General features: G+C 60.0%; 44 protein-coding genes, 4 pseudogenes and 1 riboswitch (1 of these 49 running past the window's edge). Of the genes and pseudogenes, 23 read left to right on the top strand and 25 right to left on the bottom strand.

Translation table 11 applies throughout. The annotated features are described in order from the left end of the window. Together EN853_RS23185 and EN853_RS23180 are read right to left on the bottom strand one after the other, a co-directional pair. Window positions 1-1,530, bottom strand: partial view of a hypothetical protein gene (locus EN853_RS23185; protein ID WP_126057629.1) — the 5' portion only. 537 nt of this gene lie to the left of the window's left edge; 1,530 of the gene's 2,067 nt are visible here — the first part of the coding sequence; it begins with the start codon at window positions 1,528-1,530; its stop codon lies beyond the left edge, outside the window. Window positions 1,531-1,532: 2 nt separating this feature from the next. Then, entirely contained in the window at window positions 1,533-2,990 is a 1,458-nt protein-coding gene (locus EN853_RS23180) for a metallophosphoesterase (protein WP_126057628.1), read from the bottom strand. A gap of 59 nt (window positions 2,991-3,049) precedes the next feature. On the opposite strand from EN853_RS23180, the gene EN853_RS23175 reads away from it, so the two are divergent. Next, a complete protein-coding gene (locus EN853_RS23175; protein WP_186815491.1) occupies window positions 3,050-3,379 on the top strand; it encodes a hypothetical protein in 330 nt (109 codons plus the stop codon). Window positions 3,380-3,400: 21 nt separating this feature from the next. Here EN853_RS23175 and EN853_RS23170 read toward each other — a convergent pair whose 3' ends face one another. Then, window positions 3,401-6,085, bottom strand: a complete 2,685-nt coding sequence (locus EN853_RS23170; protein WP_126063811.1) for an AAA family ATPase — start codon at window positions 6,083-6,085, stop codon at window positions 3,401-3,403. Between the two features lie 671 nt (window positions 6,086-6,756). Here EN853_RS23170 and EN853_RS23165 point away from each other — a divergent pair. Genes EN853_RS23165 through EN853_RS23155 form a run of 3 tightly spaced genes read left to right on the top strand, consistent with a single transcriptional unit; the run spans window position 6,757 to window position 16,488 of the window. Further along, a complete protein-coding gene (locus EN853_RS23165; RefSeq protein ID WP_126057627.1) occupies window positions 6,757-12,720 on the top strand; it encodes a DUF3320 domain-containing protein in 5,964 nt (1,987 codons plus the stop codon). A gap of 13 nt (window positions 12,721-12,733) precedes the next feature. After that, window positions 12,734-13,858, top strand: coding sequence for a DNA repair exonuclease (locus EN853_RS23160; protein WP_126057626.1), 1,125 nt, complete (start codon window positions 12,734-12,736; stop codon window positions 13,856-13,858). Beyond that, the gene (locus EN853_RS23155) at window positions 13,855-16,488 is read left to right on the top strand and encodes an ATP-binding protein (protein ID WP_126063810.1); all 2,634 of its coding nucleotides are present in this window, start codon (window positions 13,855-13,857) and stop codon (window positions 16,486-16,488) included. The genes EN853_RS23160 and EN853_RS23155 overlap by 4 nt, the downstream gene beginning before the upstream one ends. Window positions 16,489-16,509: 21 nt before the next feature. Here the strand turns inward: EN853_RS23155 and EN853_RS23150 are convergent, their stop codons facing one another. From EN853_RS23150 to EN853_RS34720, 3 genes and pseudogenes are all read right to left on the bottom strand, one after another. After that, window positions 16,510-16,887 carry a DUF5615 family PIN-like protein gene (locus EN853_RS23150; RefSeq protein ID WP_126057625.1) on the bottom strand — a complete coding sequence of 126 codons (378 nt, stop codon included), beginning with the start codon at window positions 16,885-16,887 and terminating at the stop codon, window positions 16,510-16,512. Between the two features lie 4 nt (window positions 16,888-16,891). Further along, window positions 16,892-17,542 carry a DUF433 domain-containing protein gene (locus EN853_RS23145; protein ID WP_126057624.1) on the bottom strand — a complete coding sequence of 217 codons (651 nt, stop codon included), beginning with the start codon at window positions 17,540-17,542 and terminating at the stop codon, window positions 16,892-16,894. Window positions 17,543-18,075: 533 nt separating this feature from the next. Then, window positions 18,076-18,598, bottom strand: a pseudogene (locus EN853_RS34720) (SMC-Scp complex subunit ScpB). An 898-nt stretch (window positions 18,599-19,496) separates the two neighbouring features. On the opposite strand from EN853_RS34720, the gene EN853_RS35340 reads away from it, so the two are divergent. From EN853_RS35340 to EN853_RS23080, 11 genes and pseudogenes are all read left to right on the top strand, one after another. Further along, the gene (locus tag EN853_RS35340) at window positions 19,497-19,958 is read left to right on the top strand and encodes a hypothetical protein (protein WP_306283303.1); all 462 of its coding nucleotides are present in this window, start codon (window positions 19,497-19,499) and stop codon (window positions 19,956-19,958) included. A 662-nt stretch (window positions 19,959-20,620) separates the two neighbouring features. After that, window positions 20,621-20,848 carry a hypothetical protein gene (locus EN853_RS23130; protein WP_245454713.1) on the top strand — a complete coding sequence of 76 codons (228 nt, stop codon included), beginning with the start codon at window positions 20,621-20,623 and terminating at the stop codon, window positions 20,846-20,848. Between the two features lie 121 nt (window positions 20,849-20,969). Next, a riboswitch (TPP riboswitch) is annotated at window positions 20,970-21,086 on the top strand. Window positions 21,087-21,189: 103 nt separating this feature from the next. Next, window positions 21,190-23,025, top strand: coding sequence for a phosphomethylpyrimidine synthase ThiC (gene thiC / locus EN853_RS23125; protein ID WP_126063809.1), 1,836 nt, complete (start codon window positions 21,190-21,192; stop codon window positions 23,023-23,025). Next, window positions 23,022-24,023, top strand: a complete 1,002-nt coding sequence (gene thiO / locus EN853_RS23120; protein ID WP_126057621.1) for a glycine oxidase ThiO — start codon at window positions 23,022-23,024, stop codon at window positions 24,021-24,023. The genes thiC and thiO overlap by 4 nt, the downstream gene beginning before the upstream one ends. After that, window positions 23,992-24,189: a sulfur carrier protein ThiS gene (gene thiS / locus EN853_RS23115; protein ID WP_126057620.1), complete on the top strand. Its 198-nt coding sequence runs from the start codon at window positions 23,992-23,994 to the stop codon at window positions 24,187-24,189. Before thiO ends, thiS begins: the two co-directional genes overlap by 32 nt. Before the next feature lies 1 nt (window position 24,190). After that, on the top strand, window positions 24,191-24,964 hold the full coding sequence (locus EN853_RS23110; RefSeq protein WP_126057619.1) for a thiazole synthase: 774 nt from the start codon (window positions 24,191-24,193) through the stop codon (window positions 24,962-24,964). Further along, the gene (locus EN853_RS23105) at window positions 24,961-25,566 is read left to right on the top strand and encodes a thiamine phosphate synthase (RefSeq protein ID WP_126057618.1); all 606 of its coding nucleotides are present in this window, start codon (window positions 24,961-24,963) and stop codon (window positions 25,564-25,566) included. The genes EN853_RS23110 and EN853_RS23105 overlap by 4 nt, the downstream gene beginning before the upstream one ends. After that, window positions 25,557-26,372, top strand: coding sequence for a hydroxymethylpyrimidine/phosphomethylpyrimidine kinase (locus tag EN853_RS23100; protein WP_126057617.1), 816 nt, complete (start codon window positions 25,557-25,559; stop codon window positions 26,370-26,372). The genes EN853_RS23105 and EN853_RS23100 overlap by 10 nt, the downstream gene beginning before the upstream one ends. A 627-nt stretch (window positions 26,373-26,999) precedes the next feature. Further along, complete coding sequence (locus tag EN853_RS23090; RefSeq protein WP_245454712.1) at window positions 27,000-27,224, top strand: DUF982 domain-containing protein; 225 nt, start codon at window positions 27,000-27,002, stop codon at window positions 27,222-27,224. A 729-nt stretch (window positions 27,225-27,953) separates the two neighbouring features. Then, window positions 27,954-28,388, top strand: a complete 435-nt coding sequence (locus EN853_RS23085) for an Hsp20/alpha crystallin family protein (RefSeq protein ID WP_167512181.1) — start codon at window positions 27,954-27,956, stop codon at window positions 28,386-28,388. 29 nt (window positions 28,389-28,417) lie between these two features. After that, a pseudogene (locus EN853_RS23080) lies at window positions 28,418-29,200 on the top strand (sensor histidine kinase); the annotation flags it as partial. A gap of 298 nt (window positions 29,201-29,498) precedes the next feature. Here the strand turns inward: EN853_RS23080 and EN853_RS23075 are convergent. Both EN853_RS23075 and EN853_RS23070 read right to left on the bottom strand, forming a co-directional pair. Then, window positions 29,499-29,781: pseudogene (locus EN853_RS23075) on the bottom strand (transposase); the annotation flags it as partial. Beyond that, entirely contained in the window at window positions 29,681-29,893 is a 213-nt protein-coding gene (locus EN853_RS23070) for a hypothetical protein (protein ID WP_126057615.1), read from the bottom strand. The gene EN853_RS23070 and the pseudogene EN853_RS23075, both read right to left, overlap by 101 nt. A gap of 122 nt (window positions 29,894-30,015) precedes the next feature. Between EN853_RS23070 and EN853_RS34100 the strand changes: the two are divergent. After that, window positions 30,016-30,529, top strand: a pseudogene (locus EN853_RS34100) (transposase); the annotation flags it as partial. Window positions 30,530-30,843: 314 nt separating this feature from the next. Here EN853_RS34100 and EN853_RS23060 read toward each other — a convergent pair. Continuing rightward, window positions 30,844-33,426: an EAL domain-containing protein gene (locus tag EN853_RS23060; protein ID WP_126057614.1), complete on the bottom strand. Its 2,583-nt coding sequence runs from the start codon at window positions 33,424-33,426 to the stop codon at window positions 30,844-30,846. A 422-nt stretch (window positions 33,427-33,848) separates the two neighbouring features. On the opposite strand from EN853_RS23060, the gene EN853_RS23055 reads away from it, so the two are divergent. Genes EN853_RS23055 through EN853_RS34710 form a run of 3 tightly spaced genes read left to right on the top strand, consistent with a single transcriptional unit; the run spans window position 33,849 to window position 37,642 of the window. Further along, window positions 33,849-36,320, top strand: coding sequence for a hypothetical protein (locus EN853_RS23055; protein ID WP_245455307.1), 2,472 nt, complete (start codon window positions 33,849-33,851; stop codon window positions 36,318-36,320). Then, window positions 36,301-37,212, top strand: coding sequence for a shikimate kinase (locus EN853_RS34715; RefSeq protein WP_245454709.1), 912 nt, complete (start codon window positions 36,301-36,303; stop codon window positions 37,210-37,212). The genes EN853_RS23055 and EN853_RS34715 overlap by 20 nt, the downstream gene beginning before the upstream one ends. Then, entirely contained in the window at window positions 37,100-37,642 is a 543-nt protein-coding gene (locus EN853_RS34710) for a shikimate kinase (RefSeq protein WP_306462658.1), read from the top strand. Before EN853_RS34715 ends, EN853_RS34710 begins: the two co-directional genes overlap by 113 nt. Window positions 37,643-38,223: 581 nt before the next feature. Here EN853_RS34710 and EN853_RS23050 read toward each other — a convergent pair. Genes EN853_RS23050 through EN853_RS23035 form a run of 4 tightly spaced genes read right to left on the bottom strand, consistent with a single transcriptional unit; the run spans window position 38,224 to window position 44,732 of the window. Beyond that, entirely contained in the window at window positions 38,224-38,958 is a 735-nt protein-coding gene (locus tag EN853_RS23050; RefSeq protein WP_127862276.1) for a SprT family zinc-dependent metalloprotease, read from the bottom strand. Continuing rightward, window positions 38,958-42,002 (bottom strand): type I restriction endonuclease subunit R, encoded by a 3,045-nt coding sequence (locus EN853_RS23045; protein WP_127862277.1) that lies wholly within the window; start codon window positions 42,000-42,002, stop codon window positions 38,958-38,960. The genes EN853_RS23050 and EN853_RS23045 overlap by 1 nt, the downstream gene beginning before the upstream one ends. Further along, window positions 41,999-43,138: a restriction endonuclease subunit S gene (locus EN853_RS23040; protein WP_127862278.1), complete on the bottom strand. Its 1,140-nt coding sequence runs from the start codon at window positions 43,136-43,138 to the stop codon at window positions 41,999-42,001. Before EN853_RS23040 ends, EN853_RS23045 begins: the two co-directional genes overlap by 4 nt. Beyond that, on the bottom strand, window positions 43,128-44,732 hold the full coding sequence (locus EN853_RS23035; RefSeq protein WP_245517156.1) for a class I SAM-dependent DNA methyltransferase: 1,605 nt from the start codon (window positions 44,730-44,732) through the stop codon (window positions 43,128-43,130). The genes EN853_RS23040 and EN853_RS23035 overlap by 11 nt, the downstream gene beginning before the upstream one ends. A gap of 187 nt (window positions 44,733-44,919) precedes the next feature. Here EN853_RS23035 and EN853_RS23030 point away from each other — a divergent pair, with 187 nt between their 5' ends. Continuing rightward, window positions 44,920-45,351: a DUF4231 domain-containing protein gene (locus EN853_RS23030; RefSeq protein WP_210234805.1), complete on the top strand. Its 432-nt coding sequence runs from the start codon at window positions 44,920-44,922 to the stop codon at window positions 45,349-45,351. Next, window positions 45,335-45,937: a GTP cyclohydrolase II gene (locus tag EN853_RS23025; protein WP_127862279.1), complete on the top strand. Its 603-nt coding sequence runs from the start codon at window positions 45,335-45,337 to the stop codon at window positions 45,935-45,937. The genes EN853_RS23030 and EN853_RS23025 overlap by 17 nt, the downstream gene beginning before the upstream one ends. 20 nt (window positions 45,938-45,957) lie before the next feature. On the opposite strand, the gene EN853_RS23020 is transcribed toward EN853_RS23025, so the two are convergent. Further along, complete coding sequence (locus EN853_RS23020) at window positions 45,958-47,334, bottom strand: anti-phage deoxyguanosine triphosphatase (RefSeq protein WP_127862280.1); 1,377 nt, start codon at window positions 47,332-47,334, stop codon at window positions 45,958-45,960. Between the two features lie 185 nt (window positions 47,335-47,519). Next, window positions 47,520-47,747 carry a hypothetical protein gene (locus EN853_RS23015; RefSeq protein WP_127862281.1) on the bottom strand — a complete coding sequence of 76 codons (228 nt, stop codon included), beginning with the start codon at window positions 47,745-47,747 and terminating at the stop codon, window positions 47,520-47,522. Window positions 47,748-47,932: 185 nt separating this feature from the next. On the opposite strand from EN853_RS23015, the gene EN853_RS23010 reads away from it, so the two are divergent. After that, window positions 47,933-48,571, top strand: coding sequence for a DUF2726 domain-containing protein (locus tag EN853_RS23010; protein ID WP_127862282.1), 639 nt, complete (start codon window positions 47,933-47,935; stop codon window positions 48,569-48,571). An 84-nt stretch (window positions 48,572-48,655) separates the two neighbouring features. Here EN853_RS23010 and EN853_RS23005 read toward each other — a convergent pair whose 3' ends face one another. The 3 genes from EN853_RS23005 to EN853_RS22995 form a co-directional block, all read right to left on the bottom strand. Further along, window positions 48,656-49,009, bottom strand: a complete 354-nt coding sequence (locus EN853_RS23005) for a hypothetical protein (protein ID WP_127862283.1) — start codon at window positions 49,007-49,009, stop codon at window positions 48,656-48,658. 203 nt (window positions 49,010-49,212) lie between these two features. Further along, window positions 49,213-49,479 (bottom strand): hypothetical protein, encoded by a 267-nt coding sequence (locus tag EN853_RS23000; RefSeq protein ID WP_127862284.1) that lies wholly within the window; start codon window positions 49,477-49,479, stop codon window positions 49,213-49,215. Window positions 49,480-49,490: 11 nt separating this feature from the next. Continuing rightward, on the bottom strand, window positions 49,491-50,258 hold the full coding sequence (locus tag EN853_RS22995) for a recombinase family protein (RefSeq protein WP_127862285.1): 768 nt from the start codon (window positions 50,256-50,258) through the stop codon (window positions 49,491-49,493). Between the two features lie 357 nt (window positions 50,259-50,615). Here EN853_RS22995 and EN853_RS22990 point away from each other — a divergent pair, with 357 nt between their 5' ends. Beyond that, entirely contained in the window at window positions 50,616-51,305 is a 690-nt protein-coding gene (locus EN853_RS22990) for a gamma-glutamylcyclotransferase (RefSeq protein ID WP_245517155.1), read from the top strand. 55 nt (window positions 51,306-51,360) lie between these two features. Here EN853_RS22990 and EN853_RS22985 read toward each other — a convergent pair whose 3' ends face one another. From EN853_RS22985 to EN853_RS22955, 7 genes are all read right to left on the bottom strand, one after another. Further along, the gene (locus EN853_RS22985) at window positions 51,361-51,801 is read right to left on the bottom strand and encodes a terminase small subunit (protein ID WP_127862287.1); all 441 of its coding nucleotides are present in this window, start codon (window positions 51,799-51,801) and stop codon (window positions 51,361-51,363) included. A 351-nt stretch (window positions 51,802-52,152) separates the two neighbouring features. Then, the gene (locus tag EN853_RS22980; RefSeq protein ID WP_127862288.1) at window positions 52,153-53,445 is read right to left on the bottom strand and encodes a virulence-associated E family protein; all 1,293 of its coding nucleotides are present in this window, start codon (window positions 53,443-53,445) and stop codon (window positions 52,153-52,155) included. A 2-nt stretch (window positions 53,446-53,447) separates the two neighbouring features. Next, entirely contained in the window at window positions 53,448-54,419 is a 972-nt protein-coding gene (locus tag EN853_RS22975) for a toprim domain-containing protein (protein WP_127862289.1), read from the bottom strand. Continuing rightward, on the bottom strand, window positions 54,416-54,949 hold the full coding sequence (locus EN853_RS22970; protein WP_127862290.1) for a hypothetical protein: 534 nt from the start codon (window positions 54,947-54,949) through the stop codon (window positions 54,416-54,418). Before EN853_RS22970 ends, EN853_RS22975 begins: the two co-directional genes overlap by 4 nt. A gap of 132 nt (window positions 54,950-55,081) precedes the next feature. Continuing rightward, window positions 55,082-55,300, bottom strand: coding sequence for a helix-turn-helix domain-containing protein (locus tag EN853_RS22965; protein ID WP_167524573.1), 219 nt, complete (start codon window positions 55,298-55,300; stop codon window positions 55,082-55,084). 102 nt (window positions 55,301-55,402) lie between these two features. Next, window positions 55,403-55,651 carry a hypothetical protein gene (locus tag EN853_RS22960; protein WP_127862292.1) on the bottom strand — a complete coding sequence of 83 codons (249 nt, stop codon included), beginning with the start codon at window positions 55,649-55,651 and terminating at the stop codon, window positions 55,403-55,405. A 363-nt stretch (window positions 55,652-56,014) separates the two neighbouring features. Beyond that, window positions 56,015-57,319, bottom strand: a complete 1,305-nt coding sequence (locus EN853_RS22955; RefSeq protein ID WP_127862293.1) for a site-specific integrase — start codon at window positions 57,317-57,319, stop codon at window positions 56,015-56,017. Window positions 57,320-57,671: the final 352 nt, after the last annotated feature.

Below are 57,671 nucleotides of genomic sequence, written 5' to 3'. Positions count from 1 at the left end.
GGCGGCGTTCACAGCCTGTCTCTGCTGTTCGAGATGAATCTGTAAATCCGAGTTGATGAATTCCACCAGTTTTCGTGGATCACTGGAACTCGGAACACTGCGGCGGAAGATCTCTCCCATTATATCAAGGAAATCGCGTATACAGACGTCGCTCAATGATGTGATGATCTGGTGCCCTACGTACGGGTAGTCATGCAGACGCAGCATCTGGCACGCTTTCAGAAAAGCCCATCCCTGTTTCCGGGCGATCGACCTCTTCAGATTTGAAGCATCCGCCTTGCTCATGGGCCGGCGCTTGATTTCCGGGTTCATGAGCGCGAGCGCCAGCCCTTCGGCATAAGGGCGCGCTTTTCGATCAAGAAGGAATTGCTGCTGATCCGCCGTCCTCAAATTCACGGAGAGGAATTCACGTGCTGCATCAGCGAGTGCCACAAGCTCTTCTCTGCCCTCGGAATGACCCGATATGATAACCCGCTCGATGATGTCATTGACGGAAAGCCGCCCCAGCCGGTTTTTGAGCGAAAACGCGCTGAGCGCATCGTTGCGCTTGAGATCACTCCGCAGATGGTCAGGAAGCGCATAGTAGAGCCGAAGCGACGACACGTTCTCGCACAGCGTGGCGAACTCCCTCGGATCGACTGAATCAAGATTCTCGACGTCCCGGTCAGCATTCGAGAGCGACTGGCCGGGTATGATCGTCCGGATCGTGTCGTAAAGGCCGCCGATGTAGGCGAGGACCCATTTCACATTGCCGCGCGTCTTCCTCACCAAGGTGTTCAGGAACTGCTGTTGGAGCGGTGTCAGTGCCTCACAGTCGTCAATCAGGATCTTGAAGAAGGGCGCCCTGTCACCGGCGAAAGATGGGCCATTTAAAAGTGGGGTGATCGCGGTCGCGACCTTGTTAATGATCGCGCCAGGGTCTGTCGCTCTGAAGCCGGTCGCTCCCTCATCGGCGGCAAAGAAGAACGCGTTGAAGCATTCGTCGACGTACCGGGTTATCCCACCCCGCAGCTCATCTATGCTGAAGAAGTCGAGACGGGCAGGTTGGGGTATGAAGTGCAGCACTTCGCGATGCAGTGCCAAGGCGACGTCCCTATCTTCAGAGGCCCGGTATTTCAAGTGGCTGTCGCGTCTGAGCTGGCTGATGCTCTCGAGCAGGCGTTCGACTATCTTCAGCTCCAGATAGTGAGAGAAGATTACGAATTGCCGCGGGATCACGGCGGCCGTGTCGAAGCGTATCCGCTCCGGAATGAGGTTCAGAACCGCGTTGTCGATTAGGGGCGAAAATGTCTCATTGAGCTGGAAGAAGACGCCATACCAGCCGAGCTTGCCGACTTGGTCCGCGAGACTTTTGTCTTCGAGGATATGAACTGTGGAAAGCGAGCGAAGAATACTGGTCTTGCCGCTGCCTCTCGTCCCTGCGACGAAGACCGGCTTGGCGGCGGCAGAAATCAAGGCCGACTTCTGACTGAACCACAGTATCGGGCGACTTTCGTACTCGATCCTGTTGGGGCCGAACGGATTCTCCATCTCTATTCGTCCCTTACCTTAATGCGCCAAGCCGAGTTTGCCTTCGTGAGGCCGTCTATCTCGACGAAGCGCGCCGCTTGGAGCATCAGAAGAGAGTCTTCCAAATCTAGCCCGAGCTCGGCGGAGGCGGCAATCTCAGTGATCTCGTCCCAGAAGAGTAACCCATTCCCGCGCCTGGTGGCATGGTCGCGCAGTCGGCGCATCAGGTCAAACGTGTCGTTGTTCAGAAAGGCCTTGCCGTTGGACATAGTCGAGATGAAGCAATGTTCGCCTTCCATGACCGTCCCGTCGGCGACATTGGTGCGGTAGGGTATAAGTCGGATGCCGACGAGCTCTCCCTGATCGGTCGTGAAGAAGACGAGCTCATTGAAACCTGACTGTATCTCTGGTGCTGAGATGCAGATCAATTTGCCGTCCGGAAACCTTGGATCGTTGACGATCTCGACCGGATCGGCATGTATGTGTCCATGCAGGTAGACGATAGGCTTGTTGCCCTGCAGCAGCTGAGTTCTGACAAATCCGCTGTTGAGCATCTCCGCGTATGGCGTAATGCGCGGAGTCTTTTGTGGCAGCAGATTGTGATGGCCGATCATGATGCCGTAACGCATGTCGGGCTGCTGGAGCAATTCCTGTAGGCCTGCAAGCATCTCACGCGAGATGTATGGCGTGTCCATCTGACCGTAATACTCGTCGTCGGACGCCTCCTTGTCTGGATCGCTGGGAGGTGTCGCGGGCGAATGTCCCGAGGTGTCCGGCGAGCCGAGATCTACAGGTTCTGTAGAAGGACCGAGTGCCTCGAGACGATCACGAAGGAACGCGGGAAGGTTCTGAAGCTCCCAACTGCCTATCGCTGTGTTGACGAGGATGAAGTTTGCGCCTGCGGATCCTGTCGGAAGTCTGAAGTGCACGGGTTGGTCCACGGGAACGGTCTGCCAACCCAAGCGGGCGGCTAAACTCGCCATTTCGCTGAATTTCTCAGTCGGTCCAAGTTCGCGCGCGTCATCACGGTTCACATCGTGATTTCCCGGTACGAATATCAACGGAAGCGCCTTTGAACTGCGCCCCTGTGCGCGGCAGAGCAACGTGAAATGCTGGAATGCCGAAGCAATGAAAGTCTTGTCGCCACGGCTCGTGAAATCCCCCATGAAGGCGATCGAATCCAAGGGCTTCGAAGTCGTCAGCCGCCGAAGCTTCGTCAAGACGGCACGCAGCGAAGACGCGCGTAGCTTCTGCGTTATTTTCGGAGCGAACTTGCTATCCTTGGCATCGATGTTGCTAGAGGAAGGATGCCAATCCGGATAGTGAATATCGCCTACTTGAAGGATTCGCACCCGTCGCATAACTCGCCCCCCCGCCGAGAGCCATAGACTAATCCGTTCGCTTTTGCCAAGCGCGAAACGATCATCCGACCGCATCGCCTGGAAAGCGCGTTTATCTTTTTGTTGGTAATGGAGAGGCACGACGCAATTGTGCCCCCGGTTGCTTGTCTGCCCACCAAATGGGCACTCAATCTGGGCGCATGGCTTATGATTTCTCGAGTTTGTCCCATAACGAGTTTGAGGATTTGGCCCGCGACCTCGTAGGTCGCGAGATCGACAAGCGTTTCGAGGCCTTTCCCGAGGGACCGGACGACGCGATGGATGGTCGACATGCCCTTGCCGGCGGCGACATTGTGCAGGCGAAGCACTACCAGCGGTCAGGCTTCTCGGCGCTGAAATCCAAGATGAAGAGCGAGCGCACAGCCATTGATGGCTTGGCGCCCTCGCGATACTTCCTCGTCACGTCGGCTTCGCCCGCGGCAGGCGGACACCGGCATGCGCAGCAGGATGAAGCCAGTGAGGGCCAGTAATACACGACAATAGTCATTAGGCTAGAGTACAGTCGCCTTGGGAGGCTGTTCGAATTCAATCCGGCGCTTTTCGGCATCCTTTTTTCGTTTGGTGGTGTCGATACGATATTGGTCAATTCCATCAAGATCGCTCTTCATATCGTTTGGTGTTGGAACTGGAATGGCCTTGGCGGACGCCATGTCATGTCCAGAACGCTCCGAAACTCGCTTCATGGCCCAATAGATTCGCTTGTGGTCTTCGTCCTCGACCACCACACCCTTCAGGCTCTGTGTCTTGACATCGCTGTTAAATCGCTCGACGACTTTACCGAGCAGGATTTCTTCAACGAGCCTCTCCCAGGTTTCCCGAAGATCGCTGTAGAAATCCTTCGCTGACCTTCGCCAAGCATCGGTGGTGAAATCAGTGGCGCCGTCGAAGCTCTTCAGGCGCGTCTTGAGAGTCTCGATGCGCTTCGTGACAGACTGTGCGATCCACGGCTCGTCAGTTTCGCTAATCAAGCCAAAACCGGCAGATTCGGACTTGTTGATGTAGTTTCGAACAAGGGGAATCGGCGGATTGGCCTGCGCAGCTGCGTCAACCACCTCGTTGAAGAACAGAAGATTATGGGTGAAAATAATAATCTGACGTCCTGTGGCCGCTTCTTTTACGAGCCTTGCCGCGACCCGCCTGATCCGAACATGGTCGAGAGATGACACGGGGTCGTCGATGATCATGCCTTGACGCGATGTGTCTCCTCCGACCTCGGCTAAGAAACAGGCCAGGGCAAGCGCGCGCTGCTCTCCTTCGCTTAAGACCTTGCTGTTTGAGATCGCTTTTGCCGCGTTGAGCCCGACCTCGAAATAGCTCTGCCCATCTTGACTACGATCATTAACTGCGAACGGGATGTGCGTTAACGCCAGAGTCTCAATCTCGGCGACGACGCGCTTTTCGAGATCCTGCATGACGAGGCTTCGTCGAAGCGACGTCATCTGCCGTGACACCGAGCCTGTTTCGACAGCATCGCAGCATGAGAGAAGCTTGCGCCGCTCTTCGAGATTCGCCAAGCGCGCGAGAACGATGGTGAGATCGTCGCCCAGTTTTTTCCGATCCTTGAGTGTATCGCGACGAGCTCGATCGGTAGCGCGGTTCCCGTCGTCGGCCGCTGCCTTGTCGTCCGTCAGCGCTTCGGCCTCTAGCGCCTCCGCCTCCGTTCGGAGTTTCGATGCAACTGGCGCCGCAAGTTGCGGGAACGCAGCGTACTCGGACAGCGCAGCCGCAACGACAATTGCATCACGCCTTTTACCTGCCTCGACATAATATGCCGAGATCAGGGCCACCATCGCCTTGCGTGCGGCGGACAGATCGCCAAACTCTCCGAGAGCCGCCTCAACCGCCTCCCCGGTCGCAATGGTGAGTCCTTTGATTTGGCGCAGGGCCTCTTCATGGGCAATAGATGCGACTTGCGCCGCCTTATTTGCGGCGCCCGTTACGAAGTCATTGAAGGATTGGATCCGCCCCGCGGCGTCCGCCGTCATCGGCTCCTGGCAGAGCATGCAACGATCGCCTTCCTGATCTGGCAAGTGCTGATGATCGATGCCAGTGACGCTCGCTAAATAGGCTCGTGCATGGTCGAACATATACCGCCAGGGAGAAAGCCCAACGCCGCTCAACGGCATAGTCGCGAACGCTCCTGAGGCGGCAAGTTGTGCAGCCTGCGCTGTAGAATCGGCTGTTGCATATAGATTGCGATAAATCTCGAGGGCCGCCGCTGAGAGAGCCGCGTCGATCTGTTCAGATGCAGTCAGCAGTTTTTCCAAGGCCGCCTTGGCACGCCGACGCTTTGTCGCCATCGTTGAAGGGTCGCTTGCCAGAGCCTGTTCGAGGCCAGCGAGATCAGCCATGTCCTGCTCTGAGAGGGCAGCGAGGTTTTTGATTTCGGCTGCGGAAGGCATCACGTCCTTTGACTTGATTTCGAGACGAGCCAGCAGCTTTACGACCGCGCCGGCAGCTGTGTACCCACTCGGCAATGGTGTCTTTAGGTTCTTTTCGATCGCTTTGATTTCTTCCCGGAAGTCGGCTTCGAGCTCGGTGCGGTGACGTCCATGGCTTTCGAGAAGCGCGATGGCTGCGGGCAGAAAACCGATACGGTTTTGCTTATCGACGTAGAGGCGAGCGTTCGCGGAGTCGAAAACGGAGATCCGTGCAATTGACGCGGGGGGCAGCGTTCCGTCCTTCCAGGTTATGGGGGTCGGTTCCGTAGCACCCTCTTCGAGAAACCGGACAAGCACTTCGGCTGGCGGTTTGGTGCCGATCTCGAACACGTTGCCAAGAAGATCATCCGCCGTCAGACTACGGCAAAGCTTCTTCGCGATCCGGCAATAGCCGCTCTTTCCGCTTCCATTGTCGCCGTAGATAATGGTGATGCCATCGGTGGCGAAACGCAGTTGCTGCTCTTCGGCGAGGCGGTTCAAATGCTTGACGGGGCCGAGTGAGCAAAGCACCGCGCGCGGCTCGTTCGAACTGTTGGCCCTCAAATGCTCCGCCGAGAGCGGAGAGCATTCGGGCAGATCAGCGGTAAATCCACCGACGTGGCGGACCCGAGCTGTTACACCGGCCTTATCCTCCTGCTCGAGGTTGAAGCCCGGCCGCGCGGCGTGTCTTCTTAAGGCATCCCTAATCCAGTCGGGCTGCTTATCCGCCCATTCCAAAAGTCCAACCTCGGCCATTCCTGCCCCCCGAATCTTACCATCATTGTACTTATTGATTAGTCCAGATTCGATGAATTCGCTTGTCTGGACAAATTTTCCTCGCGATCGCACATAGAGTGCTGGAGATGTACCCAATAAATGACCTCCCCCCGCGCCGCTAGGTCAGCAAACAAATGCTTCAGCGATCAAACGTCTCCACAACGACATCAGCAATCAAAGGCATTGGACCGCGCGCACGAATTTAGGTAGCCGGCAACGCGTACGAGGAGATAGAGCTGGAAGTGCGTGCCTTTCGATAGTCTATGGGCGGAATTCGACCGCCTCACCGATAGGCCGATCGAGGTTCGCCGTCACTGTCGGGCTGGGTCCGAGTCCGCGATAGGCGCCACGACAGCGCTCGCGATAGGCGCGCAACGCTTGGTCCATGGCGCCCGGACCGCCACACATTTGCGGATGACGTCCTGCCCGTCTTGGGTTTCAGCAGCGTGCGCCGGCGCTCCGATTTCCGCGACTTTTGGATCCCCTCCAATCGTGACGACCGATTATCGCCTGTCTCCATTTCGACCGTTATCTGGGCGGTAACACTTTTAGAAATCTATGCTGCTGGACATAAGCGGCGACCATACCGAGAATTTACTTTCAAATTCTGGCGGCAAAGTTCTATCGTAAATGAAAATAGGGGATGGGGTATGGAAACGAGTTCGGAGACTGGCGATGCTGCCGGTATATCAGCCGCGCCCGTAATAGAAGTCGTGGCGGACATCGCCGCCAGCTTTACATATGCGTCCTTCCAAAATGCTATTCCGGTGATCCGGTCTATCGCGCTCAACAACCCGACCCAGCAGGGTTTCGAAAAATGCACTCTCGAGCTGACATCGAACCCCCCTTTTTTGCGCGCCAAAAGCTGGACAATTGATCGGATCGTTGCTGGCGACCGGCTTCCCTTAAGCGATCGAAAAATCGATCTCGACGCCGGCTATCTGGCCGGTCTCAACGAGGCTGAGCGCGGGGAGATAACGTTGCGCCTAACCTCAGGAGGCGCAGTGCTGGCCGAGCAGCGCGTTGCGGTGCGCCTGCTTGCCCGCGACGAATGGGGTGGCGTCGTCGATATGGCGCAATTGCTCGCCGCATTCGTCATGCCGAACGACCCGGCGATCGCAGGACTGCTGCGTTCCGCAGCGGAGCTGCTCGCAGCGCATGGTCATCCTTCCAGCCTCGATGGCTATCAAAGCGGCAATCCGCAACGCGCATTCATGCTGGCGGCCGCAATTTATTCGGCCATTGCTGGCCTATCGCTGCATTATGCAGAGCCACCTGCGAGCTTCGAAAGCCGCGGCCAAAAAATTCGACGTCCCTCAATTATTACGGCAGAAAAGCTGGCAACCTGTCTCGATACCAGTCTGTTATTCGCGTCCGCCCTGGAGGCGACGGGCTTGCATCCCGTCGTTTTGATGTTTCAGGGACACGCGGCCGTCGGCGTCTGGATGACACAAAGGACGCTCGCCAACGCCATTGAACCCGATGCCATGGAGGTCCGCAAGGCGCTGGCATCGCGCGAACTCATCGTGTTTGAGACGACAGGCGTGACGCATCGGCCGGCGATGACGTTGGAGGCTGCCCAACACGCAATCGAACAGCGGCTCGACGAAACGCAGGTAGCCACCTTTGTCGCAGCCATCGATATACGCCGCTCGCGCAGCGGCGGCATCACACCGCTTGCTTCGCACGAACCGACGCGCCGCAGCGTGGATGCAGAGGCGGCAACCGAAATCGCGTTGCCGTTGCCAGCCGCACCGGCCGTGGTAGCCCTGCCGGTCGAGATCGTCGAGGTAAAGCCGACGACAGCGGCCGGACGGATCGACCGCTGGCAGAAAAAGCTCCTCGATTTGACACTGCGGAACCGCCTGCTCAATTTTCCGGACTCCAAGAAGACAATTCCGTTTCTTTGTACTGACGTCGGCTACCTCGAGGACCGTCTGATGGCAGGCGCTTCGATCCGGCTGATTTCGCTCCCCGAACAGAATCCACTGGGCGAGCGGGATGCTGTCCTCTATCGCGAGGTGCACGGACGTGACCTCCAGCGTGGCTTTGCCGCGGAAGCGCTTCTGCGCGACGAGCTCCCGTCGACGCTCGATGGGCGTCAATTGGAATCCCGGCTGATCGATCTTTACCGGCAAGTGCGCAACGATTTTGCCGAGGGCGGCGCGAATACGCTCTTCCTGGCGGTCGGCTTCCTGCGCTGGAAGAAGAAGGCCGAGGACGAGCGCAGCTATCGCGCGCCATTGCTGCTCGTACCGGTCAAAATCGAGCGCCGCAGCGCAACATCGCATTTTACCTTGCGCTTCCATGAAGATGAACCGCGATTCAACGCAACCTTGTTGCAGTTTCTCGAACGCGACTTCGAGCTCAAACTGCCACAGTTTTCCGGTGAGCTGCCCGAGGACGAAAGCGGCGTTGATGTGCCGAGGCTGCTCGGTCTTATGCGCCAGGCAGTGCGCGACGTCCCCGGCATGGAGGTGGTGGACGAGACGGCGCTGTCGACCTTTTCCTTCGCCAAGTTTCTCATGTGGAAGGATCTGGTCGAGCGTACCGATGCGCTGCGCGAAAACCGTGTCGTGCGCCATCTGATCGACACGCCGGAGATAGCTTTCGAGGGCAATGGCGCATCATTCCGCGACGAGCGCGAACTCGACCGGCACTATGCCCCGTCCGACATGGTTTTGCTGCTGCCGGCCGACTCCTCACAGACCGCCGCAAGTCTTGCCGCCGCTGAGGGTCGCGATTTTGTCATCATCGGTCCTCCCGGCACTGGCAAGAGCCAGACCATTGCCAACATGATTGCCAACTGTCTTTCAGTTGGCAAAACCGTGCTGTTTGTGGCCGAGAAGACGGCGGCGCTCGATGTGGTGTATCGCCGCCTGCGCGAACATGGCCTGGGCGCGCATTGTCTCGAACTCCATTCCAGCAAGGCGGACCGACGCAACTTTCTCACCCAGCTCAGGATCAGCTGGGAAAGCGGCGTGCGCGTGGACGCAGCGGAGTGGATTGCGATCAACGAGCGGCTTCGCGTCCGTCGCGACGAACTGAATGCCTATGTCGAAGCGCTGCATCGGCACCATGTCAATGGTCTGACGCCTTATCTGGCGCTCGGCATCGCTCTCAAGAACAAGCGGCAGCACGCTCCGAGATTGTCCTGGCCATCGCGCGATTCCCATGACGAGGCAAACCGGCTGGCGCTGGAGCATATTGCCGCCGAAACAGGTCTCGCATTTCAGTCGGTGGAGATGCGGTCGGTCTTGCGTCTTATAGATGTCACCGAGTGGACGTCAGGCTGGCAGGACAATTTGCTCGAAGGGGCAAAGACCCTCAAGAATGCGTCCGAGGTTCTAGCGACCGCACTCGACGCCTTCCTGGTGAGCATCGGCCTGCGCGCCAAAGGCGACGCGTCAAAAGCGGAGCTCGAAGCGCTGCGAAAACTAGCAGCGGCACTCCAGGACAGTGCCGGCTATGACGTCAGCATTGTCTTTGATCGAGATTTCGCCCAGTTGCGGGGAGCCCTCGCCACTCTCAATGAGGCAATCGGAGACTATCGCAAGTCTCGCAAGGACCTGTCGGCCCGCTATGACGAGGCTGCCGTTGCGCGCATACGGGTGGAGGACATAGAGCAGCAATGGCAGCAGGCCGCTTCTGCATTCTGGCCAAACAGTCAGTTGGGCAAACGCAAAGTCCAGAAGCTGCTTCAAGGCTATGTCACAGAGGGGGTAGCCGATCCTCAGCACGACTTGCTGCTGTTGCGCCTGATGCAGGACCGCCGGGCCACTGTCGAAGCCAACATCCTATCTGGGAAGCCGATCGGATTTGCCGCACTTGATACCGACACCCACCGTATCGATCAGATACTCTCGATGGCCGAAAGGCTTCGACAGACGCTACGCCTGCCCGGCCTCGGCACGGAGGATTTCAAAGCGCTCCTGCAAGCAACCGCCCCGAGCCTGCGAAGCGGTGCAGCAGATAGCACGATGCGCTATGGGGCAGCCCGCTTCCTTGCGGCTTCTGCAGCATTCGAGGCTGCCAAGACCCAATTTGCGATCCCTGCTGGAAAGACGCCTTCTTGGGCAGAACATGATAACCCGCTGACCGAATTGACGACTGCGATGGGAGACTTGCTCGACGCCCGTCATCTTCTCCGGGACTGGACTTCGTGGTGCGGCATTCGTCGCAGGGCTGTCAGTCACAATCTGGGAGCGTTGGTCGACGATATCGAGGCGGGTCTAGTGCGACCAGCTGAAGCTCAATCCGCGTTCCGCCTGGCCTATGTACGCTGGTGGCTGCCGGCCACGCTGGATGCCGATCCGGTGCTGCGGAATTTCCGTCGCTTCCAGCACGAGCACGCCATCGAAGATTTCCGGGAAATCGACGATCTTGTCCGCGCTCAAGCAAGCCTTCGCGTCATCAGTGCCATCGCTCATGGTTTGCCGGCTGTGCAAGGCGTCCCGCGCAATTCCGAGTTGGGCCTGTTGCGCCATCAGATGGAATTGCAGCGGCCCAGCCGGTCAATCCGCGAGATGATTGGCGCGATGCCGACGAGCTTTGCCAAGCTCGCGCCGTGCATGCTGATGTCCCCTCTTTCAATCGCTCAATATCTACCGCCCGACCAAGCCCTGTTCGACGTGGTGATTTTCGACGAAGCATCGCAGATCACCACCTGGGACGCCGTCGGTGCCATCGCGCGAGCCCATCAAACCATAATCGTAGGCGATCCCAAGCAGTTGCCGCCCACCAATTTCTTTGGCCGCAACGAGGAGGACGAGGAAGTCGTCGAACACGAAAAGGATCTTGAGAGCATTCTCGACGAAGCCAAAGCGGCCGGCATCCCGGTACGTGACCTGCGCTGGCATTATCGTAGCCGCAATGAGTCGCTGATCGCCTTTTCCAACCATCACTACTATCAGAACCGGCTCATCACATTCCCTTCGCCAACGGTGGAAGATCGGGCAGTTCAGCTGCGAAAAATCACGACCGGCATCTATGACCGTGGCAAAAGCCGCACCAATCGAATCGAAGCCCAAGCGGTAACCGACGAGGCGGTCAGCAGGATGCGGCGTTGGCTGGCCCTACCGGAAAAGGACCGACCCACGCTCGGAGTCATCACTTTCAACGCGCAACAGCAGTCGCTCATCCTCGACCTTTTCGACAAGGCACGCCAGACAGAGCCGGAGCTTGAATGGTTCTTTGCCGACGAGCGTATTGAGCCCGCCATCGTCAAGAATCTGGAAAATGTCCAAGGGGACGAGCGTGACATAATCCTGTTTTCGATCACCTTTTCGCAAGATAATGCCGGCAAGCGCAGCATGGATTTCGGCGCGCTGAATCGGGACGGCGGCGAACGCCGGCTGAATGTCGCGGTGACGCGTGCGCGGCAGGAACTGATCGTATTTTCAGGTTTTGCCGCCGACCAGATCGACCCCAACCGAACCAAAGCGATCGGCGTACAGCATCTCAAAGCCTTTCTCGATTTTGCCGAACGCGGCGCTGTGGCATTGCCAGCGCAGGAACGCGGATCGGTCGGAGCCCTGGAATCCCCTTTCGAGGAGGCCGTCGCTGCCGAGCTTGAGAAGCGCGGATGGACCATCGTTCCTCAAGTCGGCATTTCGGGCTTTCGAGTGGATATAGGGATCCGGCATCCCGATCTCGCCGGCGCCTATCTGGCTGGGGTCGAATGCGACGGCGCGACCTATCACAGTTCTGCCACGGCGCGAGATCGAGACAAGGTCCGCGAGCAGGTCCTGCGCGGCCTCGGGTGGAACATTGTCCGGGTATGGTCAACCGATTGGTGGTTTGATCTCGAAGGTTGCACCGAGAGGCTTCATGCCAGCCTGGCCGCGCTGCTCGAGGAAAGCCGTCGCAAACAGGCTGAACAACAGGAAAGTGAAGCCGCGATCCATTGGGACATGGGACATAAGGTCGACCCCATGGACCCATTGCCAGCCGAAGACCTAGCATCGGCCGGCGAACCGGAACATCCGTCGATAAAATCAGAGCCAGAACTTGTCGCCGCTCCCCTCGCGACGGGAGAGCGCCCATCGGCATCTGCAGGAATTTTGCCTGCGGCCGCGCATTCGACGCATGATACCGTACCGACGGGCGGCCGTTATCGCCTGACTGATCTAACCGGATTTTCCACCAGCCCGGATCAGTTTTATGACTTCGTCTACCGAGGCACGCTGCGGTCCATGGTCGACGCGGTGATCGAGCAGGAAGGACCTCTGCGAGATGACGTCCTTGCGCAGCGCATCGCACGGGCGCATGGCTGGCTCAGAACGGGCAACAAGATTCGGGAGCGGATCGACCTGCATCTGCGCGAGTTCGATAGAACTGAAGAATCCAGCGGCAGCTTCCTATGGAAGAGAGGGACGGTGGTCGACCTGCTTGATTATCGCATGCCGTTCGATGCCGATGCCCGCCGGTCCATTGCCGACATTCCAATCGCCGAGCTGGCCGCTGTCGTCGTTGCGAACGAGGACATTCTGGAACAGTCCGACCCCGCTCTCGACCTTGCACGTCTGCTCGGTGTCGAGCGACTTGCGGCGATTTCACGCTCCCGGCTGGATGAAGCCATCGATCGCGCCCAGCGCAACCTGGCATCGACATAGTCTCGGAGACTCCATGTTTCGATTCATCCACAGCTCCGATCTTCATATCGGCAAGCGGTTCGGCAACATGCCAGAGGATCTGCGCGGGCGGCTCCGTGAAGCGCGCCATGGCGCGATCAGCCGGCTGGCAGAGCAGGCACGCGTCCATGGTGCATCCACCATACTTCTGGCCGGCGATACGTTCGATACCGAAACGCCCACTCCAGCGATGTTGCGGCAGGCCATGGCCGAGATGAGCCAGAGCGCGCCTCTGCGCTGGATATTGCTGCCTGGCAACCATGATTCCCTGTTGGCTGATCAATTGTGGAGTGCAGCGGACAGCGTTGTGCCGGACAATGTCCTGCTGGCGACGCGGCCCGAAACCCTGACCATTGGCGCGGACGTGGCGCTGCTGCCTGCACCTTGCACCACCCGCAGACCCGGTCGCGACCTTACCGAGTGGATGAACAGCGCCGCGACGCCGCAAGGCGCCATCCGGCTCGGCCTTGCTCATGGCGCTATTCAGAACTTTTCCGAAGATTCAGCAGCGTCCGATGTCATTGCACCAGATCGCGCGACTAAGGCCGGCCTCGATTATCTGGCACTTGGCGACTGGCACGGACCCGTCACCATCAATGAGCGCAGCCGTTATAGCGGTGCGCCCGAACCTGACCGTTTCAAGCATGATACACCCGGTCAGGCCCTTGTCGTTTCCATTGCCGGGCCTGGCGCCGTGCCCGAGATCGTGGCCGTTGAAACAGCTAGCTTTTCCTGGAAAACCGCTCCCCTGCATCTGCTGTCTGGCGACGACAGCGCCGCGGCATTTGAAGCGTTGCTTCCACCGGCTCATCTGCGGCGTCAGACTTTGCTGCGAATTGCCGCGTCTGGCCGGGTGCGGTTAAGTGGGCGAACGATCCTTCAAGCGGCGATCGCGGTAGCCGCGCCCGACTTCGCCTATCTGGAACTGGACGGGGACGGGCTCGCGACCGACTGCGAAAGTGGCGATTTGGATCGGATCGACCGCTCTGGTGCCCTTCGCGAGGCAGCGCAGGCACTGTTGGATGAAAGCAGCGACGAAACCCGGTCGGCTGTCGAACGCGACATATCGCGAGAAGCACTGGTTCGGTTGTTCAGCTATTGCGAGGCGATGGGATCATGAAACTTACGGCCCTTCGGCTCCACAACGTCAAACGGTTCGCCGGGCAAGGCGTCGCCATCGAAAACATCGGCGACGGCGTCAACGTGCTTTGCGCGGTCAATGAGTTCGGCAAATCAACCTTCTTCGAAGCGCTGCACGCACTCTTTTTCCAGCCTCACACGGGCACACCCGAAGGCGTGCGACTGTTGCGGCCTTACAGTGGGGGCAATCCGGTGGTGGAGGCCGACATCACCACTTCAGAAGGACGCTATCGACTTGCCAAGCAGTTTTATGGCGGCAGGCTGGCCAGCGTTATTGACCTCGACGGCGGGCGACTGTTGGCTCAAGCCGATGAGGCCGAAGCCTTTATCGGCAAACTAATCCATGGCGGAAGCGCAGGACCGGCAGGATTGCTCTGGGTTCGCCAAGGGGTCACCGGCATCGAAAGGCGCAGCAAAAGCGAGGAGGACGGCGAAAAACGCGTGCGCGAAAGCCTACTGTCCTCGGTTCAGGGGGAAGTTGAAGCCCTGACCGGCGGGCGACGCATGGCCGAAATCGCCGCGGCATGTGAAGAAGAACTCTATAGCCTGGTTACGTCAACGCTGCGTCCCAAGAGCGGCGGTCTCTATGCGGCAGCGCTCGACGAGCGTGACAAGCTGGTGAAAGACGAGCAGCGTCTCAGCGCCGAAGTCACCGGTCTGCGCGATTCGCTCGACAAGCGGCGCATGGCGTTGGCGCGTCTGTCTGAGCTTGAAAACCCCGAAGAAGGCGCCACTCGGCGGGAAGCCATCTCGGCCGCGGAAGCCGCAGTCGAGGCCGCCAAATCGCACAGCGAAGCCTTGAAAGCCGCCGAGGCGGAAGCTGCCCTTGCCGCAATTCACCACGACGCGGCGCAGCAGGCCCTCGATAGTTTTCGGACCGCGCTCAAACGAGCCACGGATTTGCGCCAGCAGTCGACGATTGCGCAGCTTCGCCGCAGTGAGGTTCTCGATCGGCGCGCTTCTGCCATTGCCGAAAACGAACAAGCGATGGGCGAAGTTCAAGCAGCCGAACTGGAAGAGCGCGAAGCACGCGAATTGCTCGCGCGGCTGGATGCGACTCTTTTGGCGCGTGACGCTGCCGAACAACTGGCCGGCTCGGACAACCGGTTGAAACAAGCCGAAGTCGCCAGAACCCAGATCGAAGATGGAGAGGCAGCACTGGCGATGCTGGCGGTGCCGGAACAAGCTGTCGAGCAACTCCAGGCGCTCGAAATCGAGATCGCCAGCCTTCGTGCAGCTCACCTGGCAACCCTGCCGACGCTATGCATGGAATACCGGGACGGCGCCGCCGATTTGGTGACCATCGATGCCAAGCCCTTGCCCCATGCAGAAGACCAAAGCTTTGCTGGCACCGTACGCCTGGATATTGCCGGCATCGGAGCCTTGACCCTGCGATCGAATCGGCCGCAGCAGGCCGACCGGACCATCGAAGACGCCGAAGCGAAGCACCGCAGCCTGCTTGCGTCCCTCGGTGTCGATAGCCTCAGGACGGCACGCCAGCGCCTAGTGGAAGCGCGCGACAAAGCTACCGAACTGGGCTTGGCGCGTCAGCGACTTGCCGATCTCGCGCCCAAGGGGATACAGCAATTACACGAGGAGCTTGCTCGTCTGAGTGCCCTCGGGGCCGGGGACCTCGAACTCAAAGTCGATCCAGAACAGATCCGGCAACATCATGCCGCAGCCGAGCAGCGTGTGGCGACAACACGCAACAGCGTGCGCGAGGCCTTGCCTTTGCGCAGCCATGCCGACGAGGCTGTCATGGCTGCGGAGACGGCTTATGTCACCATCCAGGCGGAACTGACCAGCCTCGAGGTCATATTGGGACCCGATGCAGCGCGCGAGGAAAAGGGGCGCTTGCTGCTCACCGAGGCCACCGCACGACAAAAGCTGCGCGAAGCGGCCGAAATGCGCGCTGCTCCCCTGCGCGACGGCGCTCGCGATCTCACCAGCGCTGAAGCCGTTCTGCGCCGCGCCCGTTCGGTTCAGGATGCCGCCACACAGGAAGCAAGTCAGTTGCGTGTAACCCTGGCCGATCTCAATGGCCATATTCGCACTCGGTCCGACGACGCGGTGGAAGAAGCTTTGCGCGAGGCCACAGAAAAATTGGAAATCGCTGGAGAGCGAGCGAGACGCTTCGAATTCGAAAAAGCCGTCCTCGACCGGCTGCGCACGACGCTGGTCGCTGCGCGCTCGACGGCACGCGATCTTTATCTGAAGCCGGTCATGTCCGAGCTGCGACCGCTGCTTGGATTGCTATTCGATGACATCTCCATAGTGTTCGACGAGAACACACTGTTGCCACAGACCGTTCGCCGCAATGGTCAGGATGAGGATGTCGATAGGTTGAGTGGCGGCATGCGAGAACAGCTTTCGGTTCTGACACGTCTGGCCTTCGCCCGTTTGCTTGCCCGCGACGGCCGACCCACACCGGTTATCCTGGATGACGCTTTGGTTTATTCCGATGACGACCGCATCGAGCGCATGTTCGACGCTTTGCATCGTCAATCACACGATCAGCAGATTCTCGTTTTCTCCTGCCGCCAACGCGCGTTTGCAAAACTCGGCGGTAACATTTTGCAGATGAGCGACTGGCAACCGGGTCGGTCATAAGCGGAGATCGCGCAGCCTCAGCTAGGGCGACGGCAGATCGTATCGTGTTACGATTGCAATGCCGTTTTCGATCTCGATTTCGATAACTTCATTAATCAGGAATTCCTCTGGGCCAAGATCCTCGAGGAGAGCATCGAAGAGCTCTCTCTGTTTTTCAGGCCCGACCTGAGGGACGACGATAATCAGGCCGGCGTGAACCGGTTCTTTGGCATAGAGCTTCCTGAAGTCCTTAGCATTGTTGGTGACGAAGGTGAAATCCTCATCGATAATGAGCGGCATGAGGTCCCAGTCGGTTTCGCCGCTTAGCCCAAGCCAGTTGACGTGGTTTGCTTCATGTCCGCGTTCTTGGGCTACCGCAACCAGAGACGTGTGCAGGCACTCATCGATCAGAAACCTCACGAGGTCACACGCGTCTCGACCTGGCCGACGGACCTGGGTCGCCCTTCAAAACCACGCGCTTCGACGACTTTATTTTCACGCCCTGCTCGACCAGCTTCTTAGGCCGCCCACGAACCGGGTGCGCGGCGACCCACATTCTGGCGAGCTCAATCACGCGCGGCGTTAGCTTCGGATATCCCTCCAGAACCTCCGCTTCATCTGCGCCCTGCGCTAGCATCGTCGTGATCATACGAACAGGGATGCGGGTTCCTTTGAAGACAGGCTCTCCGCCCATCACCCCTTTAACGCGGCCGATGGCGGCCTCCGCTTCATCAAGATCCACGATGCGCGCTTTGAGCTGTTTACGTGCCTCGGCGACGTCGACGATCAGCAGGTCGTCGGCCCTTACGGTCTTGGCCCTTGGGGCAGCTTTGATTTCCTCGAACAGGCGGTAGCGACGATCAGCGGGCAATGTCGCACCCACGCCATACCAAAGCTTGAGCCGCAGCAAATCCTCGCCGGTCAATGCCCGTCGGACGACCCCACCGATGCGCCGAGCAGTGCTTGGCACAGTATCGACAATGCGTTTGTCGATCGCATTGTGCACGGCCTTGATTCCTATCCCGCTGACGGCGGCTGCCTCTGCGGGGGTGTAGATGCGAGCAAGTGTGCCCATTATTCTTCTCCTTATAAAGAATAATATAGGCCGTTTGACCCCCTCCGTAAAGGCACGCGTCTTTGGAATCACGGCGGTTAGCAAAGGCGGTGGTGAGCCGAGAGGCCTCACAAACCCTTGGGGCTCGAGATGGCAGACTCGGCGCAGTATAATTGCGCTAACTATCGAATTTGCAGTTGGCGACAAACGACACACGAGTTCGTCGCGGACTTTTAACTCTGCGAAGGCGCGTCTTCGAGCGCTTTGAAACCCTACACCCATCTGCAGGCCATCTGTATCAAGCTTTGGACCAAAACCGTTTCCATCGCTCACGAGCGTTCTCTCTGGGGGTCTCAAGTGGGGCTTGCCCATGGCCACGAATTTTTGGGCGACAGCGGTGCAGAGGCCGCATACCGCTGCCTGCTTGACGTCGCTGACCGTGTCCATGTCCGAAATTTGCCTACAAATTTCGGACGCCCTTGGGCGCGCTAGATTCGCTATGGAAAGCTGGAAGCACTCGCAAGCCCGGTGGCCACAGCGTCTGCAGCGCCAAGCTATTCCTCCGTATCCAAACCCGCATCCTCATGGCCACTAGCCAACTCTGGCATAATTTCACCAGCAAGCAGCTCATCTCTGCTCAGCAGCCCGGCATCCTCGAGCGCCTCGCAGTCCGGGAGATCGCGAAGCGTGTCGAGGCCGAACTCGAGCAGGACGCTTTTGTCGTCACATAGGTGTAGGGAGCGCCGGGCGTCGGACTGCGCGGGTTCGACGCGATCAGGCCGGTGCCGCAGATGGCCGATCAGGTCGCGACTGATTACTTCCCGAAAACCGACGACAATTCGGCGCGGGTAATCGGCTGGAAGTGCCGATGCACATCAGCATCAGCACGTCCGACCACGTCAGGTCCACGGCACGCCCGCTGCTTCCGCAGGCGCGGATGGCATCGGCATAGGCCGGCCGTGTCAGGTGCTTCCAGCCGCCGGCGACAGCGACGAGGTCATAGGGCCGTCCGCGCAGCTCTCGGATGTCGTCGATGAGAAGGTCACGGGCGAGCTCGCGGGAGAGACTGCACCGCAAGCGCGTCCCGCGCGCGCGAACTGCTCGATCAACTGATCTCAGACGACGACGAATCTCGTCCAGATTCCAAAAGCGGTGGCCGCAGCGGCGCTTTGCGGGCTCGCGTTACCACAGATCGCAGAACTGTGATCTCGCCTTGTGCCCGAGACCGCAATCTGGGCTCGCGACGAAGCATATCGCTTGCGATCATCAAAGGACGCGTCGACGCCGTCGGTTGCCTTTTCCACCGCCGCCTCACACATCGTGTTGGGGCTGAAGAGCTACCTGCAAATCCTCGCAACGGGCGCGGCCGCATCCTTGATTTTACAAATTGACACGTCTTGGTTTTTAGAAAATGCCACGTGCGATGATGGCGCCAAAAAAAAATGTCACGCGAGATGATCATGCCTGAGGTAAATGGTCCGCCAAAGTTGGGAAAGGTATACCGGTTGAATGGTGGATAGGTACGCCGGATAAAAAGGGCTTCGGGTTCCGGAAGACGAACTAATCGACGGATAGGCGCTGCTCGTGAGGGAAACTGCATGCGCATTACGGTTATGACCATCCAGGGATGTCGGATATGATCTTGAATAGTGACATTGCAGGCCAAAGAGCGGCCGAGAAGCTAGCAGAGGGCCTGAAATCGCAGGGCAAGCAGCAATACGAAGAAAGGTCGAGGGAACGCGAACGAGATGTGTCTCGTTAGGTCGCACGTTGCACCAGGGGTGCGTCGGAAGGCACTCCGCCGTGTCCTGAAGAGGTAGCCTGCACTTGAGAATAGCCACGGTGGTACCTTATTTTCGGCTGTGAAGCACACGAGACCCGCGACGTGAGACCCAGTTGCTCAATACCCAGTTGCTGGGTGAGCGTGCATGACTGCCAACGGAAGGTCTTGCACGCACCCTCGCGATCTTGAGCAATGGTCGCCATGACTTTCTTCTTGCAGGCTTTTGAGTGGCCCAGCCTGCAATCACCAGACCCCACCGACTCTAAAGAGCGTGGCAGACGGGATAGTCGAGGTTGCCCGGCACAATTACGCTCAAGGCTTGCGCCGCCCAGAGGACACGCTGAAAAGGCAGCATGGGCGCGCAAGCACGCCATTCACGAGAGGTTCGACATGAAGACTATGCAAGAAAAAGACATTCCGGCATTCGTGCAAGCAGTTGTGGAGGCCGGCTGCAACATTTGCGCGATTGGCAACTTGGGATATGTCTTTGGCGATGCTGATTTGACGCCGGCGCAACGGAGGTCCGTCGAGCCACAGCTGCGCAGGATTGCTGAGATCTACGGCGAACGCGATCATCTCATGGACGAGATAGCTGTATATCTGCGGTCGATCGGACGCCATGTCGAGGTTGAGCCGAAGACAGGTGTTTCCTGATGGCCGCGATCGATCGCGTTCCGTAGTCGCCATTTCTATTGGGTAACGAGCAGCCGTCTTCCAACCTCTGAAACAAAAAAGAGGTGACCCCCAAAGGCCGCTCTCGAGACCGCAAGTCTGAGCCGCTAACGCATTGCGATAACCAGGCTGTCCGAACTGGGCGTCGATGCCTTCCTCGACCAGGTCGCGGTAGGCGGCGATCTCATCTACCGCATGCATAGCCAAGCCAGAGAAGTTTTCGGCAGCGGAATTCTCGGTCGCTTCCCCTTTTATGACTAGAGGGTGCGGCCGATCCGGCCGCGACGATCTCGCAGGGATTGCCATATACGGCAACACGAACACCGGCGGATCAATACTCGGATAATGGCGGCCGGCTATGTAGCGATCGATCGCGCACCAACATATCAATGCAATAGCTTAGTTGCTTTCAAAGGCGGGTCTCTACGAACTGCAAGCAAGCTAAACGATTGCGTCAACTCTTCCTCGCAGAGCGAAAACTCCGCGCCCACGCGATTTCTCTGCTGGAACAGCGGCACATCCTCAGCGCCAGGACACGGCCGCCGCCGTCGGGTTTTACGAAGCCGGTGATTGCATAAGTTGCCCGCAAGATATCATTGGTATCGGGAACGCCGCCGATGCCGCATCCTGAATAGAGCGGCCGCTTGCACCTGCCAGCCCGACGACCAGATCATATCTGCAACTCCATCTACCTGGACGTGGTGCAAATCACCTCGCTGAAGCCGCAAATCGTCGCCTTCGACCAGGATAACCACATCCGTGACCGCCTGAGCTACTCGGTCGATCTCGACGCACATGGCCGATACAGTTTTTCCATCCTTCACGAAGCGAATGAGACTTTGGCCATTCCAGCCCTGGTCTACGGGGCGTGACTTGTCCCCGATGCATGCGCGAGCTCTCCGCTCGGCCGGCCGCCGGACGTCGCCACCGGCCGAAGGCGCCCGAAGGCGCCCGAAGGCGCTTGACAAAGCAGCACCGGCCCATTCAACTTGAGGCATTCACCAGGGGAGTCCCGGTAAGGGGCTGAGATACTGCTGGCTTTCGCGGCGCAGTGACCCGTTGAACCTGATCCAGTTCATACTGGCGTAGGGACGGTGCAAGCGCTTTGCGGGAGTTTACGCCCGAGGTCCTGCTGCAGCAGGTCTACAGAAGCGTCTTTTCATCCTTCCGGCACAGAACTGGGTCTCCAATGCATGAGCAAAGGAGCCTCACGATGAATGCCCTCACCCCCGCCGTGTCGACGGGACCACTGCCCGCCTCGCGGAAAATCCACAAGCCCGGCGTCCTCTACCCGCAGATCAGGGTGCCGATGCGCGAGATTTCCGTCCATCCGACGGCCGGCGAACCGCCCGTCACCGTCTACGATCCGTCCGGCCCCTACACCGATCCATCAGTCCAAACCAGCATCGAAAAAGGCCTTGCCCGGCTTCGCCACGAATGGGTCACGGCGCGTTGCGATGTCGAAGCCTATGACGGCCGCCACGTCCGGCCGGAAGACAATGGATTCGCCACCGGCGAGCGCCTGACACCGGAATTTCCGATACGCAATCGGCCGCTCAAGGCCAAGCAGGGCAAGGCGGTGACCCAACTTGCCTATGCGCGCGCCGGCATCATCACGCCAGAAATGGAGTTCGTAGCCATCCGCGAGAATCTCGGCCGCGAGGTGATGCGCGGCAAGCTGCAACGCGACGGCGAAGCCTTCGGCGCGGCGATCCCAGATTTCGTCACACCCGAATTCGTGCGCGACGAGGTGGCGCGCGGACGCGCAATCATTCCCGCCAACATCAATCATCCCGAGAGCGAACCGATGATCATCGGGCGAAATTTCCTGGTGAAGATCAACGCCAACATCGGTAACTCGGCTGTCACATCGTCGATGGCCGAAGAGGTCGAAAAGATGGTGTGGGCGATCCGCTGGGGCGCCGATACGGTGATGGACCTGTCGACCGGCCGCAACATCCACAACATCCGCGACTGGATCGTGCGCAATGCACCGGTGCCGATCGGCACGGTGCCGCTCTATCAGGCGCTCGAAAAGGTCGGCGGCATCGCCGAGGACCTCAACTGGGAGGTCTATCGCGACACGCTGATCGAGCAGGCCGAGCAAGGCGTCGACTATTTCACCATCCACGCCGGCGTGCGGCTGCACTACATACCGCTGACCGTCGACCGGGTCACGGGCATCGTCTCGCGCGGCGGCTCGATCATGGCCAAATGGTGCCTGCACCATCACCGGGAGAGCTTCCTCTACGAGCATTTCGAGGAGATCTGCGACATCGCCAGAGCCTATGACGTTTCCTTCTCGCTCGGCGACGGCCTTCGTCCCGGTTCAATCGCCGATGCGAACGACGCGGCGCAATTCGCCGAACTGGAAACACTTGGAGAACTCACCAAGATTGCCTGGGCAAAGGACTGCCAGGTGATGATCGAAGGCCCGGGCCATGTCCCCATGCACAAGATCAGGCAGAACATGGACAAGCAGCTCGCAGTGTGCGGTGAGGCGCCGTTCTACACGTTGGGGCCGCTGACGACCGACATCGCGCCGGGCTATGACCACATCACCTCAGGGATAGGTGCCGCCATGATAGGCTGGTTCGGCACCGCAATGCTTTGCTACGTCACGCCGAAAGAGCATCTCGGCCTTCCCGACCGCAACGACGTCAAGATTGGGGTGATCACTTACAAGATAGCCGCCCATGCAGCCGATCTGGCGAAGGGCCATCCGGCAGCGAAAACCAGGGATGATGCCCTTTCGCGCGCGCGCTTCGAGTTCCGCTGGGAGGACCAGTTCAACCTGTCGCTCGACCCCGAAACCGCACGGTCCTTCCACGACCAGACCTTGCCCAAGGAGGCGCACAAGCTGGCACATTTCTGTTCGATGTGCGGGCCGAAATTCTGCTCCATGCGCATTTCCCACGACATCCGTGCCGAGGCTCAGAAGGAAGGCATGGCGGCAATGGCGGCAAAATACCGGGAGGGCGGCGATCTCTACATGCCGGCGGACGAGACTGGCGTACCGGTCGTGCCGGAGGCTCCCAAACCATCATGAGGGTGCTCGTCAAAGGGGCCGGCGTTGCCGGCCTCACCGTCGCTTTCGAACTCGCCGCCCGCGGCGCGACGGTCACAGTCGCCGAGATGCGGCATGGCCTTGGCGGCAACGCGTCGTGGTTCGCCGGCGGCATGCTGGCGCCATGGTGCGAGCGCGAAAGCGCGGAGCAGCCGGTGCTGGATCTCGGACGCGACGCTGCCGACTGGTGGGATGCGGTGCTGTCGGGTCAGGTGACACGGGCCGGGACATTGGTCGTGGCCGCGCCGCGTGATGCCGGTGAGCTTGACCGGTTCGCCAGTCGCACGTCAGGGCATAGGCGCGTCGATGAAAACGAAATTGCGCTCCTGGAACCCGACCTCGCCGGCCGCTTCCGGCGTGGATTGCTCTTCCCCAACGAGGCTCACCTCGACCCACGCCAGGCGATGGCGGCACTTCATGACAACCTTGCGACCATGGGTGTCAAATTCCACTTCGGCTGCGACGCCCGGCCTGTTTCGGGTTTCGCCCGTCAGATAGACTGCATGGGAATGGCAGCGGCCGATGACAGGCTGCGCGGTGTTCGCGGCGAAATGCTGATCCTTCGCACGCCTGATGTCTCGCTGTCGCGGCCGGTCCGTTTGCTTCATCCACGCTTTCCGCTTTATGCCGTGCCGCGCACCGATCACCGTTTCATGATCGGAGCGACGATGATTGAAAGCCAGAGCGCCGGACCGGTGACGGCGCGTTCCATGATGGAGCTGCTGGGCGCCGCCCATGCCCTCCATCCGGCCTTTGGTGAGGCCGAGATCGTTGAAACCGGTGTGGGTGTCCGTCCGGCATTTCCCGACAATTTGCCACGCGTCGAAACAGACGGTGAGATCATCGCGATCAACGGTCTTTATCGTCACGGTTTTCTCCTCGCCCCCGCCATGGCGCGCCAGGCTGCCGGCCTGGTTTTCAGTCAAGACAGAACCAAGGAGCATGCTCATGAAACTGATGGTCAACGGCGAGGCGCGTGAGATTGCCGCCACCACGCTGGCCGAGTTGCTTGCCGCGCTCGACTATGAGGGCGATTGGCTCGCCACCGCCGTCAACGGCGACCTCGTGCACAAAGCCAACCGCACGGAGTTCCAGTTGAGCGACGGCGACCGGATCGAAATCCTCTCGCCCATGCAGGGCGGCTAGCATGTTGGAGCTTTATGGAACCGAGCTTTCGTCGCGCCTGCTTCTCGGCACCGCTCAATATCCTTCGCCGGCCATCCTTGCCGATGCAGTCAAGGCGTCGGGCACGTCGGTGGTGACCGTCTCGTTGCGGCGTGAGATGGCGGGCGGTAGAGCCGGCGAACAATTCTGGTCGTTGATCCGCTCGCTGGGCGCCAGAATCCTGCCCAATACCGCCGGCTGCCTCTCCGTCAAGGAAGCCGTCACCACCGCGAAAATGGCGCGCGAGGTCTTCGGCACCAACTGGATCAAGCTCGAAGTGATCGGCAATCACGACACGCTACAGCCGGATGTGTTCGGTCTGGTTGAAGCCGCCCGCATCCTGTGCGAGGACGGCTTTGCGGTATTCCCCTATACCACCGACGATCTCGTTGTCGCCGAGCGGCTGCTGGAAACGGGCTGCAAGGTCCTGATGCCGTGGTGCGCACCGATCGGTTCCGCCTTGGGACCGGTCAACATGACGGCGCTGCGCTCGATGCGCGGATATTTCCCTGGCGTCCCGCTGATTGTGGATGCGGGGCTCGGACGGCCGTCGCACGCGGCCACCGTCATGGAACTCGGCTTTGACGCCGTGCTCCTGAACACAGCGGTCGCCAAGGCGGCATATCCGGTCGGCATGGCGCGTGCTTTCGGTAAGGCGGTCGACGCCGGTCGTGAGGCGTTCAGTTCGGGAATGCTCGAACCGCGCGACGTCGCCGTGCCATCGACACCGATGGTCGGCAGGGCCGTTTTTTCATGAAGCTCGATCCCTTTTATCTGATCGTCGACAGCGCTGCCTGGATCGAACGGCTGGTCCCACTCGGAGTCCGGCTTCTGCAACTGCGCATCAAGACCGTGGATGAGGCTGGGTTGCGCGCGGAGATCCGCACCGCGAAGGCCTTGTGTGCTCGATACCAGTGCCAACTCATCGTCAACGACCACTGGCGCCTGGCAATCGAGGAAGGCTGCGACTTCATACATCTCGGCCAGGAGGATTTGCAGACCGCTGACCTCTTGGCGATACGGGCAGCCGGCGTAAGGCTCGGACTGAGCACACATGATCATCAGGAGCTGGAAACGGCGATGGCCGCCGAGCCTGACTACATAGCGCTTGGACCCATCTATCCGACCATCCTGAAGAAGATGAAATGGGCGCCGCAAGGGGTCGAACGGATCAGCGAATGGAAGCGCCAGGTCGCGCCGTTTCAATTGGTCGCCATTGGTGGCCTCAACCCTGAGCGGCTCGACGGTGTCTTTGCGGCTGGCGCGGACAGCGCGGCGGTGGTGACCGACATCACGCTCAACGACGACCCCGAGGCGCGCACGCGAGAATGGATCGAAAAGACGGACCAATGGCGCTGAGGCGAGAACCACATGTGCTTGTCGTCGGTGGATCGGACTCCAGTGGCGGTGCTGGAATTGCACGCGATATCGAGACGATCTCTGCCATTGGCGTGCGCACCTGTCTCGCCGTCACAGCGCTAACGGTGCAAACGCATGACGCCGTGATCGAAATCTATTATTCGCCACCTAGCCTGGTGGCCAATCAGATGTGCGCCGCGCTGCAGGCCAACGACGTGGCCACAATCAAGATCGGCATGCTGGCGACTGCCAAGATCATTGTTGCCGTTGCCGCAGTGCTGCGCAAATTTCCGCATGTCCCCGCAGTACTCGACCCTGTGCTGGCCTCCACCTCAGGCCGCGCACTTCTGCAAGCAGGCGCTATCGCTGCCATGAAGCGCGATCTTATGCCGCTTTGCTGCATTGTCACGCCCAACCTCCCTGAACTGGCGCTCCTTAGTGGCTCCGAACTGGCAGTGGATGAGGACGGAGCGCTCCAACAAGGAAAAAGACTGCTGGCCGCCGGCCCTCAAGCCCTGCTGATCAAGGGTGGGCATGCGTCGGGAACCCGGTCGACCGATATTCTGTTACGCTCCGGGCACGAACCCATCCGCTTCGATGCACCGCGCCTTGCCACATCGATGCGCGGGACAGGTTGCATGCTGGCCAGCGCGATTGCGGCGCATCTGGCGAAGCCGAAGCCGCTCGAAGACAGCGTGCGCGAAGGCAAGCTGTTTGTCTTGGAGAGGCTTCAGAAATGCCGGCTGAATAACCACAGCGTTCTGCGTCCAGCCAAGCAGACCCATTTTCCAGAATTTTTCCCGTAGCGAGACTAGAGAAGGGGCTACTGCTTCTCTATGCCATCCTCACAACGCGTTGAGTTTCTCACTGCCAATTATGCGACTTTCGAGGTGCAAATAGCGAATATCGAGTTCTTAGTGACAGAAACGACCGGAATTGGTTGCGTGGATCACCAGGTCGCTACCGATTGGGTCAGCGACTCAATAGAACGTCACATCTCTGTCCACACTCGAGCTTATTTGCCGCAAACGCGTCGAGCCCCGCGTCAATCGGTCTTATAATAGTATCCGGGGCAGCTCCAAAGCTGTGGCATCGGCTACCCGCCGGCCGTGGCGCTTGCTGTTCGAGCGTCGGACGCCGCCTGCCATTGAACATCTGATGGGCTATTGGGTGGCGGCGACACACTCATCCAGGTGCAACTGGCTTTTTCAACTCGGGAACCAGCAGAAGCCTTCGCTGCGTCGCAACATTTGGATTATGTCGTACAGCCCGATCTTCCAGAGAAAACAAGACCTAACGTTCGAAACCTGTCACGCAACCAACCACCGAATGAAAGATCCAGCGTGCGATCGCAGGGAGGTAAGAATAACCGGTCTGGCTTTCCTATCGCCGGTCCAGGTTAAGACCAACGACGTCGTCACGACATCAACACAGTGCGCGAAGCGCTCGTATTCCTGAATCAGTGGCCAAAAGCGCGTCGGGGACCGGTATTCAGTTGCGCGGTGAGAAGCAGCAACGCAGCGATCGCCGGACAGATGACACCCGAGCAGGCGCGGCAAGCATTGTGGGATTTGCCAGGATTGCCGGCGTGCTGGCCAAATCTGATTTCGTCGTTGGTGGCGACTGATTTAAAGCTGCAGGAAGATCACCGCCGGTAACGCGTTGGCCCGCTGCTCGCCAAGACGGAAAGAACGCCGCCTTGTGAGTTCCAATAATGGGCGATGCGGGAATTGCACATGTCTGTGCCCATCTGTCCGGCCGAAATGCAAATGGCGTCACTGGCGAAGGTCAGCGAACGCGGCACGCAGGGCTGGATTCTTTTGACTTGCGGCAAGCCGACATAGGTGCTGGCTTGATGTCTCGGTCACTGCGACGTGTCATGCCGATTCATTCGTCAGCTACCATGACGATGCGGCGCGTCGCCTGCGATCAGTTGATCGAACCGCGGTGCAATTCGGGACGCTTCGTCGATCCCGACAGTTGCGCAAAGGGAAGCCAAATCAGCGACTAGAGGCAACGTGGCTACGGATTCGAAGGGACCCCGCTGTTGCCGAAGAGGTGACTGGTGGAATGTCAAAGATCACCTCGTGAAAGGCCATTTGGGGCCACCTAATGATAAAGCCGGATGCCGCTATCGGGTCCTGGCACGGGAATGACGGTCCGGCCCTACGGTGGATCGAGTTCGGTTAATGTAGCTTCGCAAGGAGGATGTGTTCCGGCGTCTGCCCGAACCCCTCTTTCTCGCATTCTGCGAGGTTGCGCGATCGGGCCGCTCGGTCTCTGTGCTGATCGCCCCTCCTGTTGCCATCGATCGATTCCGCTTCCGGTGCGCACGCACGTGTCGCGCGTGGCAATCATGCAAGGTCGTGAATCATAGGAGGATGTACATGCTTTTGTCGGATTTCGGCCGCATCGGGTTCGATCCGTTTGTGGAAATGCGGCGCATGCAACAGGAAGTAAACCAGCGTTTGGCCGGGCTGACCGCCAGCGCCGCTCAGGAGTTTCCGCCGATCAATCTTTGGACTGGCGAGGACAGCGTGGCGGTGGCCGCGGAACTGCCGGGGATATCACCTGACGAAATCGGCCTCACGGTGCGCGAGAACATTCTGACATTGAAGGGAACGCGCGAGCCTCGAACGGAGGACGAGAAATCCGTCTGGCACCGCCGTGAGCGCGCCTATGGGACCTTCTCCCGGACAGTGCAATTGCCATTCCGCGTCGACCCGGAACGGGTCGAGGCGCGTTTCGCCAACGGGCTGCTCGAAGTCGAGTTGCACCGGCCGGAGGCGGATCGGCCGAAGAAGATCCAGATCAAGGGATAGAGGGAGGCAAGCATGGCTCAGGAACGCGGATCGGCCGTCGCACCATGCTGCTCAATGCCCGCAAGGTGCTTTACGACCATAGTTCGGCCATCACCATCCTTCTCGCCTTCAATGACATAACGGCCCGTCGTATCATCGAGCGGGAGAAGGAAGAACTGCTCGGTCGCACCGAAGACCTGCTTCGGCAGAAAGACGTCCTGCTGCGCGAGATGGAGCATCGGGTTGCCAACAGCCTGCAGATCATTGCCTCGATCCTGTTGCTGAAGGCACGCTCGGTGACGTCGGAAGAGACGCGCCAGCATCTCAAGGACGCCCATCAGCGCGTTCTGTCCGTGGCCGAGGTGCAACGCCATCTCCACACCTCCGCCGGCGTCGACGAGATCGATGTCGGCTCTTACCTACCGAAATTGTGCAGCAGCCTCGCCTCGTCGATGGTCGGCGAAGCCCAGCCGATCACGGTCACCGTAATGGCCGAAGGCGGCAGGATAGATTCGCAAAGGGCAGTCAGTCTGGGACTAATTGTCACCGAACTCGTGCTCAACGCCATCAAATATGCTTTCCCCAAGAAGAGAACCGGCGCTCGCATCCAGGTGAGCTACGAGACCGCGGGCAGTGACTGGAAACTGACGGTTTCGGACAATGGCGTCGGCAAGATCGCCAACGACGTACCGGCTACCGGACTTGGAACAGCCATCGTCGAAGCACTGGTGAAACAACTGGAGGCCAGGGTGGAGATTATCAGCGATATTGACGGCACCAGCGTGTCGGTCACCCGGGCGACGTTCACCTCGCGCGTGCCGCGAGCGGCGTAAAAACCGTTACTACGATGCTGCCTTCCGGACATCGCCTGATGTCCAGGGGATCTTCTGCCGCCACGGCCTTGTCCCCGGAGCGCAGGACTGCCAGTCGCATCGCATAAGCCGAAACCTCTCAGTCGGTTGAGGGCGCTTCCGATGGCCAAGATCCGCTTTTTTGGCGTTCAGCCGGTGGGACCAAGCTCTGAAGCTGACGCTGCGCAGGTCTTTGCGTGGATGACTCGGTGCGGTCGGTAAACTCGAAGTGGCGGTTGTGTGCGTCAAGTTCTGCAAAATGGGGCGGCCACGATGCTGGTCATGCGGCTTGGCGTAGAGCGAGCTTCTTGTGCTCGCGCAGGTCGTCAATGTTGATGTAGGGCCTCCATCCAGTTTTCGTTGGTTTCGACAGCCGGCGCCCTGACGAGGCGCAGGCAGCTTTCGGCGTTGGGGAAGATGCGCACGACATAGGTGCGCCGGCGGATTTCCTCATTGAGCCGTTCAAGCATGTTGGTGCTCTTGAGATGCTTGTGATGCTGGCGCGGCAGGCAAAAGAAGGTCAGCGTGCGCTCGATGGTCTCCTCCACCGTCGTCCATCTCGGCCTCGAGCACCTCCTGCATCACCGCACGGATCATTTCGTGAAGTCCGTCCGGGTCTGAAAGCAGAATGTCTTTGACGGCAGCGCTGGCGGTCTTACTTTCAATCTTGGTCATGGTGGCGTTCCTTCGCGGGAATCGGCGACATGAACAATCACCAGATCCCATGGCGACGGATGGATAGCGGCGCGTGCTCTGGCAGAGTGACGCTGCTAACAAACACCCCGCGGAGGAACACCATGCATGTAGTGGCCGACCGATCCGAAACTCTGACTGCTATCCGGACTGGTCTGGGCGCAATCTTCGTATCGCTGGAGCTCAGCCGTTCAACCTGGCTGATCTCGTCGTTGTCGCCAGGTGGCGGCGAGAAGTTGTCGAAACACAGTGTCCCCAGTGGTGATTTATCCGCCTTGTTCCGTCGCTTCGATAGCGTGCGAGAGAAGGCAAGAGCACGCATGGGGCCAGACTTCCCCGTCGTCGCTATCCAGGAAGCCGGGCTCGATGGCTCCTGGATCCATCGGGTTCTGAGCAAGGCGGGGATCGAGAGCTACGTCGTTGATCCCGCTTCTATCGCAGTGTCTCGTCGCAGTCGCCGAGCCAAAACCGATAAGATCGATGGTGAAACGCTCGTCTCTCCTTGCCTTCAAGCGAGGCGAACCGCGCATATGTGCAATGGTCAAAGAGCCAACACCGGAGCAGGAGGATCGCCGGCGTATCTGTCGTGAACGCAAGGTACTGACGACCGAACGGGTATATAAAACGCCGCTCACTCAGAATGGTCTCGTCGCCCGAGCCCAGCGGCCGTAGGCGGGATGTTGGTGCAGCCGTGAAGAGCAGCGACCGAATGTGAGGTTGATCTGCTCGGTTACGAGCAGAGTCCTGCAAGTCGGGTTCAACCTGGATCCCATAATCGATATGACAAGCTAATCCCACTTTGACCGGCGCTCAGCACACCTAATTTCGAGCCGCGCCGACCTACACACCCGCTATCGACATGATCCGAGTGGCGGCCTGAACTAGGCCGGCAAACTCATGTTCGTTGGCACTGTTTTTCGCTTGCATCCCGGTTAGGCGGGGACAGACGCCCTACTGCGACGCCTGCCCGGCTTGTCCGTGTCTCGCTCGCCTGACGTTTCGGGTTCGGTCTCAATGATCTCGCCCGCCACCACGGCGCGGGTCCGCTCCAGCATCGCGGGGATGTCCCGCGCGGGCAGCGGGCGGCTGAGCAGGAAGCCCTGCGCCTCGGTGCAGCCTTCTCTTCGGACCCGTTCCAGCTGCTCCACGGTCTCGACGCCCTCGGCGGTGGTCTGCATCCCGAGGCTGTTGCCGAGGCTCGTGACCGCTCGAATGATGGCGACGGAACTGTCGATATCTCCGGCGTCCGTGATGAAGGATTGATCGATCTTGATCTTGTCGAATGGGAACGAGCGCAGATAGCTCAAGCTCGAATATCCGGTTCCGAAGTCGTCCATCGCGATATGAACGCCGAGCATGTGGATATGTTGCAGCATCGAGAGAGTCGCCTGGCTGTTGGCCAGCAGCACTGTCTCGGTGATCTCAAGCTCAAGCCGGCTGGGGGGCAGTCCCGAGATATCCAATGCCTCGACGATGGTGGAGAGCAAGCGCGCGTTGCGAAATTGCGCCGGGCACAGATTGACGGCGACCTTGATGCTACCGGGCCAGCTTGCCGCGTCGAGACAGGCTTGCTTGATAACCCATTCACCGATCGGGACGATGAGGCCGATGTCCTCGGCCAGCGGGATGAATTCTCCCGGGGATACGATGCCGCGCGTCGGGTGATGCCAGCGCAGCAGCGCCTCGAAGCAGCTGACCTCGCCGCGGTCGAGATTGAGGAGCGGTTGGTAGTAGATTTCGAACTGCTGCCGCACCACCGCTTCGCGCAGGTCGAGTTCGAGAAACCGCCGCGCCTGCATGCGCGCATCCATTTCCGGTTCGAAGAACCTGTAGGTTCCGCGGCCTTCCGCCTTCGCCCGGTAGAGCGCCATGTCGCCGGTCTTGAGAAGTTGGTCGGCGTCAATGCCATCGTCCGGCGCGATCGAGATGCCGATGCTGGCGCTGATCATAACCCCGTGGCCATCGACGACATAAGGTGCGCTCAGCCCATCAATGACCCGTTGGGCAAGAGCTGTCGCCTCGACCGGCTGATCAACCGCGGTTTGAATGATCACGAACTCATCGCCGCCGAGCCTTGCCACGGTGTCGCCTTCACGGGCCACCTGTTTCAGTCTGGCGGCGACCTCCTTCAGCAAGGCGTCGCCAACCGGGTGCCCCAGCGTGTCGTTGACCATCTTGAAATGATCGAGATCGAGGCAGTGGAAAGCAATCTTGCTACCATCACGCCGCATCTCGACCAAAGCCTCCTCGGCGCGTTCGCGGAACAATATGCGATTTGGAAGCTCGGTAAGTCCGTCGTGGCGCGCCATGTATGAAATCTTGGCTTCGCTCCGCCGCAAGTCGGTCACGTCATGGTGAGTGGCAAGCCACCCGCCGCCCGGCAGTGGCTGATGGATGAGGTCGATGGTGCGTCCGTCCCTGAGTTCCACCAGGCTCACCGTCCGCTCTGCGCGATCGATGGTCTCCGTCAGCTGCTGCACATACTTTTCCGGGTCATGGCCGGCATAGAGGCCCGCCGCGATCCGGAACCGCATCAAATCGATCCACGGCGTGCCGGGACGAGTCAGGGGCTCCGGCACATGGTAGAGATCGGCGTAGCTTTGGTTGCACAGAACCAGCCGCCTCTCCGCATCGAACATGCAAAGCCCTACGGGCATATTGGCGGCGGCCGCGGCCAATTGCTGCCGCTCCAGCTCGGCTTCTCGGGCCAAGGCATCGCTGCGCTCCAGGCTGGCCCGGTAGCCGGCAAAGGCCGAGAACAGCACTCCAACCTCGTCCTGCCGATCCCTTTTCAGCGCAATGAGACTCGAACGGCGCTCGCCCTGCGCCAAGCAACGCATCGCCTCGGTCACGGCGAGGATCGGCTTGCTGACATTGTGGCGTATCCAGGCGACAAGCCCACCAAGACACCCGGCGGCAAAAAGAACTGCCAGCCAAGTCAATCTTTGCGCAACGGTGTAGGTCCTGTCCGCCATCACCGCCGCGGCCGTGCTGCGCTCGTTGGTGAGGGCCAGCAGGTCGTCCAATCGCTGCGTGGCGGCGGCAACGGTCGGGAGCGATACCGTCTCGAACTCCTTGACAGCCATTGTTCGCCCTCCTGTTTCGAGGAGCGGGAAAATCGATGTCAGGGAATCTTCGTAGGCCGTCCATAGGTTGACGAACTGGTCGAACAGCTGCTGCTCGGCCAGCGATCCGGCACTCCGGCGATAGGCGCGCCGACCTTGCAGTATTTCGTCGCTTTCCCTCGCCATCTCCTTCTCAATGCCGGCTATCTGCGCAGCCTCGGCAGTGCGCACGCGCAACGTCGCATAGAGCTGGTGTTCCGCGAGGTTGCGCTTCATCTCGCCGACGATCTGGACCTGGGGCAACCAAACGCTGGTGATCTCGCTCGTGACCTTGTTGAGTGATCGCAGTTGCGCGACCCCAAATACTCCCACGGCCACGACGCACAGCAGCGCCAGCCCAAAGCCCAACGAGAGCTTGGTCCCGACGCTAATGTCCTTTAGCCCTCTCATCTAGAAAACTGCAAACGCAAGACCAGTCCTCGTCAAATAGCATCGAGCTTTAGCGAATAGTAAAAGTATTCCTAGTGTCGCGTCTAAGGTATTAATGCTGGCTTAAGACTGCGTAATCCCCTAGAGGATCGACCAAACCACGTTGTAAAAGGCCGGCGGATGAAGCTCACCGATTTCCATATGATCCGATGACGGGCCTACAATGAGATCGAGGTGCTCGCACCTAGTCTTGGAAGCCGCTTGCAGCTTCTTTCACCGCACCGTGGGATCGGCCTTCGATCCCCTTCGAATGTAGCGAGGCCAGCCCATATTATGCACGACGATGGGGCTTTGAGGCTGGCAGTCGAATCTATGATCGGCAGTGTTCATCAGCCGAGGAAGGAGCGCCGCGGCGCGCGCCGAGGCGGTGCGCGAACTCGAGCGTGATCGCCGAGATCGAGGCGAAGGAGCCGCTCGAAGCGCTCGACACCTTCATGGCGCAGAACGCATCGATGATCCAGGCCCAGCATGCAGCCTCCAGCTTCGATGTCCATCGGGTCCTTCAGGCCATGGACCACGAGCCGAGACCGCCGCAAGGCGATGCCGGACTGATGCGGCTGCCGGTGGTCGACATGCAAGGCCGGCCGCTGGCCAGCGAAGCCGAGTTGCGCTATTCCATTTTCCACCGCTTGACCTCGGGCGCGGTGAAGGTGGTGGCGGTGCAGCTAAAGGGAACTCCGACTGGAGCCATGCTGACACGCACGTTCACCGTGGAGGGCGTGCCCTACCGCATGGACCTGTTCGGCGGCAGCAAACTGAAGCCGCCGCAAAAGAGCCTGAACCAGCTTGCCTCTCACCTGCCTTTCACGGCCGCAGAGGCCCCAAGCGGCAAGCTTTTGGCGATCCCCTATGCCGAGACGGCTCCGGGTACGGCCTTTGAGCAGCTGTCGCGGGCCTGGGCGCCGTTCAAGGAAGCCTATTACTATACCCAGCGCCGCGGATTTGCCGCGCCGCCGGGCATCCCCGACATTGGCCCCCATGATTATGCGCTGGAAGGGTGCTTCAAGCTGTCCCTTCTGCCCGACCATCCCGCAGGCGCAGTGCATCCCTTCCGGTTCGAGGGGCGAGACGGCGAGATCGCCTTGCGGCCGCATGACGGCTGCGGCTTCATTAGGGCCTCACTGGCCGAGCGCATGCCGTCCATTGCCCGGGCTCGCCACGACGCTCCCGAGCGGATGCCTGCCTATGCCGATAAAAGGCAATCGGCGGTACCGCCCTCGGCGCTGCAACATTATCCGCGTAGCGTCGAGGTAGCACAGGAGACCCGCGAGAAGGCTCAGGCTTGGCTCGAAACCCATCAAAGCCTCACCGCCGAGGAGCTGTTCCGGACGGTCACGGGCGGGCATATCGAGGGTTCGAGCGCTATCGCCGTGCCGTCCAGCGACGAATGCCTGCATGTGCCGACGGGCAAGAGCAAGACCTTGACCCGTGACGCTGGCGTGCTTGTCGGACGCTCCCCCTATGACAAGCCCAACCTGCGCCCGTTCGCCGCCGACCGGGTCAGGTCGGCGCGCGATGGCGACCGGACCGCGGCGTTCCTGGATCGGTGCGTGGCCTTCCAATATAGCTTCAACTTCGCGCACAGGTCGGGGGCTGGGCTTGCCGCCGACGATCCGACCTTCTTTGCCAAAGGCATCTTGATCGTTGTGCCCGACGAAATGTGGCCGGCGGACTTCGCCGAGCGCGGGGTCGTGATGTCTGCCGAGGACGTAAAGTGCCATTCGTACTGGCTGGAGGAAAAGGACCGGGTCAAGGCCGACACCGCGCTCGAGTGCGTCGGCATCCTGCAGGCGACGGAGGTGTTCGCGCCCGGCTCTTTGGTTGCGGTTCCAAGCGTCGAACAAAAAATGCTCGACGGCGATTTTGATGGCGACACCGTCGTCATCATTGGCGACCAGCCTCGCCTTTACGAGCATGTGCGCCAGTTCGACGCGCAGCTGCAGGCGCGCGGCATCGCCTCGATGAAGCCGCCGAAGTCGCACACGCCGGCCATTGAGAAAAGCGGCTACCAGTTCACCCGGTCCAAGCAGATCCTGTCGGCCACCGGGCTGGTGCTGGAGACCTACAGCTGCCTGCAGCGCAACGTGCTGGCGCAGCCGCTGGAGGCGCAACGCTGGTTTGCCGAGCGTGCCATCTTCGGCACCTACGAGGGCATTCATAATGAGCTCAAGGCCGACATCCGCGCACTGTTGCAGGAAGATCGGCCGGATGGCCAGGCCCTCCATGAGCTCATCGCCAGGGCGAGGGAAGACAGCAAGGCCGCCAGGCATCCGGTGGCCTGCGAACTGGCCGCGTTGTTAGTGGCCGAGCTCCAGGACTGGAACCTGCAGCTCAATAGCGAGCCGGCTCATGAGCAGTCGGAAGTCAAGCTGCATGAAAGCGCCATCAATCTGTTGAGCGTCGGCATCAAGGTCGGCACTGACGCCTACAAGTCCGATACCGGTGCGCGGGTGTTCATGCAAAAAACCACCGAATTGCAGCGGCTCTTGGAGCAGAGGCCGGGCTTCAAGTCGGCGCCATATGTCAAGGCGCAGGCGGCAAAGCTCCACCAGGGCCGGTTCGACGTCGATGGCAGCCTGGCGGATCTGAAGGACAACCCCACGCTGGCGGCATCGGTCATGGAGGCCTCGATCAGACTCGCCGTCGAAAAGCGCATTCTGCTCAGCGCCTTAGCAATCTCGGCCGAAGACGACCGCGCCAGCACGATAACGCTGAGCAGCGAACAGGCCCTTGAGCGGGCCAGGCTCGAAGCCGCCCCCGCCGAAGCGCAAGAAAGCGCGATTACCAAAAATTGTGCATGCGGTTGCCGAGCTTTTGCGGCAGGACGGCATCGAGGTGAAGGTGCCGCATCTTGACCAACGGTCGGGCGGGCAGGTCTGGATAGCCGACGAGTTGACCGGCCAGAGCGTGAGCACGGCGCCGGAGGCCCAACTGGTCACCAATGCCGTGCGCCATGTCTTCGAGATCCCGGACGAGGCTTTTACGCGCGCCTTCAGGAAGGCGGCACTGGCCTTCGAGGAGCGGGACTGCAGCGAGGTCGAGACCACCAACTGGGTCATCAGGATGGACAGGCCGCGGTTACGCGGCGTTCACACGGCGTTCAGAACCGCGCAGAACTATCGCTTCGAGGTCGAGTTCCCTACGCCGGCCAGTTATCGGGCCGAGCTCGCGCACCGCGCGCAGAGCTCACAGCTAGTCCCCATTCCCCGTGGTGCCTGGGAGATATTACACTGGGACTCGTCAGGAGAAAGCAGGTCGAGGGCGGCAGGGACCTCCAGGTCGCCCATCGTCGCAAGACAACAGATTGCGGTCGCTCGCTCGCCGCAAGCCGGCGAGATCCTCGCGGCCCTCGGTACGCGGCCGGTCGTGCTCGTCGGCATGCCGGCGAGCGGCAAGTCGACCATCGGCGCCCAGCTTGCCAAGGAGTTGGGGGTGGAGTTTGTCGACATCGATAAGCATATCGTCGCCGATCACGGCAATCTGATGGAGATGTTCGCCGACCCTGGCCGTGGCGAGGCGCACTTCAGGGACCTGGAGACCAAAGAGCTCGCCAAGCAGCTGGAGAGAGGCCCCATCGTCATCGCAACCGGCGGCGGCTGCTTTGGCAAGGAGTCCAATCAAGCCCTGATTCTTAATAAGGCGAGGTCGATCTGGCTCGACACCCGAGCTGAAAGAGCTCCGCAGGCGCCTCGAGAGGGACACCAGCCGGCCGCTGCTGCAAGGCGCCGACATCGAGCAGAAGGTTGACCAGCTGTACGAAGAGCGCAGTCCGTTCTACCAAAAGGCCGATATCAGGTTGCCCCTCGTCCCGCCCTTTCAAAAAGACAAGAAGGACGCCCGCATTTGCGTGAAGGAACTCTACGCTTTCCTGTGCAGCGACAGAGAAGCCGCTCTGCCCGCTGCCGAGATATCACATGTCTCCGGTGCTTCCGGCACCGCCATCAGCATGTCCCCAACAGCTCAGCGCATGCACGATGATCATCACAACGGCTACGATTGCGGGGGCGGCGTCGTGGAAACCATCCAGGCGCCGGCGGCACTATTGAGTGAAAGGGAACGGCCGCCGCTCCTCGACACCCTCACCGCCGACCCGCAGCCTTTGCTGGCCGGCAATAACGCACGAGCGAATTTAGCGTCTTCCACGAGAAGCAGGGAACGCTCAAGTCGAGGACGATAGCTTAGGCGTCGCAGGTTTGGTGCAGGGTGCGGGTTCGCACCGAATGCTAATAAAAGTGGGAAACGCATGCATAAGTCGTGAGAAGCCTGATGGCCGAGTTGATCCGGCCTGGATGACACAAACGTACAAAGACGAACCGCCGGTGCCGGGTCGCGCGCCAAATCCTGGTGATCGACCGGAAAGGATCAGCTCCGAGTCTAAACGGCATCGTCAACTTAATGAAGCGCGGATACTATGACAGAGTGACCCAATCCACCGCCGCGCCATTGCGTCGGTTTCGACAGATAAGATGGATTGGGCAGGCGAGCTCAAAAGAGCGATTGTAAATCGCAGTTGTAGCAGTGTAACAAACTGCGTAACAAAAAGCGCGAAAAGATTAGCATTTTCAGCAGGATAGGCGTGAAACCGAATCCCTCCCTCTCCGCCATTAATTTCTCATAACATTTTGTTTTTGTTCTATTTGCCGCATCGACGTCCGATTTCCTTGCATCTTTCCTTGCACCTTTGGCGCGCGCTGATGTGGCGTCATTCCATCGACGCCGTTTGCCCACCGCTCTGGCTCTGCATCTGTCGAGCCACCATCAGCCGTCAAGAAATTCCGCACTCAGACTTCCCTGATTGGCTTCCAGCCACGCCTTGGAGGTCTCGAAGTCAGGCACGACTGTCCGCAGGAAATTCCAGAACGCCGGCCCATGCGAACGGTGTCGGAGATGGGCAAGTTCGTGAGCGATGACGTATTCCAGAACCTTTTTCGGAGCGAAAACGAGATGCCAGTTGATGAGGACGTTACCCTCAGCACCGCATGATCCCCAGCCATTGGCGAACTCGGCGGCACGGATCGAGCGAGGCGAAAGTCCGAACCGGACCCTATAGCCTGCGGCGATCTCCTTCACGTCACGCCGAACGCGTCGTTTGAGCCACAGCTTGAGTTCGCGGGCGACGAGTTGGTCGGTGTCGCTGCCTGCCCATGTGGGAAGATCGACGATGAAGCCGTTGCGGAAAATCAAATCGATCCGGTCGCCATCGGTGCGTCGCACCGTGAGGCTCATGCGGCGGCCCCGATAGAGTATCTTCGAGCCGGTCATGAAGCGAGGCACGGCATGCCGGTCGGAGGTGATCCGCTCCATCTCGCGAACGGTGTTGAAGACCCACTGCCGCTTGCGCTCCAAGAAGCCTGCGATGTCGTGGTCGTCGTCGCTGGTGAGCGCCAGCACCTCGACATGGCCCGGCGTAATGGTGATGCGGCGTTCCGATGCCGCAGCCGAGCGGCGAAGCTCGTAGGAGATTTGCTTTCGGCCTATCTGGAGCGTCGGCATCAGGCAGCGCCCGCATAGGCATGGGTGGCGAACTCCTCGACCTTCTCGCGGATCACCTTGGTCTCGCCGATGCCGCGCTCGGTCAGGATGCGCCGGACTTGTTGGCGCAAGGAACGCAGGTAGGCCTCCATGTGCGCGAAGGCGGGCTGGATCGCAGCGGCCTCGGCATAGACCGCGCCGATGGCGATGGCCGCGTCCTGCAAGGTGGCATGGTCGGTGTCGGGCACGATGGTTTCGATGATGCGCAGGATCGAGAAGGCGTTCTCGTCCATGCCAAGCTCGGCGTGCGCGCCCTGCTCTGCCTCGATGTCGCCGGTCAGGCCCTCGAACTCCCGCAGGCCATCGGCGGCGGCAAGCTGGCCTTCCTCGAACCGGCGGATGATTTCCAGCACCCGTTCCGAAAACCGGCCATACTGCGCCGGGTTCTTGTCCACCAACTCGCGGGTGACGCGGCGAAGCTCGGCGGACTTGCGCACGAACGCCTCCTGCAATTCTGGTTCGGCCTTGCCCTCGGTGGCGAAGTCGTCGGCGAAATTCGGATCGGTGATGTTGCGCAGGCGGATCGTCGTCGAAAGGCCGGTGACATGGACATGCTGCTCCAGCATCTCCCTGATCTTGCCCGAATAGCTCCGGTGGTCGAGGCTCTCGTCCTTGCTGATCGCCTGCGTTGCCAACCGCAAGAAAGCGGAAGCCCATTTGACTTCGGCGGTGAACTCAAGGATGGCCCGGTCCGGTGACAAGTCGCCATAGACCTTGATGAAAGTCCGGGTCAGACGTTGGAGGTCGAACCAGTCGTCCTCCTGTCCCCTGGCTGCCCACTTGGCAGCGGCATAGGCGGCGGCCTTCTCATTCATGCCCTCCAGCCCCATGGCGCGCTTCTGCGCGCGGTAGCGGGCGTGGGCTTCCTTGAGATCATTGCGCAATACTGCGATGTCACGCATCGCGTTTTCGACATCCTCGGAGCGATAAGATTGTAACGCCTCGTCGAGATGGGCGGTGACGCCGATGTAGTCGACGATGCGCCCGTTGGGCTTCTCGATCTCGCCCCCGTTCGGCAGCTTGATCGCGCAGGTTCGGTTGGTCCGGGCGATGGCTTGGAGGAGGTTATGCTCCCTCAGCGGCTTGTCCAGATACATGACGTGCTCGATGGGCGCGTCGAAGCCTGTCAGCAGCTTGTCGCAGACGATCAGGAAGCTCGGTGGCTGTCCGAACGCCTTGAACCGCTTCTTCACGTCCTTTTCGGCGGCGTCGTCGAGGTAGTGCGCCTCCAGTTCTGCGCGCAGCGCTGCGACCTCCGAGTTCTCGCTCGGCTTGTTGTCTTCTTGGCTCTTGGAATAGACGCACGCGATCATGGCGTCGGCCTTGGCCTTCGCCATTTCCGCCTCCATGCCGCCACGCTCCAGATCGGCGGCAATCACGGCCGAGAGCGCGGCGCGGTAGAGAATTACTGCCTCGCGATCCACGACGACGATCTGAGCCTTGAAGCCGTCCGGCTGGCAAACATTTTTGAAGTGTTCCCAGATGTCCATCGCGATCAGCCGGACGCGATCCGGATGCTTGGCCAGTGTGGCGACCGTCAGACCCTTGCGCTTCAGTTCCTCGCGCTTGTCGTCCGGCAGGTCCACGAACCAGCGGTCGAACAGGATGTCGATCTCGGCCTCGTTGATCGCCCAATCGGCTTTGCGGCCTTCATAGAGGATCGGCACTGTCGCGCCGTCGCGCACCGCATCATCAATCCCGTATTTGTCGAGATAACCTTCGCCCGCGATGCTGAACCGGGCGTAAGTGTCCTTGTCGGTTGATTTGATGGGTGTGCCGGTGAAGCCATAGAAGTGCGCATCAGGCAGCGTCGCCTGCAGATAAGCGCCCAGGTCCTTTTCCTGCGTGCGATGGCACTCGTCCACGAGCACGATCCAGTTGGCCGAGTTGGGGATCGGGTCTTTCGATCCTGCGAACTTGAAGATGGTGGAGAGCAGGATTTGCCCGTTACCACTCCGGTTGACCGCCTCGCGCAGCGCCGCCACTGATCCGCACTGCGTCGGGTTGGGCAAACCGCAGGCAACGAACGTCTTGCTGATCTGGTCGTCGAGATCGATCCGGTCGGTCAGCACGAGGATGTTCGGGTTCGCGAGCGTCGGCGCGTCGAGCGTCAAATGGGTCTTGAGCTTCAGGGCGAGGAACACCATGGTCAGGCTCTTGCCCGAGCCTTGTGTGTGCCAGATCAGCCCCTTGCGATGCTTCCCCTCCGCAACGCGCTCGACCGCTTTGTTGACCGCGCGGAACTGTTGATAGCGACAGACCTTCTTGATCTTCCGGCCTGTTTCCGGGTCAATCTCGAACACTATGAAGTGCGCAAGCAGGTCAAGCAGGCGGGACGGTTCGCATAGGCACCATAAATCCTTGGCGAGATCGTCTGAAAACTCGTCACGGTGGCGAGGCCATGCATCGGGCCAAGGCGCGTAGAACTGCGAGGATGCGCCGGTCGCCCCATAGAGCGTTGTCATGCCATCGGTGACGAGGTTGAAGGCGTTGGGATAGAACAGCCGGGGAATGTCCCGCTCATATTGCTTGACCTGCTCGAAGGCTTCCTCAGCCTTGGCCGTGGCCTTGAGTGGCGACTTGGCTTCAATCACCACCAGGGGAATGCCGTTCACGAACAGCACGATGTCGGGCACGCGCGGGCGTTGGGCGGCCACGCGGAACTGGCGCGTGACGTAGAAGCTGTTGCGGCCCGGCTGCTTGAAGTCGATCAACGGTATGGGCCGGTCCCGGTTCTCGCCGGTCAGGCGACGTGAATAGCCGCCGCGCAGTTTGCGCTGCCATTCCTCGTTGTCAGACAGCGTGGCCAGGTCGTTGTAGATTGCCTCGGCATCTTCCGCGCCGATGCCGTTCAACGCGCGCAGCGCCTCCACCAGCACGGGCTTGAGGATGACGCGGTTTCCCTCCTCACGCATGGTCAAGGCTGCCTCCGGCGACAGCGTCTGCCAGCCAAAGGCTGCAAGCACGTCAAGCGCAGCTTTCTCGGCAAGGCGGTATTCGCTCATGCCGGCACCCGCATTCGACCGGAGAGAAGGTCGGACATTAGGGTGGCCTTCAGCCGCCGGGTGGCTAGAAGGTCTGCCTCATTGATGTCAATGGCGTCTTGCAGCGCCGCCATTTCATCGGCGAAATCGCTCTGGTCAGCCAACGGCGGTAGGCGCATCGCTAGCCCAAGCACGATCTTCTGCGAAATGTTGGTTTGCGACGCGGCCATGCCGGACTTGGAGCGGATCAACTCGTCCTGCACCTCGTCACTGGCCAACAATTCAGCGATAGCGAGCGGAACAGCTTTGTCCAGTGACACGCGCAGCCTGATGATCTTGTCGGACAACATACGCCGCCCAGCGGTTTCTCGCACAATCGCAACGACGCCTGTGCGCTCTGCGGGACCAGCTCGCGTGATTAGAATGTCGCCTGCGGTCACTTCAAGGTGCGGGCGCGGTTCGAGATGCGCAGGAAGCCGCTTGTTTTCGTCATCGTCATAACCTTCCCAAACAACAGCGCTGGTCTTTAGGATCGACCACTCGCCGTCACGTGCCGGCTCGCTGTCACAATCCGGGCTCCAGCCTGCGTCAATCGAGGTCAGCACCGCCTGCAACGTAGTCGCCTCACAATCATGAAACCGCTGGACCGCTGCTTCTCGGCAAGACCTTTTGAACCGCTTGATGGCTGACAGCATCTCTTGCTTGGCCGCAATCGCCTCATCCGCAGACCGCAGCACCTCGGCGATCCGGCGCTGCTCGTCCAGAGGAGGGAATGCCACGTCGATAGGATGGATGTCATTCCGATTGAGTGTGGGCACTCCGGTCCCCGATTGGAACTCCGTGAGCGGAAAGTGCTCCAAAAACCGATAAACGAACTCTGGCTCTGATCCCTTGAAATCACGGACGTATAGGGTTGTGTTCAAGGGCCAATAAGGCCCCTCAATGTAGTTAACCTTGCCGATTGTGCCGGAGCGCCCCGTAACCACGCCGGGTCCCGACAGGAACGACTGACTATGCGAGCCGACAATACCATTTGAGGCAATGACGGGGACGCCACCCGCTTCACGGCTTTGCACCGGCAGATCGTGACCGCGCTGAAGCTCGAAGAATTGGACCATTGGACCGATGGTCCACCCCTCTGGCACCTCACCCGACATAACCGAGCCTCTTGAGGTGCCCGAACATGACAGCCTCGGCCTCGTTACGCTTGGCGATCAAGTCTTGCAGCTTGGCGACTTCCGCCGCGACGTTAACGACTTCCGCCTCCGCTCCTGTCTGCACATAGCGGCTGATGTTGAGGTTGTAGCCGCTGGCCGCGATCTCATCGACCGGAACGACCCGGGCCAGCCTCTCGATGTCAGCAAAGGCATGGACGGCATTGGCCAGCGTGCTGACATGCTCATCCGTCAGGAAGTTCTGCGCCTTGCCCGGCTGGAAGGTAGCATCGCCGTTGACGATCATCACCTTGCCCCGGTGTGCGGTGGGCTTCTTCTTGCGGCACACCAGCACGGCGGCAGGGATGCTCGCCCCATAGAACAGATTTGGGGCAAGGCCCACGACCGCTTCGATCACGTCAGCGGCCAGCATGGCCTCCCTGATCCGCCCCTCGGCCCCGCCACGGAACAACACGCCATGCGGCACTACCACCGCCAAAATCCCGTCATCCTTCAGGCTGGCAAGCATGTGCTGGACAAAGGCCAAGTCGCCAAAGCTCTTCGGCGGGCAGCCATATACATCGCGTCCAAACGGATCGCCATTCTGCCAGACCTCGTAGCCCCATACCTTTTCCGAAAACGGCGGATTGGCCAGCACCCTGTCATAGGCCCCGATACCCTCGACGAACTCGCGAGCCTTGGGGTCATACCGTTTGGGGGACAAGATCGTGTCGCCCTTGGCGATGAAAGCATCGTCAACATTGTGTAGGAAGAGATTGATCTCGGCGATGCCCCACGTGGCGAAGTTCTTCTCCTGCCCGTAGAGCGACAGGGTGCGGGCATCCTCGCCCCGGTCCTTCAGATACTGCACCGCCTCCAAGAGCATGCCGCCAGAGCCGCAAGTAGGATCGTAGATCGACATGCCGGGACGAGGCTCGACGATCTCGACCATGAGCCGGACGATCTGGCGCGGCGTGTAGAACTCGCCGCCCTTCTTGCCCGCGCCTTCGGCGAACATCTTGATAAGGTAGAGGTAGGCATCGCCCAGCATGTCTGCGGGCACATCGGCGTTGCGCAGCCGGTGCTTCTCGAAATGCGCGAGCAGCTTTTCGAGCAGGGCGTCCGAAAAGCGATCCTGATTGGCGAAGTCCACATCGCCGAACACGCCTCGCAGCCGGATGTTGGCGTCTTCGATGGCGTTCAGGGCATTGTTGAGCCGCTGGCCGATCTGCGTCGATTGCTGGCGCACGGCCTCCCAGCGGTGCTCCTTGGGGATATGGAAGCGGTGCTCGTCGGGATCGGCGGCTTCCTCTCGGTCGCCGGTTTCGGCAAATAGCGTTTCAAACTCTTCGTCCCAAACGTCGCACAGACGTTTATAGAACAGCAGGCCGAAAACGTACTGCTTGTAGTCGGCAGCATCGACCGTGCCGCGCAGAATGTTGGCCGCGCCCCAAAGGTGGCGCTCAAGTTCCTGCTGAGAAAGTTTCGCCATAGCCCCCACGCAGAATGCAAACCTCGCGCCAGGATGACAGCGCGCAAGCAGTTGAATACCTAGACCGATATCGGCAGTCCAGCACGCCGGCACATTTGCTAACAAGGCACGAGATTATCGTGCCTTGGTTTGACGCTGATCTGTTTCCGGCTTCGAACTTTGAAGCTATAGACGTGGACCTCATCGAGCCGGGCAAAGGGAGTAGGTAATGGGGTGGCGGAGGAAGGACAAAACGATCCCAGAGGACGCATTTGCGGATGCAGCAGCCTATTACTCGTCCATGCGAAGGGGAATGCGCGAGAAGGCTGACCACAACAAGAGCGAGGCTCAATTGTGCTTTGCGGCGATAATCGCCTGCACGCTGGTGGCACCTCTGTTTGTGACCCTGTCGGATAACTTCCTGTTGGGCAAGGTGCTGCCTTCATTGCTGTCGGTTACGGCAGCAGGGCTTACAAGCTGGGTGCAATTGCGCAGGCCCCAGAAGCTCTGGGTCATCTACAGGCGTGCACAGAGGGAGTTGGAACAGCTGAAAGCTGATTACGACTTCAAAGACGGTGATTTCGCGAGTGACCCGGCACCCGAGAAGCTTCTGGCGAGAAAGGTTACCGCTGTCGGTCGTTGGGTGCATGACCAGTGGGAGGGATTGGTACCCGAACCCGAAGCCATTTTGCCTAAGAAGTCCGACGTTCAACCCGAGAAGCTAGGTTATGACGGAACAGCCTGAAATCGCGAAATCACCGCTCAACACGAAATACGGCACTTTCGACCTGTATGTCTTTTCGTGGTCCCCGAACGAGCAAGACAACGTGCTGGTTATGGTGTCGCCCTTCGACGGCAGGGTGCCGCTCGTGCGAGTTCAAAGCGCCTGCTACACGGGAGAGATTTTCGAGAGCACTGATTGCGATTGCCATTGGCAGTTGGAGAACGCGCTATCTCAAATCCAGCGAGAGGGAGGTATGTTCATTTACATGCTCTGTGACGGACGCGGAGCGGGTCTTCTCACCAAGATACGAGGAATGAACCTGACGGCCACGGAAGGACTGGATACGGCAGAGGCGTACAATGCGCTCGGGTCGCCTCTGGACCCGAGGGGATATGATCGAGCGGCATACATCTTGCGATACTTTGGCGTGACGACGTGTAAACTGCTGACAAACAACCCCAGAAAAGTCTCGGGCCTTGAGGCCCAGGGCATTCAAGTCGAACGTGTCCGCCACGAGAGTGAACCGACGCCTGCGAACGAGCCATACCTGCGTTCTAAAGCGGAGAAATTGGGGCATATGATGAAGCGTTTTGGAACGGATGCGTAGCTCGACAAGCGAAAAAGAACTCAGAGTTCGTCGGTGCTGCTGCCAAATCCGGGATCAAACAGCCTACGGTGATACTTCTCGGCATACGGATTGGTCATCCCGGCAATGAAATCTGAGATGGCTCTTGCAAATATGTCGCGCTCAGCGGGTGGAAGCTCTCGCCAAAGCTTCCGTCGGTTAACGACATCCATGGCGAAGCCTTCGCCGTACGGATCAATCGCCTTGAGACCCATTAGCTCAACAGGTCGTTCCTCGAATGCCGCAAACAGGTCGGCGATTATCTTCTCGCCCTTGAATTCCAACGTTTGCACCTCCCGCCGACCGACCAAAGATTTGAATGTGATGTCTTTCGACAGGTAGTTCAGCAGGTATCGGATGTTTGGTTCAACCCGGGCATTGAGGTCAAGGAACTGGCTTTGAAAGACATCCTTCCTAGCGACATCTATAGCAACGACAAAGAAACCGACGAGGAGAGAAATAGCATGCTTTCGCTCACAAGCGTCGGATGAAAAAAGCTTATCCAGAAGGACCGGTATCGTCACTTCGCGAATTTTGCCGACACCAGCCTGCTGGAACCCGCGCTCTAGTGGTTCCCCTATCTCCTCCCGGCGCAGAATTCCTCTGCCGACACCGTCTTCTAAGTCGTGAACCCCGTATGCAATATCATCTGCCAACTCCATGATCGAACAGTCCAGCGACTTGTGCATGGGCTTGTTGCCGGAGCCCAAACGCCGAAATTCCTCGCGGTCTGCCAGGGAGAAAACGTCCAACACGCCTTCGACCAAATCCAGATCGCTGTCGTAAAAGCATTTAGGCGGCTTCCTCAGGTCGTAGGCAGGATATTCCCCGAACGCCACCGGGTATTTGAGAACGCCCAGCAGGAGCCGCCTTGTAGGCGCAATGCCGTTCCCTCGGTAGTATTTCTCTAGTCGTGAGAGAATGCGGATGGTCTGTGCATTACCTTCAAACCCTCCAAAATTATACATTGCCTTGTAGAGGGCACGCTCACCGCCGTGGCCGAACGGCGGATGTCCTAAGTCGTGAGCGTAGCAAATCGCTTCGATCAGTTCTGTCGAGGGTAGGGTGTCGGCGTGACCAAAGCCCCGTCTCGCCAACAAATTCCAGACGATGCCACGGCCGATTTGGCCCACCTCCAGCGAATGCGTCAGACGGGTTCGGTGGAAATCACCTTCCCCAGTGCCCATCACTTGGGTCTTAGTTTGGAGACGACGAAATGATGCAGAGTGGACGATCCGCCCCAAGTCGCGCTGATAAGGGTCTCGAGTATCGGCCCCAAATGCTTCTTTACCAAAACCAGCGTCGTTTTTCGGCTCTTCGAATGACGGGGCTCGAAAAGTAAGCTCAGGCAATATTTTCTTATCATCCTCAGATAACATTTCGCCCTCCGGTGACTACTGAGATCGAACCAACGGAACATTCCATTGGTACGGCGCAACTTAGTACGAATGCGCCGCCATCCATAAAATACGGAACAAGTGAAGAAGAGATTTCGGCCCAGCCCTTGAGGCGACAATAAGGTTATCGAGAATTAGAACCGCCAAAATTCCGTTCTGGAAAAAGCCTAGGCCAGGCTCTTAGCAACGAACCCCAACAACTCTTTCTCCCCGAGATAAGAAGCGGAGGCAGAAATAGTAAGCGTGCGTAGATGGAATTGATAGGTCACATCCGGCCTGTGCGTATCGATCCAACGCTCTTTCGGACCGGTCTTACCAAGGAAAATATGCCTCTTGCCCTTATAGACCACATGATGATCCACAACATCCAGGCAGATTGTTGCCTTCTCAGCCATTAACGCTCCCCTCCGCTTGTTGATGATAGCAATTTTAGCCGTTCAGGCCCATTGGTACCACACCCCTTCCAACTTGGCTTTGTCCAAGTAAGCAGCGAATGATTGCAGACCCTTGAGCGCTTTGCTGATATAAGCTGCGCCTGAAATTGCGAAGGATCGCCCGCCCCGCGAGGTAGCTTTTCTGAATGCCACCCGAGTTTCTTGAGCCGATGCAAATTGCCGCCGTTCTGCTGTTCGGGATTGTGGCTGGCATGGCCTTGGAGCGGTTTTTGTCGAAGTTGCAGCGGCAGGCATGGAAAGAACGGAACCGCTGGCGCTGGGAACGGAAGCGTGTGGTTGCGTCCGCCGAAATTTGGGGACCGCGAAAGGATGCGCCAGCCCCTAAGCCTATTGACGCCGCAGAACAGTTGCGAATTGTCATGGGCGCTCAGTTCAGCATTCAACCGCTCCTTAACAAAAGCGAAGTGCGGGTCTTCAAGGAGCTTGACCGGATGGTGCTCGACCGCAATCCGGCATGGCAAGTCATGGCCCAGGTATCGCTGGGAGAAATTCTGCGTAGCACCGATGCGAATGCGTACAGCTGCATCAATTCGAAGCGGGTCGACCTTCTCCTTGTAGACGAGACCTGCCGACCCCGACATGCACTCGAATACCAGGGGCGCGCGCATCATCAAGGCACAGCAGCAGCGCGTGACGCTGTCAAAAAAGAGGCTCTACGGCGGGCAGGCATCAGCTACCACGAGATTGTCGGCGGCCACACGACGCCGTCGGAACTTCGGCAATTGGTCGAGAAACTCGTGGATAGGCCAGCTACAGCGAAATAGCGAACTGTCGCATACGGCTTGGCGCGATGCCCACGAACGGCGCTCGCCCTTAGCGCTTCTATCGCTTCTCTCCCTCAGCCCCATTCAGCTTTGCATCATCGAGTGCAAGATGGCCTGAATGTACTCTGGCAGATCGAGTTCGCCACGAGCCTCGACGGCGAGCAGATATTTCGTCTTTGTCCGGCGGTCTGTTCGGCTGATCACAGGAAAGGAGCAGACGGCCAGCAGCGTCTCCTGCTCGACCCTGTCGGCCTGCTCGCGGTCATCCCTGCTGCTCGCGGCTCGATGAACGACGCGATTAAACTCGGCATAGGCCGCCTCATGTGCCGCTATCAGTGCCTGCAGCCTCAGCGATGTCCTCACGTCAGCGGAGGCCGGGTCGATGGCAACAGCCGCGCCGGTCAGCGCGAGAAGGGAACGGCGGGTGATCGCGGGCATGGATTGTTCCTCCCTCGCTGCCGATCATGTCGGACCATAGCAGCACTGTGCGAGGGCGTAGAGATGGTCAGGCGCTGTCTGCTGACAACGCAGTCAGTGGACCATCAAAGACGAACTGCGCGCTGAGAGGGGGGGACCCTTCGCACCGCCCCTCCCCCGCCATCGGAAAAGCCCCCCGGGGGGGGTGCCCGGGCCGGGTTGGCCTACAAATCGATGATTGAAAAGGACGCCGCCAAGTCATCGTTGCCGTGCGACACCGCGAACGGGCTCATCACTGCTCTTGCTGGATCATACAGGTCTACAAATAGCCGCTTCGCGTCGTCGAGGTCGCGTGCGGAGAAGAAGTCGTCGTTGACCTCAACCGTCCATTTGCCTGTGTCTGCGACCCAAGCTTGCCCCACTTGAATACCACCCAATCTGGTGTCGACAAAGAAGTGGCCAGTATCGTTAATCCAGAGCTGCAGTGCCACGACTTATCTCCCTACCAACGCGACCCAAGCGGTGTACGCGATACTGGCTCGCCACCTTTAGTCGTCCCATCCTGCGGCTCAGCGTCGGGCCCGGGCGGAACGGATTTCAAGCGCTCTTCGCGATCGATGATGTCCTTGACCTGAACCGCTGTCCACGTCCCGCCGCGCGCCGACGCAACGCCACGTGCATTGAGAGCTACAGCCACCTGCCGCCGCGATTTGACCCCGCTCGCTTGGATGTCGCGGATGATCGGAAGGATGTTGGCCGCGAAGGCGTCAGCCTGTGCCATTCGAACCTCAACTGATCGTTTCTGCGCTTCGACGAGCTTCGGGCCGCCAAGTTTGACGCCACGCTCTTTGGCTGCGGCCAGGGCTTCCCTCGTGCGCTGGCTGATCACCGCCCGTTCCTTTTGGGCGACCGCCGCATAGATGTGCAGCATGAAGCTGTCGACGCCCATACCCAATTCGGCAACGACGAACGGCACCCGATCCGCCATTAAGCCGCTGATGAAATGGACGTCACGGCTCAACCTGTCCAACTTGGCGACGATTACTGGGCAATCATTGCGTTTGGCCGCCGCCAGCGCTGCGGCAAGCTGTGGGCGCTTGGCGAGTGCATCAGCGCCTTTGCCGGTTTCGACCTCGATGAACTCGCCGACTAGCTCGAACCCTTCGGCTTCAATGAAACGGGCGATGGCCTGCCGCTGTGCCTCAAGGCCGAGACCGCTCTTGCCCTGACGGTCGGTCGAGACGCGAAGATAGGAGATGGCGGGTTTCATCAGGCGTTCACACAATTTGTAAGGACAATATACGCTCGTATGCAAAACTTACAAGCATTGGCTATGCGAGAGCGTCGACCAAACTGACGAGATGCCGTCGTGGGAATGTGCAGGCCGAGTTTTCAGAACCGCCAGCAAATGGCCAGCGTCGCCCTTTGCGAGTGTCTTACCGTGACGCGGATGCCACCATCACCTGCCAGGCACAGACCGGACCGAAATGCCGTTTCCGCTTGCAAACCGGCTAATGTTAAGCACCTGTTTGTAACGGGCAGGCTTCGGCCGTAATATTGCGGTGCCTGCAGGCGGGACATCACAGGGGTTCGAGAGGGCGCGCCTATGCCGCGAGCGCGACGCCAGATGGCGCTGACAGCTGATTTGGTCGCGCGCACAATTCGCGCGACTGAGAGTACCGGTCCCGGCCCGGATATAGTTCGCAATACCGAAACCGAGTGGAACGCCATCGTTCGAGAAATGTTGGCAACGCGTCCTGATGGACGGGATGTGTGGATTTTCGCCTATGGCTCACTTCTCTGGAACCCGGCCGTGGAGCACGTGGAGGAGCGTGCGGGCGTGGTGCCGGGGTGGCACCGTTCGTTCTGTATTCGCCTGCAAGATTGGCGCGGAACTGTCGACCAGCCAGGCTTGATGATGGGGCTCGACCGGGGAGGCCAATGCAGGGGGTTGGCACTACGGCTGGCGGAGAACACGGTTGAAACCCAACTCGGAAAACTTGTCCGACGCGAAATGCCGGTGAGGCCGTCCAGCAAGCCCTTCACCAACACTCCCCGTTGGGTGCAGGTTCAGACAGCCCAAGGGCTCGTTCGAGCCCTTGCCTTCGTCGTCAACCGAAAGGGGGTCAACTATATGGGAGGCCTTACGCCGGATGAGACGGCAAGTATTTTGGCCACGGCGTGTGGGCACGGAGGATCGTGCGCCGAGTACCTTTACAACACAATCTCGCAATTGGAGACCTTGGGCATTCGGGATCGCAACTTGTGGCGCTTGCAGTCGCTTGTCGCAGACAGGCTTACTTCGTTACATCTGTGACTAGGCCGCTGGCGGCGGCAAAGTCCAAGTCGGCGGGTGGCTTACTGTCACCGGGTTACGATGCGGCTGTCTTCGGCTTAAACCGCTGCACCCACTCCTCGAGGCTCATCTGCCTGACCTCGCCAGGTTCTCGCATCGGGCGGCGAAGCGTCTGCTCGACCTCGGCCTTGTCGATCACCAGCCCGAGCAGCTTCGCCTTGCCCAGGGAAGCCGCCACCGCCGCTGCAAGCTGTTTGTGAGCCACCGCCGCCCCGCGCGCTTCCTCCAACTCGGCTACGATACTTTCGACCGTCACGTCGAGCCGCCGCACCTGCCGCGCCTGCAACTCGGCGATGCGTGCCGCAATCTTACCATTCCTGACCAATTTCGCGGCCCCGACTTCGGCGGCATTGCCGGTCGACCGATAGCCGGCCTCGACATAAGCGGCCTTGCCGCTCAAGCCCTTGGCGAGGCCCTGCGCAAACCGTTCGTGGCGTTGGTTTCGAAGGATTGGCATGAACAAAGGGTATCGCAACGCAGGGCCCGATGCCACCCGGACGTGATCGGCGCATAATGGTCTCACTCTCCGATTTCCCGTGTTCCCACGTTCCCTCTCGTTCCCAGCGTTTCCTAAGAGTTCGTAATTCCTACCCACGACACCTCTATTCTATAGGTAGGAACGGTAGGTACTGTAGGAACAAACCTTCATTGACTTTCCTTTGTTTCCAATGCCTTCGACAGCGAAAGACGGCAGGAAGGTAGGTACGGTGGGAACCGTTCAAAATCTGCTTTTCTTCATCACATCTTTTTCAAACCGGCTTTTCTGGCTTCTGGCGGACGGAAAGGGTGGGAACGTGGGTACAAGACCTCACCGGCTTTCCTCGCGGTCATCCGGGGGCAGCCGATAGGCCCAGCGCGGCTTTTTGATGCCGGGAAGGCGCTGTTTCTTGCGCTCGCACTTTAGGCGGCGCAGCACGGCTCCGACGCGCATTTCGTGAGCCCGGTCGCGACGTGCCGGATCAATATCGAGGTAGGTGAGCACGTCGGCGGTGGTAAACCAGACGCCATTAAGCCGAGAGTTGATGAAATCGGCGATCTTGTCGTGCCAAGGATCGGTGACAACGCGGTCTTCCTGCTGGTCTGCCGCAATGGCCTCGATGTCCTGCGCGAGCCACCACTGTTCGCCGGCTCGCCAAGCGGCGACGGCTTCCGCCCACAGCTGATCGACGATCTTCGCCACTGCTTCGAGATCGATCTTCTCCACCCGGAGCGGCCAGAAGCGCCGGTTGCCGGTCGGGTCTTGCAAATAAGTGTCGGCATTCGTGCTGCCGGCAAAGACGCACTGTCTCGGAACGGCGACATCGGTGCGGCCATAGGCTGGCCGGTAGCGGTCGATCGGGCAGGACAGGAAGGCTTTGACAGTCTCGATCTCGGAGCGCCGAACCTGCGCGACCTCGCTCATTTCGACAATCCAGCGACCAGCGAGGTGTGCGCGGGCATCCTTGCTTTCGAGGTCGTGCGGCAAGCTGTCGGAGAACCACTCGTCCCGGACAGCGAGCACACGCAAAAGCCGAGATTTCAGCGTGCCCTGCCGGCCTTCGAGCACGATCATGGCGTCGGCCTTGCAGCCGGGCTTGTAAACACGTGCGACTGCCGAGATGAAGAAGCACCGCGTCACCGCCTCCACATAGCGCAAGGCGGCTGCCCTGTCGGCCTCGGTTTCCCCCTCGACGGCAGCACCACAATAATCGAGGAAGAACCGCGAGAGGCGCGGACACCCATCCCAGATAAGGCCGTCGAGATACTCACGCACCGGATGGTATGGATGGGACCGAGCCTCAAGCTCGACCACGTCACGCACCAGCGAGCGACCAACGCGACGGAAGCCACGATGATTGAAGTGCTCGATCAGTGCCGTGTCGTCGGCGTCGCTCCATGGGCGCGGCGCGAACTTCTTCGGCATCTTCATGTTCGGACGCGGGATCGGCCGCGCAAGCTCGATTTCCTGCGAAAACTCGTTGTATCGCACCAGCCCCTTTGTCAGGGCGTTGCGATGCAATTCACGGCGCAGGTTGAGCGGATTGGCAACGTGCCTGGCTGTGGCGTCAGGCTCGTCGACGAGCGGCGTCAGATGGAGAATATTGTCTTCGTCGCCCTTCATGGTCACGCCTCGTCTGCATAGTCGTGGCCGAGCTCACGCGGCCAGCGGATGAAGACTTCCTTGCCGGCGGTGACCCAGCGCTCGGCGCATTGCTGTGCAGCAGCGAGGCCGGGACCATCATGATCGGCAAATACCGTCAGGGTCTCGATACCGGCGAGCACGGGGAAGCTGGCCACCGCTCCCGCCGAGCCGAGCGACCAAACGGGACCGAGGCCCGCCGCCAAGATTGCGAGCCCTGTCTCGATGCCCTCGCAGATCCCGAGCCCGGGCGTGACCTCATCATTCGGCGACAGCTTCATCGCCTGGCCGGCGACCGCGCCGAGCATCTTCTTGCCGAGGTGGCCCGAGCCGTCGGGCTTCAGACGTGTGCGATGAATGGCGCTCGGCGGCGCTTCGGGATCGAGATCGTTCTCGCTCGGCGAGAACCGGCAGAGCATGGCAGGAACGCGGATCAGGTCGCCCTCGTCCAGCCATGGGCAGGCCAGATGGAAGCGGATCGTGCGAAAACCGGCTACGGAAGGTAAAATCTGGCCCCTTCGGGTGAGATAGGTTTCCACAAGCGTGCCATACGGGTCGATCCCCTCCCTCCACAGCCGCGCCGCCTTCTGCTTCCTGCTAGCCTCTTCGATCCTGTCGTTCGTGTGGTCTTGAAAGCGCGGCGGCGGTGCTACCGTGTCGACATCGGGCGCGAAAACCGGCAGGCCGAGTTGGGCACGCACGTAATCCTTGCATAGCGCCCAATCGTCATCGGCAAACGAGTGGACCCGCAACCCGCCGTCACTGTTAAACCGGACAATCAGACTGCGATCATTTCGACTGTGGCCGGGACCAGGGCAGGCAATGGAACCATCACGGCCCACCTCACCACCGAGTTGACGCGCATAGCTGGTGAGGGAGGCGGCGCGAATTTCAATTTCATCGGCGGTCGCACGCCGTCCTACACGGCTAGCCCAGCAAATAGTGGCCGCATTCATGCCGGCACCTTTCGATAGAGACGACCGCCCGGAAAAATGAGTTCGGTGCTTTCAAGCTTCAGGGCGCGCAATTCGACGGCAGACAGCCGGCTCGGTCCCCAGATGCGGAAGAGCCGGTCGCCCTGCACATCGAAGAAGACGGGCAGGCCGTCGGCTCCGGCGCTGACGGCGACGTCGGGCGGATATCCGTCTGGAATTTTCGACAAAGGCCGGAACCGGCGTGCCGGCGTGCGAACGCGATTTCCGCCGGCCCCGAGAGCGACTGCGGCGCTTGTCACGCTTTCTGCGGGCGAACCTACCTTGTCACGCTTTTTGCGCCGTTCGAGCCGCTTGCGGCAAGTCGCCGAGCAACACCGCTGGTCGGGTCGGTTCGGCGAAAACGACGCGCCGCAGCCGGCGCAGATGACCGCATGGGCCGGCTTCGTCGCCGCCGCCGAGAGCCTCCGCCGCATGACCCCTGGCGCAGCATCAGGCTGACCCATCGCGTCCAACTCATCGAACTGTGCGGGATGATCCTTCGGTGCGCGCATGGCTCGGTCCTCCTCTTGATGGAGGCCGGGCAGTTGACCTGTGCTTCAATCGGAAGGTAACCTTCGGGCCGTCCTCACAGCCTGAAAATGCAACCTGATCCGCCGACGCAGTGCCAAGCTGCCCGGCGGGTGTCAGGCTACCTTGTTTTGCGGCGGATGTTTCAAGACCAGCGTGCGACCGCCAGACCGGACCACCGCAAGGCTGCCATCGGCGATGCGCCGCAACACCGTCCGCTGGCTCAAGCCGAACATTTCGGCGACTTCCTTGATCGAATAGGCCTCGCGGTCGTCACGTCGCCTCGCAAGGAGAGCGACGAGATCAAGCTCGGCGTCGGTCAACACGACGGTCACGAGTTGGTCTCCTGCGTTCATGGTTGGCGCTCACGGAAAGGAGCGGTCACCTCATGACAGCAGAGGGCAAACCTGATTGGAAATCAAAGATTTGACGATAAATCAGCCCGTGTCGCCGCCTTTTTCGTAAAGCCCGTGAGCGGCGTGACTGAGCAACTCGTCGCGGTAGTCGTTGAAGCAATCACGCGCCACCTTCTCGGAGATGCCGTAGAACTCGGCGGCTGCGCGAACCGCCCCGGCCAGATCGCGCCCTGTGAGCACACGTCTGACGTCGTCGGCAGCGTCGAGCGGCGGATGCGGGCCGGGTTTGAGCCCGTAGAAGACCAGCAAGGCGATCTCCGTGCGGAGCACCTCGAAACTCCCCTGCGTGCCTTCAGGAGTTCTACCGCATTTGACAGGGCGCGATCTTCTGGTCGCTGCGCTGGCCCCTTCATCAAAGCGACCATGTGCAATGAAACGGGCGAGACGTTCTTCTGCGAGTTGGTTGTAGCTCCTGTGAAGGACTGCGAGGCGACGTAGCCGCTGCGTCGCGTCGCGCCCGTTCCTCTTGGTGGCCGCCCGCTCCGCCAGAGCCGTCTCCAGCGCGCTCACCACACGTTCGTCATGAGGTTTGTCTGGCATGCGCCTGCACCTTTGCGCGGCACCTTAGTGGGCGCGCAGGGCATTCAGGCGGTGCAAGCCTGACGTTCGAGCCGTCGCTCTAGCCCTGCGCGACTATTTTGCCTTCGCCCTGCGTCGCTCGGCAAGCGGGATCACGTCTGCACTGGCAGGCTTGCCCGTCCTTCTGCCCTTGGCATCGCCGCTGGCGAGGAAATCGGCCCACGCGGTCATCAGCTTGCGGCGGCGCTCCAGTGCCGTTCCGCGCCGGTAGGCTTGCTCGGCCTTGTCGCCGACGACATGCGCCAGCGCGGCTTCAGCCAGTTCGCGCGGAAAGTTGGTGGCATCGCCGGCCCAGTCGCGGAAGCTCGATCTGAAGCCGTGGACCGTCGTGGCCTCTTTCGCCTTCATACGCTCAAGGAGATTGTCGACCGCCTTCTGCGACAATGGCCGCTTGGGTTTCTGGCCGGGGAAGACGTATTCGTCGTCCTGCCGCCGCAGTTCGGCCATGTCGGTGAGGATCTCGATAGCGCGTAGGACAAGCGGCACCTCGTGCGCCCGGCCGGCTTTCATGCGGGACGCCGGCACGCTCCAAACCTTTTCCGCGAGGTCAATTTCGCTCCAACGGGTGCCAAGAACCTCGCCGCTTCGGGCGGCTGTCAGGATCGCAAATTCAAGTGCCCGAGCCGACGGTGCCTTGCGCTGCCGAAGCCGAGCGTAGAAGCCCGGCAGGCCTTGAAATGGCAGCGCCCGATGATGGCCGCGCGCCTTGAGCTTCTCCGGCTTGGGCAGGAGCGCATCGAGATGGTTTTTCCACTGCGCCGGGTTTTCGCCCGACCGCCAGCCCTGCCCCTTGGCGAAGGCCAGCACCCGCTCGATCCTGCCGCGCAGCCGGCTCGCCGTCTCCGGCTTCGCCCGCCACACCGGCTTCAGAACGGCCAGCACGTCCTCCGTGCCTATCTCTGAAACCTTCATAGGCCTGAGATGCCGACAATAGTCGGGCGCTCGGCGGCGCTTTCCCTTTTGCTCGGCGGGACCGAGCAAGGTCATACGCCATTGCGCGCGGTGCTTTTCGTTGCGCCATGATGCCTCGCGGTCCTCGTCGAGGAAGGCCCCGACGGCCTCGCCGAAGGTGGGCTCGGCCTGCTCCTTCCTCAACGCGAGGCGGGGGTCCTCGCCCTTTGCCAGGGCATTGCGGCAGGCCTCGGCTTTCTCTCGTGCCAGCGCCAGCGAGGTATCCGGGTAACCGCCCAGCCCGATGACCGAGCGCCGGCTATCGCGTTTCCACATGAATAGCCAACTGCGGCTTCCGCCTTCCTCCTCGACCTGCAGGAACAGGCCGGCTCCATCGCCATGGCGGCCGGGCTTGAGCTTGGCTGATTTCACCGTCGCATCGGCGAGCTTGTGTTTGGGACGAGCCATAATTCCTTGCACCTTTCCTTGCACCTTGCGCGCGTCATCAGGCGGCAGCATATGTCAGCCCGTGACTGATTGAAATAGAGCAAGGCATTGGGAAAACACATGATTTCATGGGCAGGTGGCGGTAGCTGTCAACCGCTGTCACATAAGTATGGCGGTCTCCCTCTCCGCCACGCTCACTATTGTCCGGCCCGGAGACATCGGTAACAGTTTGTACCTAAGACATGGTGTAGTGCACCCCGATTTTGAGACAGAAAACGGGTAACAGTTCTCCGTTAGGAGGACTGATGAGAAGGGACGATCCTAGGCGGCGGTTCAACCGCGACTTCAAGCTGGCGGCAGTCCGGCGAATGGC

Origin of the sequence: Mesorhizobium sp. M1C.F.Ca.ET.210.01.1.1 (assembly GCF_004791585.1) — a bacterium.
GTDB lineage: Bacteria > Pseudomonadota > Alphaproteobacteria > Rhizobiales > Rhizobiaceae > Mesorhizobium.
The sequence above is the reverse complement of the archived record's forward strand: the minus strand, read 5'-3'. Positions and strand labels throughout refer to the sequence as shown.

Coding starts and splice junctions, on each gene's coding strand:
- EN853_RS23175 (WP_186815491.1), top strand. CDS start 3,050: ATGGCTTATGATTTCTCGAGTTTGTCCCATAACGAGTTTGAGGATTTG.
- EN853_RS23170 (WP_126063811.1), bottom strand. CDS start 6,085: ATGGCCGAGGTTGGACTTTTGGAATGGGCGGATAAGCAGCCCGACTGG.
- EN853_RS23165 (WP_126057627.1), top strand. CDS start 6,757: ATGGAAACGAGTTCGGAGACTGGCGATGCTGCCGGTATATCAGCCGCG.
- EN853_RS23160 (WP_126057626.1), top strand. CDS start 12,734: ATGTTTCGATTCATCCACAGCTCCGATCTTCATATCGGCAAGCGGTTC.
- EN853_RS23155 (WP_126063810.1), top strand. CDS start 13,855: ATGAAACTTACGGCCCTTCGGCTCCACAACGTCAAACGGTTCGCCGGG.
- EN853_RS23145 (WP_126057624.1), bottom strand. CDS start 17,542: ATGGGCACACTTGCTCGCATCTACACCCCCGCAGAGGCAGCCGCCGTC.
- EN853_RS35340 (WP_306283303.1), top strand. CDS start 19,497: ATGGTCGCCATGACTTTCTTCTTGCAGGCTTTTGAGTGGCCCAGCCTG.
- thiC (WP_126063809.1), top strand. CDS start 21,190: ATGAATGCCCTCACCCCCGCCGTGTCGACGGGACCACTGCCCGCCTCG.
- thiO (WP_126057621.1), top strand. CDS start 23,022: ATGAGGGTGCTCGTCAAAGGGGCCGGCGTTGCCGGCCTCACCGTCGCT.
- thiS (WP_126057620.1), top strand. CDS start 23,992: ATGAAACTGATGGTCAACGGCGAGGCGCGTGAGATTGCCGCCACCACG.
- EN853_RS23110 (WP_126057619.1), top strand. CDS start 24,191: ATGTTGGAGCTTTATGGAACCGAGCTTTCGTCGCGCCTGCTTCTCGGC.
- EN853_RS23105 (WP_126057618.1), top strand. CDS start 24,961: ATGAAGCTCGATCCCTTTTATCTGATCGTCGACAGCGCTGCCTGGATC.
- EN853_RS23100 (WP_126057617.1), top strand. CDS start 25,557: ATGGCGCTGAGGCGAGAACCACATGTGCTTGTCGTCGGTGGATCGGAC.
- EN853_RS23085 (WP_167512181.1), top strand. CDS start 27,954: ATGCTTTTGTCGGATTTCGGCCGCATCGGGTTCGATCCGTTTGTGGAA.
- EN853_RS23070 (WP_126057615.1), bottom strand. CDS start 29,893: ATGACCAAGATTGAAAGTAAGACCGCCAGCGCTGCCGTCAAAGACATT.
- EN853_RS23060 (WP_126057614.1), bottom strand. CDS start 33,426: ATGAGAGGGCTAAAGGACATTAGCGTCGGGACCAAGCTCTCGTTGGGC.
- EN853_RS23050 (WP_127862276.1), bottom strand. CDS start 38,958: ATGCCGACGCTCCAGATAGGCCGAAAGCAAATCTCCTACGAGCTTCGC.
- EN853_RS23045 (WP_127862277.1), bottom strand. CDS start 42,002: ATGAGCGAATACCGCCTTGCCGAGAAAGCTGCGCTTGACGTGCTTGCA.
- EN853_RS23040 (WP_127862278.1), bottom strand. CDS start 43,138: ATGTCGGGTGAGGTGCCAGAGGGGTGGACCATCGGTCCAATGGTCCAA.
- EN853_RS23030 (WP_210234805.1), top strand. CDS start 44,920: ATGCGCGAGAAGGCTGACCACAACAAGAGCGAGGCTCAATTGTGCTTT.
- EN853_RS23025 (WP_127862279.1), top strand. CDS start 45,335: ATGACGGAACAGCCTGAAATCGCGAAATCACCGCTCAACACGAAATAC.
- EN853_RS23020 (WP_127862280.1), bottom strand. CDS start 47,334: ATGTTATCTGAGGATGATAAGAAAATATTGCCTGAGCTTACTTTTCGA.
- EN853_RS23015 (WP_127862281.1), bottom strand. CDS start 47,747: ATGGCTGAGAAGGCAACAATCTGCCTGGATGTTGTGGATCATCATGTG.
- EN853_RS23010 (WP_127862282.1), top strand. CDS start 47,933: ATGCCACCCGAGTTTCTTGAGCCGATGCAAATTGCCGCCGTTCTGCTG.
- EN853_RS23005 (WP_127862283.1), bottom strand. CDS start 49,009: ATGCCCGCGATCACCCGCCGTTCCCTTCTCGCGCTGACCGGCGCGGCT.
- EN853_RS22995 (WP_127862285.1), bottom strand. CDS start 50,258: ATGAAACCCGCCATCTCCTATCTTCGCGTCTCGACCGACCGTCAGGGC.
- EN853_RS22990 (WP_245517155.1), top strand. CDS start 50,616: ATGGCGCTGACAGCTGATTTGGTCGCGCGCACAATTCGCGCGACTGAG.
- EN853_RS22985 (WP_127862287.1), bottom strand. CDS start 51,801: ATGCCAATCCTTCGAAACCAACGCCACGAACGGTTTGCGCAGGGCCTC.
- EN853_RS22980 (WP_127862288.1), bottom strand. CDS start 53,445: ATGAAGGGCGACGAAGACAATATTCTCCATCTGACGCCGCTCGTCGAC.
- EN853_RS22975 (WP_127862289.1), bottom strand. CDS start 54,419: ATGAATGCGGCCACTATTTGCTGGGCTAGCCGTGTAGGACGGCGTGCG.
- EN853_RS22970 (WP_127862290.1), bottom strand. CDS start 54,949: ATGCGCGCACCGAAGGATCATCCCGCACAGTTCGATGAGTTGGACGCG.
- EN853_RS22955 (WP_127862293.1), bottom strand. CDS start 57,319: ATGGCTCGTCCCAAACACAAGCTCGCCGATGCGACGGTGAAATCAGCC.